The 56,219-nt window shown below is 67.1% G+C and carries 55 protein-coding genes (2 of these 55 only partly in view); 20 read left to right on the forward strand and 35 right to left on the reverse strand.

Going from position 1 to position 56,219, the window contains the following annotated elements; all coding sequences use genetic code 11:
* Positions 1-1,363: the 5' portion of a sigma-54 interaction domain-containing protein gene (locus CFB40_RS09695; RefSeq protein WP_089431131.1), read on the reverse strand. Its footprint begins 29 nt before the window's first position; only the first 1,363 of its 1,392 coding nucleotides appear in the window; it begins with the start codon at positions 1,361-1,363; the stop codon falls past the left edge of the window.
* A 248-nt stretch (positions 1,364-1,611) separates the two neighbouring features.
* Here CFB40_RS09695 and CFB40_RS09700 point away from each other — a divergent pair, with 248 nt between their 5' ends.
* The 3 genes from CFB40_RS09700 to CFB40_RS09710 are packed head-to-tail and all read left to right on the forward strand — an operon-like array spanning position 1,612 to position 5,020.
* Positions 1,612-2,496 (forward strand): MBL fold metallo-hydrolase, encoded by an 885-nt coding sequence (locus tag CFB40_RS09700; RefSeq protein ID WP_089431132.1) that lies wholly within the window; start codon positions 1,612-1,614, stop codon positions 2,494-2,496.
* A gap of 31 nt (positions 2,497-2,527) precedes the next feature.
* Entirely contained in the window at positions 2,528-4,195 is a 1,668-nt protein-coding gene (locus tag CFB40_RS09705; RefSeq protein ID WP_089431133.1) for a bifunctional protein tyrosine phosphatase family protein/NAD(P)/FAD-dependent oxidoreductase, read from the forward strand.
* An 18-nt stretch (positions 4,196-4,213) separates the two neighbouring features.
* The gene (locus tag CFB40_RS09710) at positions 4,214-5,020 is read left to right on the forward strand and encodes a sulfite exporter TauE/SafE family protein (RefSeq protein ID WP_089431134.1); all 807 of its coding nucleotides are present in this window, start codon (positions 4,214-4,216) and stop codon (positions 5,018-5,020) included.
* Positions 5,021-5,188: 168 nt separating this feature from the next.
* Here the strand turns inward: CFB40_RS09710 and CFB40_RS09715 are convergent, their stop codons facing one another.
* The 4 genes from CFB40_RS09715 to CFB40_RS09730 all read right to left on the reverse strand — a co-directional run bounded on the left by CFB40_RS09715 (position 5,189) and on the right by CFB40_RS09730 (position 9,270).
* Positions 5,189-6,010: an ABC transporter permease subunit gene (locus CFB40_RS09715; RefSeq protein ID WP_089431135.1), complete on the reverse strand. Its 822-nt coding sequence runs from the start codon at positions 6,008-6,010 to the stop codon at positions 5,189-5,191.
* Complete coding sequence (locus CFB40_RS09720; protein WP_089425520.1) at positions 6,007-6,933, reverse strand: ABC transporter permease subunit; 927 nt, start codon at positions 6,931-6,933, stop codon at positions 6,007-6,009. Before CFB40_RS09720 ends, CFB40_RS09715 begins: the two co-directional genes overlap by 4 nt.
* Positions 6,930-8,090 carry an ABC transporter ATP-binding protein gene (locus CFB40_RS09725; RefSeq protein ID WP_089425521.1) on the reverse strand — a complete coding sequence of 387 codons (1,161 nt, stop codon included), beginning with the start codon at positions 8,088-8,090 and terminating at the stop codon, positions 6,930-6,932. The genes CFB40_RS09720 and CFB40_RS09725 overlap by 4 nt, the downstream gene beginning before the upstream one ends.
* A gap of 85 nt (positions 8,091-8,175) precedes the next feature.
* Positions 8,176-9,270 (reverse strand): polyamine ABC transporter substrate-binding protein, encoded by a 1,095-nt coding sequence (locus CFB40_RS09730; RefSeq protein WP_089431136.1) that lies wholly within the window; start codon positions 9,268-9,270, stop codon positions 8,176-8,178.
* 420 nt (positions 9,271-9,690) lie between these two features.
* Here CFB40_RS09730 and CFB40_RS09735 point away from each other — a divergent pair, with 420 nt between their 5' ends.
* The gene (locus CFB40_RS09735; RefSeq protein ID WP_010095552.1) at positions 9,691-9,894 is read left to right on the forward strand and encodes a DUF1289 domain-containing protein; all 204 of its coding nucleotides are present in this window, start codon (positions 9,691-9,693) and stop codon (positions 9,892-9,894) included.
* A gap of 81 nt (positions 9,895-9,975) precedes the next feature.
* On the opposite strand, the gene CFB40_RS09740 is transcribed toward CFB40_RS09735, so the two are convergent.
* The 3 genes from CFB40_RS09740 to CFB40_RS09750 all read right to left on the reverse strand — a co-directional run bounded on the left by CFB40_RS09740 (position 9,976) and on the right by CFB40_RS09750 (position 13,432).
* A complete protein-coding gene (locus CFB40_RS09740; RefSeq protein ID WP_089431137.1) occupies positions 9,976-10,617 on the reverse strand; it encodes an OmpW/AlkL family protein in 642 nt (213 codons plus the stop codon).
* A 65-nt stretch (positions 10,618-10,682) separates the two neighbouring features.
* Entirely contained in the window at positions 10,683-11,873 is a 1,191-nt protein-coding gene (locus CFB40_RS09745) for an NAD(P)H-dependent flavin oxidoreductase (protein ID WP_089425523.1), read from the reverse strand.
* Between the two features lie 122 nt (positions 11,874-11,995).
* Positions 11,996-13,432, reverse strand: coding sequence for an aldehyde dehydrogenase family protein (locus CFB40_RS09750; protein WP_089425524.1), 1,437 nt, complete (start codon positions 13,430-13,432; stop codon positions 11,996-11,998).
* A gap of 134 nt (positions 13,433-13,566) precedes the next feature.
* Between CFB40_RS09750 and CFB40_RS09755 the strand changes: the two genes are divergently transcribed.
* Both CFB40_RS09755 and CFB40_RS09760 read left to right on the forward strand, forming a co-directional pair.
* Complete coding sequence (locus tag CFB40_RS09755) at positions 13,567-14,328, forward strand: hypothetical protein (protein WP_089425525.1); 762 nt, start codon at positions 13,567-13,569, stop codon at positions 14,326-14,328.
* Between the two features lie 314 nt (positions 14,329-14,642).
* The gene (locus CFB40_RS09760; RefSeq protein WP_089425526.1) at positions 14,643-15,008 is read left to right on the forward strand and encodes a hypothetical protein; all 366 of its coding nucleotides are present in this window, start codon (positions 14,643-14,645) and stop codon (positions 15,006-15,008) included.
* 131 nt (positions 15,009-15,139) lie between these two features.
* Here CFB40_RS09760 and CFB40_RS09765 read toward each other — a convergent pair whose 3' ends face one another.
* Complete coding sequence (locus CFB40_RS09765; RefSeq protein ID WP_089425527.1) at positions 15,140-15,619, reverse strand: DUF2501 domain-containing protein; 480 nt, start codon at positions 15,617-15,619, stop codon at positions 15,140-15,142.
* Between the two features lie 285 nt (positions 15,620-15,904).
* On the opposite strand from CFB40_RS09765, the gene CFB40_RS09770 reads away from it, so the two are divergent.
* A complete protein-coding gene (locus tag CFB40_RS09770) occupies positions 15,905-16,453 on the forward strand; it encodes a hypothetical protein (RefSeq protein ID WP_089425528.1) in 549 nt (182 codons plus the stop codon).
* A gap of 85 nt (positions 16,454-16,538) precedes the next feature.
* A complete protein-coding gene (locus tag CFB40_RS09775) occupies positions 16,539-17,114 on the forward strand; it encodes a polysaccharide deacetylase family protein (RefSeq protein ID WP_089431138.1) in 576 nt (191 codons plus the stop codon).
* Positions 17,115-17,126: 12 nt separating this feature from the next.
* On the opposite strand, the gene CFB40_RS09780 is transcribed toward CFB40_RS09775, so the two are convergent.
* A complete protein-coding gene (locus CFB40_RS09780) occupies positions 17,127-18,092 on the reverse strand; it encodes a phosphotransferase (protein WP_089431139.1) in 966 nt (321 codons plus the stop codon).
* 25 nt (positions 18,093-18,117) lie between these two features.
* Between CFB40_RS09780 and CFB40_RS09785 the strand changes: the two genes are divergently transcribed.
* A complete protein-coding gene (locus CFB40_RS09785) occupies positions 18,118-18,807 on the forward strand; it encodes a cephalosporin hydroxylase family protein (RefSeq protein WP_089425531.1) in 690 nt (229 codons plus the stop codon).
* On the opposite strand, the gene CFB40_RS09790 is transcribed toward CFB40_RS09785, so the two are convergent.
* The 6 genes from CFB40_RS09790 to CFB40_RS09815 form a co-directional block, all read right to left on the reverse strand.
* A complete protein-coding gene (locus CFB40_RS09790) occupies positions 18,764-19,972 on the reverse strand; it encodes a glycosyltransferase (RefSeq protein ID WP_089431431.1) in 1,209 nt (402 codons plus the stop codon). The two genes, CFB40_RS09785 and CFB40_RS09790, sit on opposite strands and share 44 nt — an antisense overlap.
* A gap of 7 nt (positions 19,973-19,979) precedes the next feature.
* Positions 19,980-21,041, reverse strand: a complete 1,062-nt coding sequence (locus tag CFB40_RS09795) for an asparagine synthase-related protein (protein WP_089431140.1) — start codon at positions 21,039-21,041, stop codon at positions 19,980-19,982.
* Positions 21,038-21,895, reverse strand: coding sequence for a 4Fe-4S cluster-binding domain-containing protein (locus CFB40_RS09800; RefSeq protein ID WP_089425930.1), 858 nt, complete (start codon positions 21,893-21,895; stop codon positions 21,038-21,040). Before CFB40_RS09800 ends, CFB40_RS09795 begins: the two co-directional genes overlap by 4 nt.
* 22 nt (positions 21,896-21,917) lie before the next feature.
* Entirely contained in the window at positions 21,918-22,910 is a 993-nt protein-coding gene (locus CFB40_RS09805) for a phosphotransferase enzyme family protein (protein ID WP_089431141.1), read from the reverse strand.
* Positions 22,911-23,660 (reverse strand): FkbM family methyltransferase, encoded by a 750-nt coding sequence (locus CFB40_RS09810; protein WP_089431142.1) that lies wholly within the window; start codon positions 23,658-23,660, stop codon positions 22,911-22,913.
* Positions 23,661-23,904: 244 nt separating this feature from the next.
* Positions 23,905-25,497, reverse strand: coding sequence for an ABC-F family ATPase (locus CFB40_RS09815; protein ID WP_069248073.1), 1,593 nt, complete (start codon positions 25,495-25,497; stop codon positions 23,905-23,907).
* A 171-nt stretch (positions 25,498-25,668) separates the two neighbouring features.
* Here CFB40_RS09815 and CFB40_RS09820 point away from each other — a divergent pair, with 171 nt between their 5' ends.
* Entirely contained in the window at positions 25,669-26,121 is a 453-nt protein-coding gene (locus tag CFB40_RS09820; protein ID WP_089431143.1) for a lipocalin-like domain-containing protein, read from the forward strand.
* Between the two features lie 6 nt (positions 26,122-26,127).
* Here the strand turns inward: CFB40_RS09820 and CFB40_RS09825 are convergent, their stop codons facing one another.
* A complete protein-coding gene (locus CFB40_RS09825) occupies positions 26,128-28,416 on the reverse strand; it encodes an AsmA family protein (RefSeq protein WP_089431144.1) in 2,289 nt (762 codons plus the stop codon).
* 152 nt (positions 28,417-28,568) lie between these two features.
* Between CFB40_RS09825 and CFB40_RS09830 the strand changes: the two genes are divergently transcribed.
* Both CFB40_RS09830 and CFB40_RS09835 read left to right on the forward strand, forming a co-directional pair.
* The gene (locus CFB40_RS09830; RefSeq protein ID WP_089425537.1) at positions 28,569-29,270 is read left to right on the forward strand and encodes an ABC transporter ATP-binding protein; all 702 of its coding nucleotides are present in this window, start codon (positions 28,569-28,571) and stop codon (positions 29,268-29,270) included.
* On the forward strand, positions 29,267-30,070 hold the full coding sequence (locus CFB40_RS09835; RefSeq protein WP_039357836.1) for an ABC transporter permease: 804 nt from the start codon (positions 29,267-29,269) through the stop codon (positions 30,068-30,070). The genes CFB40_RS09830 and CFB40_RS09835 overlap by 4 nt, the downstream gene beginning before the upstream one ends.
* A 41-nt stretch (positions 30,071-30,111) precedes the next feature.
* Here CFB40_RS09835 and CFB40_RS09840 read toward each other — a convergent pair whose 3' ends face one another.
* The 3 genes from CFB40_RS09840 to CFB40_RS09850 form a co-directional block, all read right to left on the reverse strand.
* On the reverse strand, positions 30,112-30,585 hold the full coding sequence (locus tag CFB40_RS09840) for a PliI family lysozyme inhibitor of I-type lysozyme (protein WP_089431145.1): 474 nt from the start codon (positions 30,583-30,585) through the stop codon (positions 30,112-30,114).
* A 243-nt stretch (positions 30,586-30,828) separates the two neighbouring features.
* Positions 30,829-31,380 carry a DUF6013 family protein gene (locus CFB40_RS09845; protein WP_089425931.1) on the reverse strand — a complete coding sequence of 184 codons (552 nt, stop codon included), beginning with the start codon at positions 31,378-31,380 and terminating at the stop codon, positions 30,829-30,831.
* 159 nt (positions 31,381-31,539) lie between these two features.
* Positions 31,540-32,556, reverse strand: a complete 1,017-nt coding sequence (locus tag CFB40_RS09850; RefSeq protein WP_089431146.1) for a zinc-binding alcohol dehydrogenase family protein — start codon at positions 32,554-32,556, stop codon at positions 31,540-31,542.
* A gap of 122 nt (positions 32,557-32,678) precedes the next feature.
* Between CFB40_RS09850 and CFB40_RS09855 the strand changes: the two genes are divergently transcribed.
* Both CFB40_RS09855 and serB read left to right on the forward strand, forming a co-directional pair.
* On the forward strand, positions 32,679-33,620 hold the full coding sequence (locus CFB40_RS09855; RefSeq protein ID WP_089431147.1) for a LysR family transcriptional regulator: 942 nt from the start codon (positions 32,679-32,681) through the stop codon (positions 33,618-33,620).
* 166 nt (positions 33,621-33,786) lie between these two features.
* Positions 33,787-34,632, forward strand: a complete 846-nt coding sequence (serB, locus tag CFB40_RS09860; protein WP_089431148.1) for a phosphoserine phosphatase SerB — start codon at positions 33,787-33,789, stop codon at positions 34,630-34,632.
* An 87-nt stretch (positions 34,633-34,719) separates the two neighbouring features.
* Here serB and CFB40_RS09865 read toward each other — a convergent pair whose 3' ends face one another.
* The 4 genes from CFB40_RS09865 to rimO all read right to left on the reverse strand — a co-directional run bounded on the left by CFB40_RS09865 (position 34,720) and on the right by rimO (position 38,947).
* Entirely contained in the window at positions 34,720-35,901 is a 1,182-nt protein-coding gene (locus CFB40_RS09865; protein ID WP_069248082.1) for a cystathionine beta-lyase, read from the reverse strand.
* A 113-nt stretch (positions 35,902-36,014) separates the two neighbouring features.
* Complete coding sequence (locus tag CFB40_RS09870) at positions 36,015-36,557, reverse strand: hypothetical protein (RefSeq protein WP_089425543.1); 543 nt, start codon at positions 36,555-36,557, stop codon at positions 36,015-36,017.
* Positions 36,558-36,655: 98 nt separating this feature from the next.
* Positions 36,656-37,582, reverse strand: coding sequence for a sugar kinase (locus tag CFB40_RS09875; protein ID WP_089431149.1), 927 nt, complete (start codon positions 37,580-37,582; stop codon positions 36,656-36,658).
* A gap of 3 nt (positions 37,583-37,585) precedes the next feature.
* On the reverse strand, positions 37,586-38,947 hold the full coding sequence (gene rimO / locus CFB40_RS09880; RefSeq protein WP_027787268.1) for a 30S ribosomal protein S12 methylthiotransferase RimO: 1,362 nt from the start codon (positions 38,945-38,947) through the stop codon (positions 37,586-37,588).
* Positions 38,948-39,150: 203 nt separating this feature from the next.
* Between rimO and CFB40_RS37875 the strand changes: the two genes are divergently transcribed.
* From CFB40_RS37875 to CFB40_RS09895, 5 genes are all read left to right on the forward strand, one after another.
* Positions 39,151-39,345: a hypothetical protein gene (locus tag CFB40_RS37875; protein ID WP_143329834.1), complete on the forward strand. Its 195-nt coding sequence runs from the start codon at positions 39,151-39,153 to the stop codon at positions 39,343-39,345.
* A gap of 44 nt (positions 39,346-39,389) precedes the next feature.
* Complete coding sequence (locus tag CFB40_RS09885) at positions 39,390-40,688, forward strand: M16 family metallopeptidase (RefSeq protein ID WP_256976620.1); 1,299 nt, start codon at positions 39,390-39,392, stop codon at positions 40,686-40,688.
* Positions 40,688-42,034, forward strand: a complete 1,347-nt coding sequence (locus CFB40_RS09890) for a M16 family metallopeptidase (protein ID WP_089431150.1) — start codon at positions 40,688-40,690, stop codon at positions 42,032-42,034. Before CFB40_RS09885 ends, CFB40_RS09890 begins: the two co-directional genes overlap by 1 nt.
* 287 nt (positions 42,035-42,321) lie before the next feature.
* A complete protein-coding gene (locus tag CFB40_RS39040) occupies positions 42,322-42,447 on the forward strand; it encodes a hypothetical protein (RefSeq protein ID WP_256976657.1) in 126 nt (41 codons plus the stop codon).
* A gap of 116 nt (positions 42,448-42,563) precedes the next feature.
* Positions 42,564-42,818: a hypothetical protein gene (locus CFB40_RS09895; RefSeq protein WP_069248086.1), complete on the forward strand. Its 255-nt coding sequence runs from the start codon at positions 42,564-42,566 to the stop codon at positions 42,816-42,818.
* A gap of 23 nt (positions 42,819-42,841) precedes the next feature.
* Here the strand turns inward: CFB40_RS09895 and CFB40_RS09900 are convergent, their stop codons facing one another.
* From CFB40_RS09900 to CFB40_RS09935, 8 genes are all read right to left on the reverse strand, one after another.
* Entirely contained in the window at positions 42,842-43,882 is a 1,041-nt protein-coding gene (locus CFB40_RS09900) for an NAD(P)/FAD-dependent oxidoreductase (RefSeq protein WP_179255057.1), read from the reverse strand.
* Between the two features lie 187 nt (positions 43,883-44,069).
* A complete protein-coding gene (locus tag CFB40_RS09905) occupies positions 44,070-44,864 on the reverse strand; it encodes a lysozyme inhibitor LprI family protein (protein ID WP_256976621.1) in 795 nt (264 codons plus the stop codon).
* A 460-nt stretch (positions 44,865-45,324) separates the two neighbouring features.
* Positions 45,325-45,891, reverse strand: a complete 567-nt coding sequence (gene phaR, locus CFB40_RS09910) for a polyhydroxyalkanoate synthesis repressor PhaR (RefSeq protein ID WP_006485265.1) — start codon at positions 45,889-45,891, stop codon at positions 45,325-45,327.
* A gap of 119 nt (positions 45,892-46,010) precedes the next feature.
* Complete coding sequence (locus CFB40_RS09915; protein ID WP_027784565.1) at positions 46,011-46,751, reverse strand: 3-ketoacyl-ACP reductase; 741 nt, start codon at positions 46,749-46,751, stop codon at positions 46,011-46,013.
* A gap of 149 nt (positions 46,752-46,900) precedes the next feature.
* Positions 46,901-48,082, reverse strand: a complete 1,182-nt coding sequence (locus tag CFB40_RS09920; protein WP_089425549.1) for an acetyl-CoA C-acetyltransferase — start codon at positions 48,080-48,082, stop codon at positions 46,901-46,903.
* A 99-nt stretch (positions 48,083-48,181) separates the two neighbouring features.
* A complete protein-coding gene (locus tag CFB40_RS09925; protein WP_089431152.1) occupies positions 48,182-50,047 on the reverse strand; it encodes a PHA/PHB synthase family protein in 1,866 nt (621 codons plus the stop codon).
* Between the two features lie 360 nt (positions 50,048-50,407).
* Positions 50,408-51,247, reverse strand: coding sequence for a peptidoglycan editing factor PgeF (gene pgeF / locus CFB40_RS09930; RefSeq protein WP_089425932.1), 840 nt, complete (start codon positions 51,245-51,247; stop codon positions 50,408-50,410).
* 6 nt (positions 51,248-51,253) lie between these two features.
* Complete coding sequence (locus tag CFB40_RS09935) at positions 51,254-52,462, reverse strand: RluA family pseudouridine synthase (protein WP_089431153.1); 1,209 nt, start codon at positions 52,460-52,462, stop codon at positions 51,254-51,256.
* Between the two features lie 41 nt (positions 52,463-52,503).
* Here CFB40_RS09935 and CFB40_RS09940 point away from each other — a divergent pair, with 41 nt between their 5' ends.
* A complete protein-coding gene (locus CFB40_RS09940) occupies positions 52,504-53,328 on the forward strand; it encodes an outer membrane protein assembly factor BamD (RefSeq protein ID WP_089431154.1) in 825 nt (274 codons plus the stop codon).
* A 120-nt stretch (positions 53,329-53,448) separates the two neighbouring features.
* On the opposite strand, the gene CFB40_RS09945 is transcribed toward CFB40_RS09940, so the two are convergent.
* From CFB40_RS09945 to CFB40_RS09955, 3 genes are all read right to left on the reverse strand, one after another.
* Positions 53,449-55,698 (reverse strand): ATP-dependent DNA helicase, encoded by a 2,250-nt coding sequence (locus tag CFB40_RS09945; RefSeq protein ID WP_089431155.1) that lies wholly within the window; start codon positions 55,696-55,698, stop codon positions 53,449-53,451.
* A 55-nt stretch (positions 55,699-55,753) separates the two neighbouring features.
* Positions 55,754-55,969 carry a YdcH family protein gene (locus CFB40_RS09950; RefSeq protein ID WP_006478692.1) on the reverse strand — a complete coding sequence of 72 codons (216 nt, stop codon included), beginning with the start codon at positions 55,967-55,969 and terminating at the stop codon, positions 55,754-55,756.
* 76 nt (positions 55,970-56,045) lie between these two features.
* On the reverse strand, positions 56,046-56,219 hold the 3' portion of the coding sequence (locus tag CFB40_RS09955) for a hypothetical protein (RefSeq protein WP_089425553.1). 579 nt of this gene lie beyond the right edge of the window; 174 of the gene's 753 nt are visible here — the last part of the coding sequence; its start codon lies beyond the right edge, outside the window; its stop codon occupies positions 56,046-56,048.

The following is a 56,219-nucleotide window of genomic DNA, read 5'->3' on the forward strand; positions in this document are numbered from 1 at the left end:
CCTTCAGGCGGCGGTACAGCGTCCGCTCGCTCATTCCCGTCCGTTCGGCCAGTGCCTTGCGCGTGCCGGCGAACCCGCTCGCGATCCGCACGAGTTCGGCATCCGTCAGCACACCAGCCGCCCCCTCCTGCGGCACCGCCGATGCGACAACCAGCTCGGCCGGCAGATGCTCGATGCGGATCGTCCCGTCGTCCGCGAACAGGCACGCGCGTTCGAGCACGTTGCGCAGCTCGCGGATGTTGCCCGGCCACGCATACGCATCGAGACACGCACGCGCGCGCTCGGTCAGCACGAACGGCCGGGCCGCGAACGGCCGCGCGCCCGCGTCGCCCGCGCCGGCACGCGCGTTCGCGATCCGCCGCAGGATCGACTCGGCCAGCAGCGCGACGTCCCCGCGCCGGTCGCGCAGTGCCGGCAACGGAATCGGAAACGCGTTGATCCGGTAGTAGAGATCCTGCCGGAACCGGCCGTCGTCGATCATCTCGCGCAGCGGCTTGTGCGTCGCCGCGACCAGCCGGAAATCCGCGCGCAGCGCCTCGACGCCGCCGACGCGGCGGAACGTGCCCGACTCGATCAGCCGCAGCAGCTTCACCTGCATCGGCAGCGGCACGTCGCCGATCTCGTCGAGAAACAGCGTGCCGCCCTGCGCGGTCTCCACGAGGCCCGGCTTGCGCTGGTTCGCGCCGGTGAACGCGCCCTTCTCGTAACCGAACAGTTCGCTCTCGAACAGCGTCTCGGCGATCCCCGAACAATCGACGACGACGAACGGCCCCATCGCGCGGTCGCTCGCCTCGTGCAGCGCGCGGGCGAACAGCTCCTTGCCGGTGCCCGATTCGCCGAGCAGCAGCACCGGCAGCATCGAGGGCGCGACGCGCTGCAATGCGCCGAGCGCCGCATTGAACGCGTCGGCGCCGCCGACGAGCCCTTCCGCGCTCGGCTGCGCGGATGCGCTGCGCACCGTCGTCAGCCGCTCGACGTACGCGATCACGTTGCCGTCGGCATCGAAGATCGGCCGCAATTCGACGTCGACATGCTCGGGGCCGCGCGGCGTGTGGTGGATGTGCAGCACGCGGTTCAGCCCGCGCGATTCGAGCGCCTGCTTCATCGGGCAATGCTCGCCGGCCTGATCGCACGGCACGTCGTAGTGATGCGAGACCTGGAAACAGTGCCGGCCCACGTGCTCGACGCCCGCGACCCCGAACTGGCGCCGGTACGCATCGTTCGCCGCGAGGATGCGGTAGTCGGGATCGACGACGATCATCGGTTGCGGGTCCTGCTCGAGATACGCGACGAGCGCGCGCACGTCGGGCATGGCGTCGCGGCGCGGCGCGGGGACGATCGGGATGGTGTCGTGCGGATTCATGCGGACGCTCGGTGAAAGGCAGCCTGACGAACTGCCAGGCAGACTGCCAATTCTGCCACGACACTGCCAAACATGGCAGTCAGAAGCCGCAGCCGGGTGCCGCCAACACCCGCGCATCGCTGCAACCGCCCCGAAAACCCGAGCCGAATCAAATCCCGGGCGGATCGGCCGGTGCGTCGGCGCACGCTGGCACGCTTCTTGAGTGACCCATCCCGATTGCAGATGCAGAACCCGATCGAGGACACCCCGTGAGCCATGCCACCACGCTGTCGGTCGAAGGCTTTTTCGACCCGGCGACCCACACCGTCAGCTATCTGCTGCTCGATACCGCGAGCCGCGCGTGCGCGCTGATCGACAGCGTGCTCGACTACGACCCGAAGTCCGGCCGCACGCACACCGCGAGCGCCGACCGGCTGATCGCCCGCGTCGCCGAACTTGGCGCGGACGTGCACTGGCTGCTGGAAACCCATGTGCACGCCGACCACCTGTCGGCCGCGCCGTACCTGAAGGAACACGTCGGCGGCCGGATCGCGATCGGTTCGCACGTGCGCCGCGTGCAGCACGTGTTCGGCACGCTGTTCAACGCGGGGCCCGGCTTCGCGCAGGACGGCCGCCAGTTCGACCGGCTGCTCGACGACGGCGACACGCTCGCGCTCGGCGCGCTGACGATCCGCGCGCTGCATACGCCGGGCCACACGCCCGCGTGCATGACCTACTGCGTCGACGACGCGACGCAGCGCGCGGCCTTCGTCGGCGACACGCTGTTCATGCCCGACTACGGCACGGCGCGCTGCGACTTCCCGGGCGGCGACGCACGCACGCTGTACCGCTCGATCGCGCGCGTGCTCCGCCTGCCGCCCGACACGCGCCTGTACCTGTGCCACGACTACCAGCCGGGCGGCCGCGACGTGCAGTTCGTGACGACCGTGGCCGAGCAGCGCCACGCGAACGTGCACGTGAAGGACGGCGTGACCGAGGACGATTTCGTCGCGATGCGCACCGCGCGCGACGCCACGCTCGCGATGCCGGTGCTGATGCTGCCGTCCGTGCAGGTCAACATGCGCGCCGGCCACCTGCCCGAGCCCGAAAACAACGGCGTGCGCTACCTGAAGATCCCGCTCGACGCGATCTGAGCGACACGCCCCCCATCCGGAGACCCCCGACATGACCATCCGCAAGCTGACCGACGCGCTGTCGGTCTCGCCGCAGATCGCGGCGGCCGACCTGCCCGCGCTTCACGCGGCCGGCATCCGCGCGATCATCTGCAACCGCCCCGACGGCGAAGGCCCCGACCAGCCGACCGTCACCGAGATCCGCACGGCCGCCGCGCCGCTCGGCATCGACGTGCATTACCTGCCGGTCGATACGGGCAAGGTGACCGACGACCAGGCCGCACAATTCGGCGCGCTCGTCGCGTCGCTTGAAGGCCCGGTGCTCGCGTACTGCCGCAGCGGCACGCGTTCGGCCACGCTGTGGGCGCTGTCGCAAGCCGGCCTGCGCCCGCTGAACGACATCGTCGCGACGGCCGCTGCGGCCGGCTACGACCTGCGCGCGCTCGCGTCGCGGGTCGTGCAAGGCGGCAAGCAGGCGGCACCGGCCGTCGACGCGCGGCACGACATCGTGATCGTCGGCGCGGGCGCGGCCGGCATCGCGGTTGCATCGAGCCTGCTCGCGCGCGATGCGTCGCTCGATATCGCGGTGATCGACCCGGCCGACGTCCACTACTACCAGCCGGGCTGGACGATGGTCGGTGCGGGCGTGTTCCGGCCCGAGACCACCGCGCGCCGGATGACCGACGTGCTGCCGCGCGGCGTGCACCGGATCCAGGCCGCCGTCGCCGGCTTCGAGCCCGACGCGCAGACGGTCGTGCTCGACGGTTGCCGCCGCATCGGGTATCGCAAGCTCGTCGTGTGCCCGGGGCTCAAGCTCGACTGGCACGCGATCGACGGCCTCGCCGACACGCTCGGCCGCAACGGCGTCACGTCCAACTACCGCTACGATCTCGCGCCGTACACGTGGGAGCTGGTGCGCGCGTTCCGCGGCGGCAACGCCCTCTTCACGCAGCCGCCGATGCCGATCAAGTGCGCGGGCGCGCCGCAGAAGGCGATGTACCTGTCGTGCGACCACTGGCGGCGTTCCGGCCGCCTGGAAGCCGCGAACGTCGAGTTCCTGAATGCGGGCGGCGCACTGTTCGGCGTCCCCGACTACGTGCCCGCGCTGATGGAGTACGTGAAAAGCTACGACATCGCGCTGTCGTTCGGCCACAACCTCGTGTCGATCGACGGGCCCGCACGCCGTGCGACGTTCGCGCGCGCGCTGCCGGACGGCGGCAAGGAAACCGTCGTGCGTTCGTTCGACATGATCCATGTCGTGCCGCCGCAGAAGGCGCCCGACTTCGTGCGTTCGAGCCCGCTCGCCGACGCGGCCGGCTGGATCGACGTCGATCCGGCGACGCTGCGGCACCGGCAGTTCCCGGACATCTACGCGCTCGGCGACGCGACCAACACGACCAATGCGAAAACGGCCGCGGCCGCCCGCAAGCAGGCGCCCGTCGTCGCGCACAACCTGCTCGCGTCGCTCGGCCGCGCGCAGGGCGACGCCGCTTACGACGGCTACGGCTCGTGCCCGCTCACCGTCGAGCGCGGCAAGATCGTGCTCGCCGAATTCCTGTACGGCGGCAAGGTCGCGCCGACCTTCCCCGCGTGGCTGATCGACGGCAAGCGCCCGTCGCGGCTCGCGTGGCTGCTCAAGGAGCGCGTGCTGCCGCCGCTCTACTGGAAGGCGATGCTCAAGGGCCGCGAATGGCTCGCGAAGCCCGCGATCGCACGTTGACCGGAGTGCGCTGACGCCATGCTGATTTCCCTCGTCCTGGGCGGTTTCGTCGGTGCCGTGCTCGGCCTGACCGGCGCCGGCGGCGGCATCCTCGCGGTGCCGGCGCTCGTCGTCGGCATGAGCTGGCCGATGCAGCAGGCCACGCCCGTCGCGCTCGTCGCGGTGGCGGGTAGCGCCGCGCTCGGCGCGCTCGAAGGGTTCCGCCGCGGGCTCGTGCGCTATCGCGCGGCGCTGCTGATGGCCGCGGCCGGCGTGCCGCTGACCACGCTCGGCGTACGGCTCGCGCACGTGCTGCCGCAACGCCTGCTGCTCGCGCTGTTCGCACTGACGATGCTGGTCGTCGCCGGCCGCCTGTTGCGGCAGGCGCTGCGGCACGCGCCGGCCGACGCCGACGCGTCGCCGCTGTGCGTCGGCCGCGTGAATCCCGATACGGGCCGGCTCGTGTGGTCCTGGCCGGTCGGCGTCGCGCTGGCGTCGACCGGCGCGATGACGGGCCTGATGACGGGGCTGCTCGGTGTCGGCGGCGGCTTCGTGATCGTGCCGATGCTGCGCAAGTTCACGAACGTGTCGATGCACGGGGTCGTCGCGACGTCGCTGATGGTGATCGCGCTCGTCGGCACCGGCGGCGTGTTCGCCACGCTCGTGTCGGGCACGCGCGCACCGCTCGACGTGACGCTGTGGTTCACCGTCGCGACCGCGCTCGGCATGGCCGCCGGTCGTGGCGCGTCGCGCCACCTCGCCGCGCGGCACGTGCAGGCCGGGTTCGCGGCCGTGCTCGTATGCGTCGCGCTCGGGCTGCTGGCGAAGGCGGCGTTCGGCGTGTAAGCCGGCGCGCGACCGGGCGCGGGAATCGAACCCGCGTCCCGTCTACGATGCCGTTCATCTCGTACTGACCGGCACCGATCCATACGCAGCGCCACCCAAACAAAACGCCCGGCCCGACTCGTCGTCGGCACCGGGCGTTTTTTTACAGCAGCGATCGCAACCCGAACGTCAGGCCGCGAACCCCGCCATCCGCTTGCGTTCCTGGCGCAGCATCACGAAGTTCGCGATCACGACGCCGGCCGTCACCGCGACGATGAACAGCGTCGCGAGCGCGTTCATCTCCGGGTTCAGGCCCAGCCGCACACGCGAGAACACCACGAGCGGCAGCGTCGTCGAGCCGGGGCCCGACAGGAACGCCGACAGCACGAGGTCGTCGATCGACAGCGTGAACGACAGCAGCCAGCCCGCGATCAGCGCCTGCGAAATCAGCGGCAGCGTGATCGTGAAGAACACCTTCAGCGGCGTCGCACCGAGATCGAGCGCGGCTTCTTCCAGCGACGGGTTCAGCTCGCGCACGCGCGACTGCACGATGATCGCGACGTACGAGATGCACAGCATCACGTGGCCGAGCCAGATCGTGAACACGCCGCGCTCGGCCGGCCAGCCGATCCACTTCGCCAGCTCGATGAACAGCAGCAGCAGCGAGATCCCCTGGATCACCTCGGGAATCACGAGCGGCGCGTTGATCATCCCGCTGAACAGCGCGAAACCGCGAAAGCGCCCCATCCGCGCGAGCACGAAGCCGGCCCACGTGCCGATGAACACCGACGCGAACGCGGTCAGCACGCCGATCTTCAGCGACAGCCACGCGGCCGTCAGCAACTCGTCGTCCTCGACGAGCGCCGCGTACCAGCGGAACGAGAAGCCCGACCACACGGTGACGAGCTTCGACTCGTTGAACGAATAGACGATCAGGCTGATGATCGGGATGTACAGGAACGCGAAGCCGGCAAACAGCGCCGCGAACTGCAGGTAACGATTCGGCTTCATCGGCGGCCTCCCTGCTCCTTCGCCTGGAAGTGCTGGAACATCGCCATCGGCACGAGCAGCAGCAGCACCATCGCGCAGGTCACCGCCGACGCCATCGGCCAGTCTGCGTTGTTGAAGAACTCATTCCACATCACGCGGCCGATCATCAGCGTGTTCGCGCCGCCGAGCAGTTCGGGAATCACGTACTCGCCGACCGCCGGGATGAACACGAGCAGGCAGCCCGCGATGATCCCGTTCTTCGACAGCGGCAGCGTGATCTGCACGAATGCCTTCCACGGCTTGGCGCCGAGGTCGTACGCGGCTTCGAGCAGGCGCAGGTCCATCTTCACGAGGTGGGCGTAGAGCGGCATCACGAGGAACGGCAGGTACGAATAGACCATCCCGATGTACACCGCGTAGTTGGTGCGATACAGCTCGATCGGCGTATGCGTGAGCCCGATCCACATCAGGAAGTTGTTCAGCAGCCCGTTGTTCTTCAGGATGCCGATCCACGCATACACGCGGATCAGGAACGACGTCCAGAACGGCAGCATCACGCCCATCATCAGCAGGTTGCGGGTCGCCGGGTTCGAGCGCGCGATGTAGTACGCCATCGGATAGCCGATCAGCAGACACAGCAGCGTCGTGATCGCGGCCACCCACACCGAGTTCACGTAGGTCGCGAAATACAGGCTGTCCGTGAACAGGAACGCGTAGTGCGACAGGTTCAGCGCGACGTGCACGACGCCGTCCGCGTACGACGCGAGCTCCGTGTACGGCGGGATGCCGAGCTGCAGCTCCGCGAAACTGATCTTGACGACCAGCACGAACGGCACGAGGAAGAACAGCACGAGCCACGTGAACGGGCCCGCCACGACCGCCGTGGCGCCCGTCAGGTTGAAGCGCCGCACCGGCCACTCGAGCAGGGACTTGAACGCGGTCATGACGTCAGCACCACGCCGGCCGTCGCGCTCCAGCGCACGTAGATCTCGTCGCCGAGTGCCGGCGTCTCGAGCTCCGAAATCGCGAGGCTCGACACGTTCGCGATCACCGTCTTGCCGCCGTCGAGCTTCACGTGATACAGCGAGTAGCCGCCCATGTAGGCGACGTTGCTGATCCGGCCGCGCGCCCAGTTGAACGCGCCTTCGGGCGGCTTGCGCGTGAGCGCGATCCGTTCGGGGCGCACCGACACGGTGACCGGCATCCCGAGCGGGCCCGAGATCCCGTGGCTCACGTACAGCCGGCTCGGCAGCTCCGGCGATTCGATATACACGTGGTCGGGTTCGTCCTCGACGGTCACGCCGTCGAACAGGTTCGTCGAGCCGATGAATTCGGCCGAGAAGCGGCTGTTCGGATATTCGTACACCTCGTTCGGCGAGCCGATCTGCACGATCTGCCCTTCGCTCATCACCGCGAGGCGATTGGCCATCGTCATCGCCTCTTCCTGGTCGTGCGTGACCATGATGCAGGTGACGCCGACCTTGTTCAGGATGTTGACGAGCTCGATCTGCGTGCGCTGGCGGATCTGCTTGTCGAGCGCGGACATCGGCTCGTCGAGCAGCAGCAGCTTCGGCCGCTTGACCAGCGAGCGCGCGAGCGCGACGCGCTGCTGCTGGCCGCCGGACAGCTGATGCGGCTTGCGCTTCGCGTACTTGCTCATCTGCACGAGTTCGAGCGCCGAGGCGACGCGCTCCTTCAGCTCGGCCTTCGGCGTGCCTTCCTGCTTGAGACCGAACGCGACGTTCGACTCGACCGACATGTGCGGGAACAGCGCATACGACTGGAACATCATGTTCACGGGCCGCTTGTACGGCGGCATCTGCGCGAGGTCCTCGCCGTCGATCAGGATCTTGCCCGACGTGACCGTCTCGAGGCCCGCGAGCATCCGCAGCAACGTCGACTTGCCGCAGCCCGAGCTGCCGAGCAGCGCGAACAGCTCGCCCTGGCGCACGGTCAGGTTGACGCTGCGCACGGCTTCGGTGTCGCCGAATTTCTTGACGACGTCGACGATCTGGACAAAGGTCTCGGCGCGCGCATCGGCGCCGGAGGAGGAAACGGAGGACGGCGCGCCCGCGACCGGCGCACCCGACTGGCTATTCATGATGTGCTGCTTCTCTCCTGCGTTGAACGAACAAAGCCCCCGGGGGTACCAGGGGCTTCATGACTGCCGGGAACATCGGCGCGTGTCAGCGGCCCGACTTCAGCTCGGTCCACAGACGCGTCTGCAGACGCTGGATTTCAGGCGGCAGCGGCTTGAGCAGGAACAGCGTCTTCACGACGTCGGCCGGCGGATAGACGGCCGGGTCGTTCGCGACGTCGGGCCGCACGTACTTGCGGGCCTCTGCGTTGGCGCTCGGGTAGTACACCGCGTTCGTGATCGCCGCGTGCACCTTCGGATCCTCGATGTAGTTGATCCACTGCAGCGCGGCATCCTTGTTCTTCGCATCCTTCGGGATCGCCATCACGTCGAACCACACCGGCGCGCCGCCCTTCGGAATGTAGTACTCGACCTTGTACGGCTTCTTCGCCTCGATCGCGCGATGCTTCGCGATCACGACGTCACCCGACCAGCCGAACGCGAAGCAGATGTCGCCGCCGACCAGGTCGTTGATGTAGCCCGACGAGTTGAATTGCGTGATGTACGGGCGGATCTTCTTCAGCACTTCCATCGCGGCCTTGTAGTCGGCCGGGTTCGTGCTCATCGGATCCTTGCCGATGTAGTGCAGCGTCGCCGCGAACATCTGGTCGGGCGCGTCGAGCACCGACACGCCGCAGGTCTTCAGCTTCGAGATGTTTTCCGGCTTGAACAGGATGTCCCAGTTGTCGAGCGGCACCTTGCCGAGCGCCTGCTGCGCCTTCGTCAGGTTGTACGCGAGACCGGTCGTGCCGTACGCCCAGGGCACCGAGTACTTGTTGCCCGGGTCCGCGCCGGCGACGAGCGCCATCAGTTGCGGATCGAGGTACTTGAGGTTCGGCAGCTTCGACTTGTCGAGCGGCGCGAAGATGCCGGCGGCGATCTGCTTGCCCGCGTAGTTGCTGGTCGGCACGACGATGTCGTAGCCCGAGCTGCCCGTCAGCAGCTTCGCCTGCAGCGTGTCGTCGCTGTCGTAGTTGTCGTAGCGGACCTTGACGCCCGTCTGCTTCTCGAAGTTCGGGATCGTGTCCTTCGCAATGTAGTCCGACCAGTTATAGACATTGAGCTGCGTATCCTTCGCCGCTGCCGCCGATGCACCCACGCACAGCGCGAGCGCTGCGAACCGGCCCACTACCTTTGCTTTCATCCCGTTCTCCCTACGGCCGGACCGTGTGTCCGGCTGCCGTCTGCCTCGTCATGACGGCGCATTCTGGCGCGCCGCCCCTCGAAAACCCCGAAAACTACCATCATTCGCGCCCCGTCACAAAAAAATCATGCCGGTGTCGCGCAAACGGAACAGATTACCGCCGCCGGCCAGGCTGGCCGCCCGTGCGGCGGGGCGTTCCCGGGGAATTCTATCGGGTAATCGGCGGCTGTCCACCTGGAAAAACGGGCGGCGGCGCACCCGCGTCCGCCGGCCGGACGCGAACCGCCTGGCGCGCTGTGCCCGAACCCGCCGCACTGTCACGCCGCTGCACCGGTACGGCATGCCGGCCGCCCCCGCCCGACCGTCCGGCCGCGATGCATTAAAATGGCGGCTGACGATTCAACTGCGTGAACCCTTCCGATGGCCTCCAATCTCCACGACCTGCCCGACAGCCCCTGCATCGGCGTGTGCTCGACCCTCTTCGACGAAGTCTGCAAGGGCTGCGGCCGCACGGCTGCCGAAGTGTCGAACTGGGTGTTCCTGAGCGACGACGAAAAGCGCGCGGTGTGGGAGCGCATCTCGCGCGAAGGCACCGCGATGCGCTTCCAGTACGACAAGCTGTAAATCCACCGCCGCCGCGCATAAAAAAAGCGGCATGCCGACCGACATGCCGCCAACCCCAACTCTGTTCTTTTCCCTTCGCGTCTAGAACTTCATCCCGACGCCCACGCCGACGATCAGCGGATCGATGTGCAGCGTGCCGATGCCCTTGTCGCCCAGCGTCGCATCGGTGCTCATCCAGATCTTCTTCACGTCGACGTTCATGAAAATCTTCTTCGTCACCTGCACGTCCACGCCGAACTGCAGCGCGGGGCCGAAGCTGCTCTTGTTGATCGACACGCCCTGCCCGCCGACGTTGAGCCCGTTGTTGTAGAAGTACGTGTAGTTCACGCCCGCGCCGACGTACGGACGCACCTTGCCGGCATGATTGAAGTGGTACTGCAGCAGCAGCGTCGGCGGCAGCACGCCCACGCCGCCGAGATTGCCGACGCTCGACGTCAGCTGGTGCCGCGACGTGCCCAGGATCAGCTCGACGCCGAGGTAGTCGCGGATCATGTACGTGAAGTCGAGCTCGGGCACGATCGCGTTGTTCACCCCGACGTTGAGCGCACCCAGCGTGTCGCTCGCGCGTTCGTTCGGCTGGATGCTGATCGCGCGCAGCCGGACCAGGACGTCGCCCTGGTTGATGCCGTCGCCCGGCGAGGCTGCGTGCGACAGCGAAGGCATCGCGGCGAAAGCGGCAGCAACGGCCGCAGCGGTGACACAAGTTCGAATCGTTTTATGCATGGTACGGACCCCCAAAGAATGGTTTCCATTCTCCCTGTAGGGTCTTTTCTTTATCTTGATATTCGTCAAGCCAGCGTAAACGTGGGGCGGTTTGCCGCAGGCTCCGTCGCACAGCCCGTCAGCAGCAGGTCGAGCAAATCGCGCACGCTGCGGATCGCACGGCCGAACGGCAACGCTTCGCGGCCGCGGAAGAACAGCCCGTTCGCCACGTCGCCGCGCAGCGCGGCCGCGAGCCGCGTATCGATGCAGAAATGGCCGAACTTCTCGATGCCGTCGCGCAAGCCGCATACGCTCAGGCATTCGAGCGCGGTCGGGCAACGCTGTTTCAGCGCACCGAGCTTGGTGCGGATGCGCGTCTCGTTGCGCAGGTAACGATCGAGCCACGGCGTCTTCACCGCGCGCGCGGGCAACCCGGTCACGCTGACGAAGTCGACGATGTCCTCGGGCGTCGCGTCGGCCAGCACGCGCTTGAAGTGCGGATGCGCGTCGCCCTCTTCCGTCACCGCGAACGGCGTCCCCACCTGCACGCCGTTCGCGCCGGCGTCGAACGCCGCGCGCACCGTGTCGTGGCTGTTGATCCCGCCCGCAACGATCAGCGGGATCGTTTCGCGCGCGAGGCCGAGCGACGCCATCACCTGGGCGGTCTCGTCGAGCACGCGCGCGAAATCGAAGCGAGGGTCGTGCATGTCGTCGATCTGCGTGACGCCGAGATGGCCGCCCGCATGCGCCGGATGCTCGATCACGATCGCGTCGGGCAGGCGCCCCTTCTTCATCCATTTCTTCAGCACGAGCGCGATCCCGCGGCTATCCGACAGGATCGGAATCAGCGCGATGTCGTGCCCTTGCGTGAGATCGGGCAGATCGAGTGGCAGGCCCGCGCCCATCACGATCGCGTCCGCCCCCTCGTCGCACGCGACCCGCACGTAGTCGGCATGCGCGCTCACGGCCTTCATCACGTTGACCGCGATCATCCCGCGCCCTTCGCTGTAGGTCTTCGCGAGGCGGATCTCGCGTGCGAGCGCCTCGAGGTTCGCGGCCTCGAGCGTCGCGCGATCGGGTTGCGCGCGACAACGCGCGAGCAGGTCCGCATGATGGTGGCGCAGGTCGATGCTCGCGATCGTGCCGACCGCGCCTTCTCGCGCGACGCTGCCCGCCAGCCGGTGCGCGGAGATGCCGACGCCCATGCCGCCCTGCACGACGGGCAACAAGGTGCGGCCGCGAATCGTCAGCGGCGGAAAGGAAGTGCGTACGGTCATCTGAAACCTCGTCGGAACATCGGAACCGCGATGATCGACGATCCACCGACGCGCACCTTGACGACCGTCAATAAAAAACGGCACGCGAGCGTGCCGTTTTCATGTCATGTCGTGAGAAACGCTCAGGCCGGCTTCGCGGGCTTCAACTGCATCGACTTGTACTCGAGATATTCTTCGAGCCCGTACACGCCGTTCTCGCGGCCGTGTCCCGACTGCTTGTAGCCGCCGAACGGCGCGGCCATGTTCCATGCGCCGCCGTTGATGTCGACCTGCCCGGTGCGGATGCGGCGCGCGATGCCCATCGCGCGTTCATCGCTGCCGGCCCATACCGCGCCGCCGAGCCCGTACGGCGAATCGTTCGCGATGCGCACGGCCTCGTCTTCATCGCGATACGTGATGATCGACAGCACCGGCCCGAAGATTTCTTCCTGCGCGATCGTCGATTTCGGATCGACGCGGCCGAACACGGTCGGCTTCACGAAGAAGCCTTTATCCAGCCCTTCCGGCAGGCCCGTGCCTCCCGTCACGAGTTCGGCGCCTTCGTCGATCCCGCGCTGGATGTAGTCCTGCACGCGCTGCTGCTGCACGGCCGATGCCAGCGCGCCGAGGCGCGTCGCATCCTGCCGCGGATCGCCGGCGACGTAGGTTTCGGCCGCCGCCTTCGCGATCTCACGCGCTTCGTCGTAGCGCGCTTCCGGCACCAGCATGCGCGTGTGCGCCGAGCAGGTCTGCCCCGCGTTCAGGTAGCACGCGTTGACCGTGCCCTTCACCGCCGTCGCGAAATCGGCATCGTCGAGGATCACCGACGCCGACTTGCCGCCCAGCTCGAGCGCGACGCGCTTGACGCCCGCGGCCGCCAGCTCGGCCACGCGCTTGCCGGCGCGCGTCGAGCCCGTGAACGACACCATGTCGACGTCCGGATCGGTGGCCAGCACTTCACCGACGACCGGGCCATAGCCGCACACGAGGTTGAACACGCCGGCCGGCAGCCCGGCTGCGTGAATCGCTTCGGCGAGCATGAACGCATTGAGCGGCGCGACTTCGGACGGCTTCAGGACGACCGTGCAGCCGGCCGCGAGCGCCGGCGCAACTTTCAGCGTGATCTGGTTGAGCGGATAGTTCCACGGCGTGATCGCCGCGACGACGCCGACCGGCTCGCGCACGACGAGCGAGTTGCCGACCTGTGCCTCGAATTCGAACGACTCGGCGAGCTTCGCATACGCCTTCCAGTTGTAGATCGGGCCGCCGACCTGGATCGCGCGCGACAGCTTGATCGGCATCCCGACTTCGCCGGTGATCGACTGCGCGAGTTCCTCGCTGCGCGCCTGCAGATGCTCGACGATCTTGCGCAGGTAGCCCGCGCGCGTCGCGGGCGGCGTGGCCGCCCACGCGTCGAAGGCTGCGCGCGCCGCGCGGATCGCGTCCTGCGCGTCGGACGCGACACCTTCCGGAATCCGGCCGATCACGGCCTCGGTGCCCGAGTCGATCACGTCGATCGTGCCGGTGCCGGCCGGTTTGCGCCACGCGCCGTCGATATAGAACTGGTCGTAGATTTTCATCGCTTTCCGCCTCCAGGAAAGCCGCCATTCTAGCGAGCGTTTCGGTCCGCCGGTGTGACCCGCCATGACGATTGACAGCCATTCGAAAGGTCTTTAGCCTCGGCGCCTCATTCATCATAAGAAAGGAGAATGCCTTGAGCATCCTGACCAAAATCGAGGGCGGCTATCTTCAGGTATTGCGCGTGATCGTGCTGTTGTTCGCGACCGCAGTCCTGATCGGCGGGGTCATATTCGGCGCGGTCGCACTCGATGCGCGCCTGTCGAAACCGCCGAAGGTCGATTCGGCCATCCAGGTCGATCCCGCATCGTTCGCGTGGGAGAACGATGCGCCCGTCAAGGCCACGCCGGCCGCCGGCGGCGCCGCAGCCAAGGACGACGATGCGTCGCCCGCGCTGCGCCTGTCGACGCAACTGTCGGGCATCGTGCAGAAGCACGGCCGCGCGGCCCTGTCGCCGGACTACGCGGTCGATCGCGACGCATACGAGCCGTCGTTCCAGCGCGTGCTCGGCGACGACGACCATCCGGACGTCGCGTACTACGAGCAGCAGATCGCGTATCTCGACAAGGTGCTGTCGCGCCCGGACGTCGCGGCCAGCGTCAAGAAGAAGGTCACCGGTCACGGCGACGAATATGCGCGCGAGCAGGCGTACACCGACGTCGTGTCGACGGTCATGCGCGACTTCTCCGAGCGCTACGACGCACGCCGCACCGCGATCGACGACGAAAAGAAGGCCGCGGAAGAAACCGCTGCCGAGAACGGCCAGACCGCGCGCTACGCGGGCGTCGCCGCGCTCGTCGCGCTGTATTCGTTCGTGTCGCTCGCGGTGCTGATCATCCTGATCCGCGTCGAGCGCAGCATCCGCTCGATCGCGCGCGCCACGCACACGACGACCTGAGTTCACTCACCGGCAGCCGGGCTCGCGGGCCGGGCTGCGGCGGGCCCGGCAACGGGCCCGCTTCACGGTGCCGACGGCCGTTCCCCGGCCGCCTCATCCCGCGCCGCGCCTCACGCGCTTGCGCACTTTCCGTTCCCGCTGCCCCCTCACTTCGCCGTCGGCGATCCTCGCCGGCGCGGCGTCCGTTTCACCACCGCCATGTCAGCATCCGCCCGGGTGCGCGGTCGGGCCCGCATCGTGCTATGTTTTTATTATCGGCACCGGCCCAATGCAACCGGCGCCGCCCGGAATCGACGTATTTCGTGAGCGCTGCCATGTCCGACGCACCCCATATCCTCGGCTCGCAAGACCGCCTGGAACTGCTTTGCTGGCTCACCTGCGGCAATCTCGGCGCGTTTTACCTCAACGAATCGTGGCCGGACGCCACGTTCCAGGTCCAGGCCGCGCATCGCTGGCTCGACCGCCATCGTCGTCAGGCCGACTGGCTGGCCGTTGCCAAGCTCGCGGCGCTCGCGCAGGACATCGCAAAGCGGCATGCCGGGTTCGTCGATGCGTCATGGGCGCGCGACGCGGTCGAGGAAATCGTCGATACCGACGATCTCGACTATCGGGCGAAACTCGTGCAATGGGTCTACGAAGACTGCTGCAAGGCGCTCGCCGACAAGCGGCTGGCCGATTGAGTCCATGCGTGCGGGCCGCGACAGCGCGCGGCCGCCCGTCTTCTCATCGATGATGTGCGCGGGGCGGCCGGAATGGCCTGCGGAAGCGGTACGCATCGCACCGCCCCCTGCGCCGCCAAGCACCGCGACACTTACAGCAGCGACTTCGCCTGCGTCAGCACCTTGTCGCAGATCTGCTTGGTCACCTGCTGCTTCAGGCCGCCGCCGCTCAGGTCGAGCTTGCTGCCGTTGCCGGCATCGAGGACCCCGCTCGCGCCGCTGGTATAGCCGCTGTCGGACGATGCGTTGCCGCCGAGCTTGCCCATCAGCGCGTCCTTCACCGACGATGCACCGCCGGACGCCCCGCCGAGATAGTTGTTCTGGATGCAGAACTGCAGCAGGCCGGCGACGTTCCCGGTGCTGCCCGGCATCAGCGACGCACCGCCCCCGCCCGTCAATGCACCGCCGAGGCCGCCGAGATTGCCGAGCGCACCGCCCGCGCTGCCGCCTGCATCGCCACCGCCGCCGACCTGCTTCAGGACATCGCCCAACTGCGCATGCGCCACCGAAAACGGCGCGAGCAATCCGATCAGCGCGCCGGCAACGGTCGCGCGGTATAGACGTGCATTCATATGAAGCCTCCCGGTTGTGATGACATGAGTACCGCGAATCGAATCCAAGGATACGCAATCGACCCGTGCCTGACAGCCTTCGAAGGCGGCCTGAAACGTCAGGCATCGTGATATCGCCGCGATTTGACAAAGCTTGACGGCGTGCCGTGTGCGGAACGTCGGTTTGGCGCAGGCTCGCGATCACGGCGCCAGGTCGCCGGCGCGCGTGAAGCGTCATAGAATCGTCGTCGCCGGCCGTTCGGACCCTCCGGCCCGATCCCCATCCCGAACCTGAAGGATGCTCGCGTGATGCTTGCCCATCGACTGCTGCTGATCGCCGGCGCATCGGCCGCGCTGCTTTGGGGTTCCGGCACCGCCCGCGCGGCGACGGCGACGGCCGCCGCCGCATGCCCGTCGCCTTCGTTCGACCGCTATCCGGCACTCGCTGCGAGCGCGCCGCGCAAGCCGGCCGCGGCACCCCGCCTGACCACCAGGGAAACCCGCCGCTACCGCACCGTCATTCGCGACGAATTCACGCAACCGGCCAATTTTGCCGGCCACTACCGGGTCGCGGTCTGGGGTTGCGGAACGGATTGCCGGAATTTCGCGATCGTCGACAAGTACACGGGCGCGACGTACACGATGCCCGGCGTGCAGGCCATCGCAGGCGTGATGGGCAACGACGAGGAGCGCGTCGATTTCCGTCCCGGCAGCAGGCTGCTGATCGTCGCGGGCTGCTTCAACGACGAATGCGACGACAACAGCGCGAAGGCCGCCCGGTTCTTCTACGCGTGGACCGGCACGCAGTTGCGTCGGATCGGCACCTGTCCGCTGGCGATCGAGCCGCTTCAGTAGCCGACCGATGGATGCGCATGCCGCCGCTCGCCGCGACTTGCGCTATCGTTGCTCCGGTACACCTTGAACGGCGCACCCATCCGCGATGTCCATTCGCCTCAGTTTCGACGACGGGCCCGGCCCCTCGACACCCTTCTTGCTCGATGTTCTGCACGCCGCGTCCTGCCACGCGACCTTCTTCCTGCTCGGCCGGAATCTCGCAGGCGCACTCGACGTCGCGGCAAGAATGGCGAGCGAAGGCCACCTGCTCGGCAATCACACGCATTCGCACGCGAGGCCGGGCGCGCTGGCGAACGATGCACTGATCGACGAGATCGAGACGACCGACGCGCTGATTCGCGAAGCCTATCGTCGAGCCGGCGTTCCGGTTCCGGACACGATTCCATTGCGCCTGCCTTACGGCCTGATGCCGGAGGACAGCCGCGCCGGCGTGCTGGCGCGGCTGCAGCGCGAACACACGGGCTGGACCGCGATACTGGACGACTGGCACCGGCCGGCGCCGTCGCCGCAGGCGCTGTTCGACGCGATGTGCGCGCACGTCGACGCCACCGCGGCACGGCAACATGACGTGCTGTTCTGCATGCACGACGGATCGCGGCATGGCGAGGCGCGGCCCCATACGGTCGAAGCGGTACGCCTGTTCCTGAATCGGCCGCGCTGATAAAGCAGCCGGTTAGCGTACCGGCGCCGCACCACCGAGCAACTGCCTCCAGCCGCCGAGAAAGCCGATGCCCGGCCCCAGTGTCCACAGGCCGCGTTGTGCGGCTTCGAGATGGATCAGCGTCTGGTCCGCGCAGAACAGGGCCATCAGCGCATCGCGTCGATCATGCATCCAGTCCGGCACGTCATCGGGCCGCGTCGCGGCATAGGCTTGCAGGCCAGCATCCCAGCGCTGCGCATCGAATACGAAGCGGTCGTCCCTGCCTGCATCGCGCGACAGCGCGAACAACGCAAAAGCCGCTTCGAGCCACTGCGCGCCCTGCCCGACATCGTCGAAATCGAGCACGCCGTTCACCGCGTGCCCCACATACAGCAGGTTGCCCGCGTGATAGTCGCCGTGCAGCCAGTGCACCGCCCCCGTCAGCCAGCGGGCAGCAGCATCGAGATGTGCGCCGATCCAGTGAATCATCGTCTCGTAGTGGCCGCTCAAGTCACCCGGCAACGACGGCGCAGCGCGCGCCGCGACACGTGCGTGGCGCGCAGACAGCCAGGCGAGCGGCGCCGATTCGGTCACGGGTATCGCCGCCATCGCCGCATGCAGATGCGCAAGCGCACGCATCGCATCGATCGCGCCCGCCTCCGCATCGCTCGGCAGGCCGGGGCGGCCGTCGATATGCTCGAACAGATGCAGCCAGCTTCCGTCGGGCAGTTGCACGCCGGACTGTGCTTCAACGGTCGGCCGCAGCTTCGGCAATGCAGGCAGCATCTCGGCCGCACGCGAGCGGCCGAGATGGCCGAGCATCGCCGCCTCGCGATGCACCTGCTCGACCGCCTTGCCGGACCACGACGCGCGCAGCACCGCGCGCCCCGCATCGCACTCGACGAGATACGTTTTGTTAGTATGGCCCGACGCCAGCGCCTGCAGGTGCGCCGGCCCGATGTTCCAGTACCGGTGAAGCCACGGTTCCAGCGTTTTCACGTCACTCCTACTCGTTGCATTGACCATGTCAGAGCGTCCCTCGGCCCGCATGCGGGACATCAATATCGAATGGCTGACGCGCGCTGCCGAATTCGACCATCTGTTCCAGACGCGCTGGCTCGGCGAGCGCTTCTTCCACCTGCCCGGCGACATGCTCGCGCTCCAGGAGCTGATCTGGCGCGAGCGTCCCGACTGCATCGTGCAGACCGGGATCGCGGCGGGCGGCGGCGTCGTATTCTCCGCGTCGATGCTGGAACTCGCCGGCGACAGCGGCCGCGTCGTCGCGATCGAGCCGCGCCTGCGCGACGAGGTCAGGCAGCGCCTGCAATCGCACCGGCTCGCCCACCGGATGACGCTGATCGAAGGCGAATCATGCGCGGCCGACACGCTCGCCTCGGTGCGTGCGCAGATCGATGACGGCGCACGCGTGATGGCGATCCTCGATCTCACGCACACCCACGCGCACGTGCTGCGCGAACTCGAATGCTATGCGCCGCTCGTGACGCCCGGCAGTTACGCGATCGTGATGGACACCATCATGGAGTACCTGCCCGCGTCAATGTTCGACGGCAAGCCGTACGGCAAAGGCAACAACCCGGCCACCGCCGCGCATGAATTCCTCGCTCGCGACAAGCGCTTCGAGGTCGACTACGACATCGAGGACCGCGTCCTCATGACGCTGTCGCCCGGCGGCTTCCTGAAGCGAGTGCGCTGATCAGGCGCGCCGCCTCGGCAGAACCGTCGCGCGACGTGTAGCTCGCGCGGATTCGCGCCGCCTGCTCGCGCAGCGTCCCGGGCCGCAACAAGCGATCGAGCGCAGCAGCGATGTCCGCCACGCCGGCCTGCTGCAGATCCAGCACGCACCCCGCGCGGGCCCGCTCGACGAAGTGCGCCGAATGGAACTGGTCATTGCAGAACGGCGACAGCAGCATCGGCACGCCGCTCGCAAGCGACTCCATCACCGAATTCGCGCCGCCGTGACTGACGAACGCGTGCGTGCGCTGCAGCAGTGCCAGTTGCGGCACGTAACGCACGGCGACCACGCGCTCGTCGTCGGCCGGCAACAGATCCGAATCGACCAGCTCGCCCACCGACAGCACCAGTTGCGCCGACGTCGCGCGCGTCGCCTCGATGACCTTCGCAAACACGTCGGGATGGTAGTAAAGCTGGCTGCCGAGCGACATGTAGACCAATGGACGATCCGCATCGAGGCGTTCCCACGGGAACGGCGTCTCGTCGCCGCGCGGGCCGGACGGCATTGCCGGGCCGACCAGCTCGACACCCGGCGGCGGCGCACCGACCAGCGCGTCGGTCGTGAACGCGAGCGTCAGGTGCGGAGAGAGGATGTCGCATCCGCGAAAACGCGCGTCGAGCCCGTAGCGCGCGAACAGCCGCGTGCGTTCCGGCGTGAGCCATCGCACCGTGCGCAGCAGTTCCGAATCGAGATCGTCCGGCAGCACCGGATTCAGCGAATTCGACATCGAGACCCACGGCAGCCCTTCCAGTTCGGCGGCAATTGCCGCCGCATAGAGCAGCGGATCGATCACGACCACGTCGGGCCGCCAGTCACGCAGCACCGCGCGAATGCCGTCCACCTGCGCGGGCGCGAGATCGATCAGCAGCGTGCGGATCCAGTGCCGCAGCCAGGCCGCGTCGCGAATGTTCGCGGCGAAGCTCGCGCCGCGTGACAGGTCATGGCGCTCGGGCGTCTCGCGCGGCCCGACGAATTCGAAGCCGCCGGCGCCGTCGAGCTGCGCACTGATGTCGGCCGGCGCATAGAACGCGACGTCGCACCCGGCGGTGCGCAGATGCTGGGCCGGGCCGATACACGGATTGACGTGCCCCTTTTCGGGCACCACGCAGAACAGGATGCGTTTCATGAACGATTCAGGTTGGGCGATGCGCGGCATCGAGGTGGTCGAAATGATCGAGGATCAGCGACAGCGTCGTCCACAGCACGCGTTCGGTATCCGCCTGCAGCGTGGGCGCGGCCAGGCCGAGCGTGTCGGCCAGCGCGTGCGTGCGGTCGCGATCGAGCAGCGCCGCGAGATCCATTGCCGGGGCGAGCCGCCCGCGCTTCGGGCCGTGCACGAGACGGTCCGGCAGGTTCAGGCGCGCACCGAGATCGCGCAGGCACTGCTTGTCCGGGTCGGGCGCGATGCTCGTCAGATGCGCGACGACGGCAGCGTCGACGAACGGCGGATGCAGATCGACCGACGCCGCATCGAACAATGCATGGCACAGCGGCAGATAGTTGGCCGACTGATCGCGTCGCAGCACCTGATCCGCGCCGTCGCCGGTGATGGCCACCTCGACGCCGTCCGCGGCCATCGCCTCGGCGAGCAGCAGCTTCGCGACCGGATGCAGGTTGAACATCGGCTCCTCGACCGCATGCGTCGTTCTCGGCAGCGCCGCGACGAAATCGGCCTCGTTCGCGCGCACGATCTTCACGTTCGCCTGCATCTGCGCGGCCAGTTCGAGTGCGGCATCGCGCTCGCAATAGTCCGGCATGTCGGTCACGAGGACATAGGACGTCACGTGCCGCTGCGCGCCGAGTTCGCGCAGCAACGCAAGCAGCAACGCCGAATCGAGCCCGCCGCTCAGCGCCAGCGCGACGCGCTTGCCGCTGTCGAGCGCGCGCTGCAGCGACGCGCGCAGCACGGTTTCCAGATCGGCGTGCTGCGGCTGCCCGGGTGCCGGCTGCACGGTCAGCCCTTGCGGCGAACGGATCAGCGCATGGCCGGGCGGCACCGCGCGCACGTCGCGCAACACGGTGCGGCCGACCAGCCGCTCGCCGCTCAGGTAACCGGCGATGGCCGCCGCGTCCGGCTCGCCTGCCGCTTGCCCCGACGCGTGCAGGACGGCCCGGATGCCGGACGCCGCCGCACCGCTGCGCGGATGGTAGTGAAGCCGGTCGAAGCCGAACAGGTCGCGCGTGCCGACGATCATGGATAACGCGCCTTCAAGGCGTCCACTTCAATGCGTTTGAGGATGCGATGCGGCGCCACCGGCGCGCTGCCGCCCTGGCAATGCAGGCACGCTTCGAGCGGCGCCTCGCGTTGCAGATAGGCAAGCATCGCGTCGAGCATGCCAGCGTCGTCGCACAGCGGCAGGCCGTCGGACTGAAAATCCTTCTCACCCTGGTAGAGCGTATGGAAATGCGCCGGACGCGTGCAGGTGTAGAACATGCCGTCGCGAATCATATGGCAGCGCTCGCGGATCCAGCAATCGTGATAAAGGCGCTGCGCTGCGTCACGATCGGTGCCGGGCTGCGCACGGTTCATCGTCGTGAACACGTCCTGCACTTTCCAGTTCAGGCGCACGTCGAAGCGCGCGGCCTGGCGCTCGATGTGCGCGACCAGGTCGGGCGACAGCGACGGCTTCGGATAGCGCGAGATCGTCAGCGCATCCACCGCCTGCCAGAACGCATCGGTCATCTCGCCGAGCTTCAGGCCGTTCGTCGTGACGGAGACCACGGGCGCGATGCCCGTGGCGCGCACGCGCTGGACGAGTTCGACGAGCGCCGGATGCAGCAGCGGCTCGCCGCCGACCAGCTTGAACATGCGCGGGCGCAGCACCTTCGCGGCGCGGCGCAGATCGGCTTCGATCGACGCGGGGCTTGCATACCACTCGGGCAGCAACGGCGACAGCGAGCAGCATTCCGCGCAGGTCAGGTTGCAGTGATCGACGATGTGCGCTTCGAGCGAGCGCGTCAGCACGCGCCCGTCTTCGACGCGGTAATCGCGATCGAGCGGCGGCGGAAACACATGCTGCCGCTCGGTGGGCGGCGTCGGCTTCGACATCCGGTTCAGATTGGCATTCACTTCAGCGTCCTGCTTCCACACAACGGGAAAAGAAATCGACCAGACGGTCGCGCGCATCCACCATCGCGGCGGCCATCGTCACCGCGCCGTTCAGATGCGATGCAAAGCGCGACGGATCGTCGAGCCAGCCTTGCACGATCCAGAGCTTGAGCGCGTGCTGCAGACACGCGGCATCGACCGCCCAGGCAATGCGCGCGGGATCGACCGGCCGGGTCCGCCGATAGGCCAGCACGAACGCTTCCGCCAGATGCGGCGCCTCCAGCGGCAGATGGTTCAGGCAACGCACCAGTTCGTATTCACGCGGTGCGCCGATCGACGCTTCCCAGTCGAGAATGAGCGGCGGCAGCGTGCCCGTGAACAGATAGTTGAACTGGTTGTAGTCGTTGTGGATCGGGTGCTGCGGATCGTCGGCGGGAAACGCGTCGATGCTGCCCGGATAGTAGCGGTCGAGCAGGCGCAGCGCGAGATCGACGTAGCGGCGCAGGTTGTCGGCGGCGTGGTTCGCGCGTGCGCGATCGAGTGCATCATGCAGGCTGCGGCGCACTGCGTCCGCGTCGATCGCGGTCAGGCGTGCGCGGATCGTGTCGAGCTGCGGCAAGTGAAGCTGCTCGAGACTCAGATGCAACGCGGCCAGGCTCGCGCCGAGCGCATCCCATTCGGCCGGCGAAAACGTGTCGTAGGTTCTGAACTGCCCGGCTTCCCAGCGCGTCAGCATCGCGTGCGAGCCTTGTCCCGTCCACAGCGGCTCGCCGGACGTCGTGCGTTTCAGCATCTGCGCATGGAATCGGGGATCGCGATGCGTTTCCAGGTGAGCGAGCACGGCGGCCTCCTTGGCCGCACGCGCATGATGTTCGGACGCGTAGAGCTTGACCGCTACGCCGCCGTCATCGGTCGGCAGGTGCCACACGCGTTCGCCGACCTGGCGCGGCGGCCCGCTGCGGCCCAGCGCATAGGCATCGCGGATCTCGTCGAAGGTCGCGGCGAGCGAGTCCATTCAGATGTGCTCGGCCGGCCCGTATCGATACGGATGGCCGCTCAGGAACGTGTTGTGCCCGACGTAGCGCACCTTGTACATCGCCGGGCGGAACAGCACCGAAGGCGCGTTGTTCGCGATGCCGAGCAGCGGGTACAGGTCCTGCCGCACGAAGAACGCGTTGTTGCCCATGTCGTCGCAGCAGACGAGCTCATAGCCCTTCTGCCTGCCGAGATGGACGAGCGATTCGAGGCTCGCACCGTAATACGTCGAGCCGTCCCATTCGTGATCCGGGTTGAAGCACATGACCCAGCGCTCGGGCGGCGTGTAGTACGGGTTGTATTCGATGACGACGATACGCGGCTGGAATGCTTGCAAGCCGCGCCAGACCCAGTAGTCGTTGCCGTCGATGTCGATCGACAGCAGGTCGAAGTCGGTTGGCGTGTTGGCATCGGCGAGCAACGTGTCGATCGTGTCGGGCTGGATGCGATCGTGGTGCAAGCGAACGCGGTCCACAACCGCGTAGTGGGCGGCCAGCTTGCCGAAGCGGTACGCACTCCCTTCCACCAGCACGCCGGACCAATCCCGTTCGCGCAGCAGCCGCGCGGTGTTGCTGTTGCGCAGGCCGTCGCTTGCGCCGATATCGACGCAGAAGCGGTTGGTCGGCGCGATTCGCTCCATCAGGCGCGACAGGATGCCTTCCTCGGTGCCCTGTGCATAGAGGCTTGGCGCAAGGCCGGATAAATCGAGCGGGAGAGGATGGTCCTGCATCGAGGGGGCGGCTCCTGGTCGGAATTGAGGGTGGTATCCGGAGCGTAATTTACCCGAAGTCGATTGAGGGGAGGAAACGGGAATGTGCGACACCCCCGCGCTTCACCCGCACGGACATGAAAAAGCCCGCATCGACAATACTGTCGATGCGGGCCCGATGCGCTTCTCGCGGCTTCGCGTTGCTATGCGCTCCAGCTTCGTACCACGGCCGGACCGCAACACATGAACGGAAGCGTCAGGACACTTACTCCTGCCCCTGACTCGTCAGGAACTCCTCGTAATTGCCGCCGAAGTCGAACAGCGTGCCATCCGTACGCACTTCGATGATCCGGTTCGCCAGCCCGCTCACGAACTCGCGGTCGTGCGACACGAAGATCAGCGTGCCTTCGAACTGCTCGAGCGCGATCTGCAGCGACTCGATCGACTCCATGTCCATGTGGTTGGTCGGCTCGTCCATCAGCAGCACGTTGTGGCGGCCGAGCATCAGCTTGCCCCAGATCATGCGGCCCTTCTCGCCGCCCGACAGCACCTTCACCGACTTCTTGATGTCGTCCGACGTGAACAGCAGGCGGCCCAGCGTGCCGCGCACCATCGTTTCGTCGTCGCCGTCCTTGCGGTACTGGTCGATCCAGTCCATCAGCGTGATGTCGTTCGGGAACTCCTCGTACGTGTCCTGCGGCATGTAGCCGACGTTCGCGTTCTCGGACCACTTCACCGTGCCGTGCTCGAGCTCGAGCGCGCCGAGCAGCGAACGCAGCAGCGTCGTCTTGCCCGCGCCGTTCTCGCCGATGATCGCGATCCGCTCGCCCGGCTGAACCGACAGGTTGAAGTTCTGGAAGATCGTGCGCTCGTACTTCTTCGTGATCTCTTCAGCGACCACCGCGACGTTGTGCAGCTTCTTCTCGAACTCGAAACGGATGAACGGGTTCTGGCGCGACGACGGCTTGAATTCCTCGATCTTGATCTTGTCGATCTGCTTCGCGCGGCTGGTCGCCTGACGGGCCTTCGACTTGTTCGCCGAGAAGCGGCGCACGAAGTCCTGCAGTTCCGCGACACGCTCCTTCGCACGCGTGTTCGCCGCGGCCTGGCGCTCGCGCGCCTGTGCCGACGCGAGCATGTAGTCGTCGTAGTTGCCCGGCCAGACCTTCAGCGTGCCGAAGTCCATGTCGGCCATGTGCGTGCACACCGAGTTCAGGAAGTGACGATCGTGCGAGATGATGATCATCGTCGAGTTGTACTCGTTGAGCGTTTGCTCGAGCCAACGAATCGAGTTGATGTCGAGGTTGTTGGTCGGTTCGTCGAGCAGCAGCACGTCCGGCTTCGAGAACAGCGCCTGCGCGAGCAGCACGCGCAGCTTCCAGCCCGGCGCGACGTCGCTCATCGTGCCGTTGTGGAATTTCTCCTCGATGCCGATGCCGAGCAGCAGCGCACCCGCGCGCGCCTCGGCGTCGTAGCCGCCGTATTCGGCGAACTTGCCTTCGAGCTCGGCGGCGTGCATGTAGTCGTCGTCGGTGGCTTCCGGGTTCGCGTAGATCGCGTCACGCTCGGTCATGGCGGCCCACATTTCGGTGTGGCCCATCATCACGACGTCGAGCACGCGCACGTCTTCGTACGCGAACTGGTCCTGGCGCAGCTTGCCGAGACGCACGTTCGGCTCCAGCGCGACGTTGCCGGCGCTCGGCTCGAGGTCGCCGCCGAGGATCTTCATGAACGTCGACTTGCCACAGCCGTTCGCGCCGATCAGACCATAGCGGTTGCCCTCGCCGAATTTGACCGAGATATTCTCGAACAAGGGCTTCGGCCCGAATTGCATCGTGATGTTGGCAGTAGAAAGCACGGCAGGTCCCGTTAAAGGATAAATCGACGGAAAACCGTGTATTTTAGCAGGTGTCGGAGAAACTGCCGACCACGCCGTTCCGGCAGCGCATTTCCGGCCCCCTCGGCCTGCCGCCCGGCGGCCCGCCAACACGACGGCACGCGCCCCACCGCCGCCTTACCGGAAGCCCGCATGCTTGCCAGCCAGCTTCGCGAACAACTCGTCGGCGCGTGGCGCCTCGTGTCCTACGAAATCCGCCCGCGCGACGGCAGCGCGGTCACCTATCCGCTCGGCCGCGACGCGCGCGGCTGGATCCTGTACACGCCGGACGGCTACATGTCCGCCCAGCTGATGGCCGCCGGCCGGCCGCCCTACGCGGACGGCGACCTGCAGGGCGGCACCGCCGACGAGCGCGCGGCGGCCGCCGGCGGCTACATTGCGTATTCCGGCCCCTTTCAAGTCGCCGACGACGGCACGCTGACCCACGAAATGGACGTCAGCCTGTTCCCGAACTGGATCGGCAACGTCCAGCAGCGCGCCGTCAGGCTCGACGGCGATCGCCTGCAGCTCGGCACGGCCGCCCCGGTACGGATCGACGGCCGGGAAGTCGATGCCGTGCTGCTCTGGGTGCGCGCGGGCCGCTGATGCCCGTCACTTGCCGGCCTTCGCCGCCGCGCGCTGGGCCGCCTTCGCATTCATCTGGCCGAACAGCTCCGAGCACGGCACGTCGCGGTTGTTGCTCGGCGCGATCAGCGGAATCAGGGCCGCGAACGGGTTGATCAGCCCGAGGCCGACCATCGCGCCGGCACGCAGCGCGAGCGCGCCCGCGTCGACGCCGACGTTCGGGTTCTTGAACGTGCCCTTCGCATACAGCGGCGAGCGCAGCGAGAAGATCCGGAAACCCTTCGTGTGCGGATGGATCTTCAGGTTCAGCGTTTCGTCGCGCAGGCTGATCGGGCCGTCGACATTGATCAGCGCGTCGTCCGTATCGAGCGCGAACACCTTCGGGTCGAGAATGCCGTTGGTCGCAACGAAGTCGATCGCCGCGCAGTTGATCTTCACGTCGTTGTTGCCGAACAGCTTCTCGTAGACGACGTTCGCGACGTTCAGCCCCGCCGCTTCCATCAGCAGGCGGCTGATGCGGCCGTCCGTCACGAGCGCCTTCACCTCGCCGGTCGACGTCGCGGCCAGCGCGGCCGGCGAGTTGCCGGTCGCCGACAGCGACGCATCGCCGTTGATCTCGCCGAGCGCCGACTGCATGACCTTCTGCGCCGGGAACAACTGCTTGAGCTTCAGGTGCCGCGCCGCCACGGTGAAGCGGCCCTTCAGCGGCGCACCGCTGCCGTCGAGATGCGCGGTCGTCGCGAGCGTGCCGCCCGCGACGCCGAACTGCAGCGGCTCGAGCGACAGCACGCCGTCCGTCATCACGATGTGCGTGTACAGGTTGGTGATCGGCAGGTCCGAACTCTTGACCAGCTTGCGGCCGGTGAACTTGACGTCCGCGTCGAGCGCACGCCAGCGGTCCGTGCGGAACGTCTCGACCGGCAGCACGCGGCCCGACGGCTGTTTCGTCGTGTCGCCGCGCTTGGCCTTGCTCGCGGCCGTATCCGCGCCGATCACCGGCGCGAGGTCGGAGAACTGCAGCAGGTTCGACACGAGTTCGCCCGACAGCTTCGGCCGCGGCTCGCGCTGCTCGTAGACGAGCGTGCCGCCGAGATCGCTGCCGCCGACGCGACCGTTGAAGTTCTCGTAACGGAAGGTGCTGGCCTTGCGCTTGAAGTTGCCGATCAGTCGCCCTTCCGTCGCGTAAGGCGGCGTATCGGGCAGCGTGATGCCGGTCAGCTGGTAAAGGTGCGACATCGACGTGCCCTGCAGCCACAGTCGCAGATCGATGGCCGCGAGATGCATCGGGTCGGTCAGCGTGCCGACGATCGCGAGCCGCGTGTCGCCGGCCTTCACGTCAGCCTGCAACGGGAACGGCCGCGATGCGTCCTGGATCGCGAGCACGCCGCCCAGCTTGCCAGTGCCGCTGATCGGCACGTTCTTGTAGCGGCCGTCGACCTTCAGCCCGAACGCATAGGTCGGGCCGGACGGCTTCGCGGGCGCTGAGACGCTGCCTGCACCCGATGCGGCAGCGGCAGCCGATGCCGAAGAGGTAGCTGAGGAAGACGACGCCGGCACCACGGCAGACACGGCCGCAGCACCCGTTGCCGACGCCGAACTCACAGCCTGCGCAGCGGACGCACTCGACGCGGCCTCCGCGTTGGCCTTCGCGCTCAATTGCGCGGCGCCATGCTTGCCGACCCGCTGCGCCGATGCCGCGCGCGACGTCTGCTCCTGCTCCTTCAGCACGTCGCCGAGCGGAATCGGCTGCCCGAGCGTATCGATCGCGACGGTCAGGTCGGCCTTCGTGATCGCGTCGCGGTACGTGACGGTGCCCTTCGCGAAGCCGAAGCTGTCGAGCCGCACCTTCCACGGCGACGGCTGCGACGATTGCTTGAACTGGAAGGTCCACGTGTTGCGGCCGTCGGCGAGCCGCTCGAGGTCGACGGCCGGATTCACGACGTCGATCGACGGGATCACGATTTCATGCGCGAGCAGCGGCAGGATCGCGAGATCGAAGTGCGCGGCATCGAGCGTGACGAACTTGGGCATCTTCGCCCAGTCGGGGTTGCCGATCTCGAGCTGGGTGGCCGTGAAGCTCGGCCAGGGCACCCAGGCGCGCCAGCCGGTTTCGCCGTCGGGGCGGCGCCAGCCGACCTTCAGGTCGCCGTTGATCGCGAACGGGCGGCCGAGTGCGGCCGTGACCTGCTCGTTGACCCACGGCTTCGCGCGGTTCCAGTCGAAGATAAAGAGAAAGACGCCGGCCGCCGCGATGAGCACCGCGACGATACCGACGATCCATGCAGCCGATTTGCCGATGGCTCGGGCTAGCGTCATGGCGGTTCCGTTGTTGTTCTGAAATGTTGCCGCACCATGCCGGGCCGCTTGCGTGGACGAACGGCGCACGACACCCGCGGCTTTTCAATCGGTATTATGACGCACGCCATGGTGACGTTTCGGCGCCATTAACGCTTTTTTTCATTTGTGACATGACAGCCCCCACCGGCCTCATCGATGCAGCGCGCATCACGCGGCGCGATGCCAGCAGCGGCAAGACCCTGCTCGCCCCGACCGATTTCAGCCTCGCGGCGGGATCGCGAATTGCTATCACCGGGCCGTCCGGGTCGGGTAAAAGCGTGCTGCTGCGCGCGCTCGCGCTGCTCGACCCGCTCGACGGCGGCCACATCCTGTGGCGCGGCAAACGGATCCGGCGCAATGCGATCCCGCGTTACCGGCGCAGCGTCGCCTATGTGCGTCAGCGCCCCGCGCAGATGGACGGCACCGTCGAATCGCAGCTGCGCTATCCGTATTCGCTCGCGATCTATCGCGACGTTGCGTTCGATCGCGCGCGCGCCGAAGCGCTCGCCGCGCAGGCCGGCCGGGGTCCCGACTTTCTCGACAAGCGCGCGAGCGACCTGTCCGGCGGCGAAGCGCAGATCACCGCGCTGCTGCGCGTGCTGCAGCTCGATCCCGACGTGCTGCTGCTCGACGAGCCGACGTCCGCGCTCGACCCCGAATCGGCGCGCGCGATCGAAGCGCTCGTCGGCGCATGGTTCGACGCGGCGCCCGACGCCCGCGCGTACTTGTGGATCTCGCACGATCCGGCCCAGGCCGCGCGGATCGGCACGATGCGGCTCGTGATGCAGGCCGGCGTGATGCACGTGGCCAACCCGACGGAGGCAGCGCAATGAGCCCCGCCCTGCAGGACCTGAGCCTCGTCGACGTCGGCATCGCCGCCGCGCTCGTCGCGGTCAACGGCGCGATCTCGATGGCCCTGTCGCTCGGCCTCGGCCGCAAGCTCGCGCTCGCGGCCGTGCGCACCGTCGTGCAGTTGCTCGCGATCGGCTACGTGCTCGGCTGGGTGTTCGGTCATCCGCACTGGTACATCGTGCTGCCGCTCACCGCGCTGATGACGCTGATCGCCGGGTTCGCCGGCGCGGGGCGCGGCAAGCGCACGTATCGCGGCCAGCGCATCGACAGCATCGCGTCGATCTGGTTCAGCAGCTGGTTCGTCGCGGCGGTCGGCCTGTTCGTCGTGATCCGCATCCATCCGTGGTACGCGCCGCAATACGCGATTCCGATCCTCGGGATGATTCTCGGCAATACGCTCACGGGCGTGTCGCTCGGTGTCGAGCGGATGATGGAAGAACTCACGGCGCGCCGCGACCGCGTCGAAACCGCGCTGGCGCTCGGCGCGACACGCTGGGAAGCCGCGCAGGACGCCGCGCGCCAGGCCGTGCGCGCCGGCATGCTGCCGACGCTGAACCAGATGGCCGTCGTCGGCGTCGTGAGCCTGCCGGGGATGATGACGGGCCAGGTGCTGGCCGGCCAGTCGCCGCTGCAGGCCGTGCGCTACCAGATCGTGATCATGTTCCTGATCGCCGCGGCCTCCGCGCTCGGCACGGTCGGCGCGGTGCTGATGACCTATCGCCGGCTGTTCTCGGCGGATCACCGCTTTCTCGCCGCGCGGCTCGAAGAACGCGCGCACTGACACGCGGCGCCATCGCGCGATGCGTTCGCGCGGTTCGCCAGTCAGCGCGCGCTGCGGCGCTTGCCGAGCGCCTGCCGCAACGCGGCCGCGATGTCCGTGTCCGGCGCGAGCCCGTCGACCGACGCGACGAGCCTTACCGCACGCGGTGTCGTCACATAGGCGTGCGCGCCGACATAGCCGCCGCTGCCGGCCGAGCGCGTCGTCACGACGAGCGCCTGCGGCGCACGTGCGCCGAGGTCGGCCACGAATGCATCGGTGACCGTACCATCACGCACGTGCAGCGCGCCCGTCACGTAATCGTCGGTATCGAAGCCGGGGGCGGCATGCGCGGTCGAATACACGCGCACCGCGTAGCTGCCGGTCGAGCACGGTTCGAGCGCGCCGCTCGACACGACCGCCACCTGCTGCCGCGACGGCAGCTCGACTTTCTTCACGAAACCGCAATCGTCGGCCGCGTGCGCGTGTGCGGCGACGAACGCAATGACGTACAGCAACGCGCGCATTCGGTATTTCATCGGGATGTCATGACAGGAAGGTGATGATGTGGGCGAGCATGGCGTGACATGCTCATGACGTCATGCGGGTCGCTATGCGACGCTGTCGCACGGCGAACGACGAACGGCTGCCATGCCGTTGAAGCAGGTCGCGAGAAAGCACGGTGACGGCGACACGAAACGGTCACATGTCGCCGCGTGGTATTGCAGCAAGTCGAATCCGTTGCGCGCGCACCCGCTCCGACGCCGGCCCGCGTGCACCGTTCAGCGCTTGATCGACACCGTCACCTTCGAGCCATCGCTCATCGTGACGGACTTCGACCCGCCGTTGGTCGGGATCGACACCCACTTCACCTGGCTCACCGACACGACGTCCGGACACTGCAGCGACTTGCCGCCGGCCGTCACGTTGCGCGTGCCTTTCGGCGCGGCCGCCTGGAAGCTCAGCTGCACGTTGGCGACCCCCTTCGCGTCGATCGACGGCGCGAGCCGTACCTGGGTCTGGCGCACCATCGCGCCGTTCTCGTCGCGCGGCAGGTTGTCGGCGTTCGGGCAACCGTCCGGCATCGCGACCGCCCCGCTCGGCGGCACCGACTTCCAGTTGAAGTCGTCCGTCTCGCCCGAGCGGATCTTGCGGGTCTCCTGCGTATTGCCGAAGCTCTTCGAGTCGACCTTGACGGTGTATTCGAGCTGCCCGGTACCGCCGCCCTTCAGGCTGCCCTTGACCGGCGGCGCCGCGAATACGCTCGCGCTGATGCACGCCGCCGCGAACACGACCGACCACGTTGCGGCGACTGACAAGCTGCGTTGGCTCATGCTGACCTCCTTGGTATGCGGCGGCACGCGCGTGCCGCGCGGTTTTCGATGCATGATGCGCTGCCAGTCTACCGCCAAGCGGCATGCAATGCGCCGCAAACGCATCGGGTGTTACCCCGCTTGCGTTCGCGGCGCCGCAACCTTAAACGCGAGGCCGGCTCAGAAGCCGCTCAGCACGAGCTTGCCGATCGAGCGTCCGGCCTCGAGCAGCTGGTGCGCGCGCCGCACGTTCGCCGCGTTGATCGTGCCGAGCTGTTCGCCGACCGTGGTGCGCAGCGTGCCGCCGTCGACGAGCCGGGCGACTTCGCCGAGGATCCGGTGCTGCTCGATCATGTCCGGCGTCTCGAACATGGCGCGCGTGAACATGAATTCCCAATGAAACGCCGCGCTCTTCGCCTTCAGCAGCTCGACCGGCACCGGCTTGTCGTTCTCGACGATCGTGCAAATGCCGCCCTGCGGCCGGATGACCTCCGCAGCGGCCGGAAAGTGACGATCCGTGTCGTTGAAAATCAGCACGTAGTCGACGTTCGGATACCCGGCCTCGCGCAGCTGCGCAGGCAGGTCGCCGAAATGGTCGACCACCGCGTCCGCGCCCAGCGAGCGCACCCACTCGGTCGACGCCGGCCGAGATGCAGTTGCGATCACGTGCAGCTTGCCGAGCGCCTTCGCGAGCTGGATCGCGATCGAACCCACGCCCCCCGCGCCGCCGATGATCAGCACCGACTTGCCGGCGTCCGCGCCCTGCGGCGACACGCGAAGCCGGTCGAACAGCGCTTCCCACGCGGTCAGCGCGGTGAGCGGCAGCGCCGCGGATGCGGCGAAATCGAGCGTGCGCGGCTTCAGCGCGGCGATCCGCTCGTCGACCGTATGGAATTCGCTGTTCGCGCCCGGCCGCGTGATGCTGCCCGCGTAGAACACTTCGTCGCCGGGCCGGAACAGCGTGACGTCGGCGCCGACCGCGACCACCGTGCCGGCCGCATCCCAGCCGAGTACGCGCGGCGTGTCCTCGACCTGCGGCTTCGGCGCGCGCACCTTGAAGTCCACCGGGTTCACGGAAATCGCCTCGACCTTCACGAGCAGGTCGCGCGAGCCCGGCACGGGCTGCGGCAGCTCCACGTCGAGCAGCGCTTGCGGGTCGTCGATCGGCAGATAACGGGTCAGTCCAACGGCTTTCATCACGACACTCCTTCAAGGAAACCTGTGGGCCGCGGCGCAGCCCCATGAACGTCATCGTAGGCAACCCGATCATTCGAGAAAAGCGCTATATTTCCTGAAACATTTTCAGGAATTTCAGAATAATGGCCTCCGATCCGATTCCGGCCCCCGACAAGCCGCTCGACCTGCTCGACGTCGCGCTGTTCGTGCGCGCGGCGCTGCTCGCGAACGTCACCGCGGCCGGCCGTGAATTCGGCGTGTCGGCCGCGGTCGCGAGCGCGCGCATCGCGCAACTCGAACGCCAGCTCGGCGCACGGCTGCTGCATCGCACCACGCGCCGCATCAGCCTCACGCAGGACGGTGAAGTCTTCATGGCGCACGCCGACACGCTGCTGTCGGCCGCCGATGCCGCGCGCGCATCGGTCGGCCACGGCCGCTCCGAGCCGTACGGGCGGCTGAAGGTGTCGATGTCGTCGTCGTTCGGTCGCCAGCATGTCGCGCCGGTGATTCCCGCGTTCCTGCGCCGCTATCCGTCCGTGTCGCTCGACCTGCGGCTGTCGGACGAGATCGTCGACCTCGTCGACGACGGCTACGACGTCGCGATCCGCCTCGGCGCGCTGAAGGATTCGACGCTCGTCGCGCGCAAGCTCGCGACGAACCGCCGCGTGCTGTGCTGCTCGCCCGCGTATCTCGCCGCACACGGCACGCCGCGCCATCCGGCCGACCTCGCTCAGCATGAGTGCGTGATCCTCGGCGACCAGCGCGACTGGTCGTTCGCCACGCCGCAAGGCCCGCTCACCGTGCGGGTGGGCGGCCGGCTCGTCGCGAGCAACGGCGAGGCGATCCGCGAAGCGCTCGTCGACGGCTTCGGGATCGCGATCAAGTCGACCTGGGACGTCGGCCCGCTGCTCACGAGCGGCGCGCTCGTCACGGTGCTCGACGACTATCCGTTCGCGGAAGACATCGCGATCTGGGCCGTCTACCCGAGCCGCGCGCACGTTCCGCTGAAGACGCTCGCCTTCATCACGTTCCTGGCCGAGCATTTCGGCGACCCGCCGTACTGGGATCGCGCGGACGGGTCATGACCGCCCCGCCGCGCACGGTTTCGATCCTCACCCGACCGCCGCGTGCGGCCAACCGGCTACAATGGCGCGTTCGCCACGCACGGGCCCGCCGCCGGACAGGGCCCGCACCGGCAGGCGGCCGCCGTTGGCCGCAGACGCATTTCATTCGCTTCCCAACCATCCCGTCATGACCCACAACCTCGTCATCCAGAGTCTTGCGCCGCTGTCGGACACCCATCACAAACCGCTGCTCGCGCTGTCGCGCGGCACCCGCATCGTGCAGACCGACGATCATGCGCTGCGGATCGACAACGCGAACCCGGCGCAGCGCCTCGACATCGATGCCTACTGCGGCACGCACGCGCTCGACTTCGCGTTCGTCGAGGCCGGCGTCTCGCTCGGCGATTTCGGGCTCGCCGTGATGGACATGGATTCGACGCTGATCACGATCGAGTGCATCGACGAGATCGCCGATTTCTGCGGGCTGAAAACGCAGGTCGCCGAGATCACCGAAGCGTCGATGCGCGGCGAGATCCGCGACTTCAACGAAAGCCTCACGCGCCGCGTCGCGCTGCTGGCCGGGCTCGACGCGCACGCGCTCGAACGCGTGTACGAGGAACGGCTGCAACTGTCGCCGGGCGCCGAGAAGTTGCTCGCCGGCGTGAAGGCCGCCGGCATGAAGACGCTGCTCGTGTCGGGCGGCTTCACGTTCTTCACCGAACGGCTGAAGGCGCGCCTCGGCCTCGACTACGCGCATGCGAACACGCTCGAGATCGTCGACGGCAAGCTGACCGGCAAGGTGCTCGGCGAGATCGTCAACGCCGACGTGAAGGCGCGCCTGCTGCGCGAGACGTGCGCGTCGCTCGGCCTCGAGCCGCGCCGCGCGATCGCGATGGGCGACGGGTCGAACGACCTGAAGATGATGGCCGAAGCCGGGCTGTCGGTCGCGTACCACGCGAAGCCCGTCGTGCGCGATGCGGCGACGGTCGCGTTCGATCACGTCGGCCTCGACGGGCTGCTGCGGCTGTTCTGATCCCGCGGAATCCGAAATGAAAAACGCCGGCGCGATGCAACATCGCGCCGGCGTCTTGTTTTTCTGCCGAACGTTGTCGGCGGGCGATCAGCCCAGCGCAGCCTGCATCGCGCGCTCGATGTCCGCACGCAGGTCGCCCTCGTCTTCCAGGCCGACATAGAAACGCACCAGCGTGCCGCGATGCGCCCAGTCCGGACGCATCGACGCGACGTCGTAAGGCATCGCGAGGCTGCACGCGCCGCCCCAGCTCCAGCCGATCGCGAACAGCTCGAGCGACTCGACGAAGCGGTCGACCTGCTCCGCACTGTAGCGTTCGTCGAACACCACCGAGAACAACCCGCCCGCGCCGGTGAAATCGCGCATGAACGACGCGTGCCCCGGGCAATCGGCGATCTGCGGGTGCAATACCGCCGCGATCTCCGGCCGCGCCTTCAGCCATTGCGCGAGCGCAAGCGCGCTCTTGCTGTGCGCGTCGAAACGCACCTGCATGCTCGGCAGGCTGCGCAGCACGAGCGAGCAATCGTCGACCGACACGCCGACACCGCAGCGCATCCGCGCGAGCTTCAGCTGTGCATGCAGCGCCGCGTTCGCGGTGATCGTCGCCCCCATCAGCACGTCGCTGCCGCCCGACTGGTACTTGGTCAGCGCCTGCACCGAGATGTCGACGCCGTGTTCGAACGGCTTGAATGCGAGCCCGGCCGAAAAGGTGTTGTCGATCGCGGTGACGATGCCGCGCGCCTTCGCGGCCGCCGTGATCGCCTGCACGTCCGGCACTTCCATCGTCACCGAGCCCGGCGCCTCGATCCAGATCAGCCGCGTGTTCGGCTGGATCAGGTCGGCAATGCCGGCGCCGATCAGCGGATCGTAGAAGCGCGCGGTGATGCCGAAATCCTTCGCGAGCCAGTTGCCGAAATCGGCGTTCGGCCCGTACACGTTGTGCGGAATCAGCACGTCGTCGCCGGCTTTCACGATCCCGAAGTAGACGTTCATGATCGCCGCGAGGCCCGACGGCTGCAGCAGCGCATGCGTGCCGCCCTCGATCTCGGCAAGCCGCTGCGCGAGCGCGAGCGACGTCGGCGTCGCATGCAGGCCGTAGCGCCACTGGTTGTCGTTGTGCCAGACGAGCGCACGCATCGTCGCGAGATCGGGAAACACGACCGTCGACGCGCGCGCGACCGGCGGCACGAACGAACGGAAGCCTTCCGGGATCACGTCGTCGGGTTGAACGATGCGGGTTTGCAGTGCGCGCTTGGGAGTGGATGCAGTCATGACGGGAAGCCGGGCACGAGGCCGTTCGGTTGCGGAATATGCAGCTAGATTAGCCAAAATCGGCGCAATTGGCCCGGTACAATGCGCGCCGCACGCACCGAGCCAGCGCGGGTTCAGTCGTCGGTGCGCAGGTTGACGACGCCGCCCACCGTCTCGATTTCCTGCACGCGGCCGTCGCGCACCTGCAGCGCCGCACGCTTGCCCGGCGCGAGACGCAGCACGACGGGCTGCGGATCCGACTCGTCAGAATTCATCCGGTCGGCCTTCAGGGCACCCGTCGCGTCGAAGCGGCCGATCCACACGCCCGTGATGTTCGTGCCGTCGTTCGATTCCTCGATTTCGAGCGTGTCGCCGTCGCGATCGCCCGCGAGCAGCACGACCTCGCCCGTATCGGCGAACTGGTATTCGCCGTGCACGCCTTCCTCGTCCGTCTTCGGGCCGAGATGCACGACGATCGGCCGGTCACCGAGCGTGCCTTCGTAGCGCGGCAGGCGGGCGAACTCGGGATTCGGCTTCAGCGGCCGCGCCATTGCCGGTTCATCCTGCTGCGCGCCCGGCGCGACGGCCTGCGCCGCGACGACGCCCGGCATCACCATGCCCGCCGCCAGCGCGCCCGCGACGACGAGCGCCCGTTGCCATTGCGAATATCGACCCACCGTGTGTTGCTCCTTGCTTCAGATTCGCTCGAAAATCGCGGCGATGCCCATGCACATCGTCACGAGCGCCTTGCCGTGGCCGGCGTGCGCATGCCGCGTCAGCCCTGCATCAGGCGCTCCACCGCATCGCGGTGCGGAATCGGCGCAACCGCGCCGTAGCCCGTCGTCGACAGCGCCGCCGCGGCGTTCGCATAACGCGCCGCCGCGAACGGATCGTCGCCCGCGACGATCCGCGCGACGAACGCACCGCCGAAGCAATCGCCCGCGCCCGTCGCGTCGACGGCTTCGACCGCGAAGCCCGGCACGACGCGCCGCTCGTTCGGCGTCGCCACGTACGCGCCTTCCTTGCCGAGCTTCAACGCGACGACCTGCGGCCCGTGTTCGAGCATCGCATCGACGATCGCATCGCGATCGTTCGCGCCCGTGAGTGCCGTCACGTCGTCCCAGCTGGGCAGGCAGATGTCCGTCTGGCGCAGCGCCTCGCGCATCACCGCGCGAGCCCGCGGCAACGGCCACAGCTTCAGCCGCAGGTTCGTGTCGAAGCTGACCTTCGCGCCGTTGCGGCGAGCGTGGTCAGTCGCCGCGAATGCGGCATCGCACGCGGCCGTGCTGATCGCGAGGCTGATGCCCGACAGGTGCACGGCTTTCGCGGCGGCCAGTGCATCGAGCGGCAGATCCCCCGTTGCGTAACGGCTCGCCGCCGAGCCCGCACGCAGGTAGTCGAACTGGTGACCGTCGGCGCCGTGCGTGACGAAGTACACGCCGGTCGGCGCCGCGCGGTCGATCCGCACGTACGTCGTGTCGACGCGTTCCGCGCGCCACATGTCGGCCAGCAGGCGACCGAACGGATCGTCGCCGATCGCCGACACGAAGCCCGTCGACGCGCCCTGACGCGCGGCGGCGATGCAGAAGTTCGACGTGTCGCCGCCGAAGCCCTGCAGGAATTCAGGCCGGCCCGGCTGCGACTGGTTGAATTCGATCATCGCCTCGCCGAGCGCGAGGATCTCCGGGAATGCGGCGGCCATCGCTTACACCTCGCCCCACAGATCGTGGCCGTCGGCGCCCGTGATCTTCACGGACACGAAATCGCCGACCTTGTAGCGCTTCGATGCCTTCGCCGCCGGCTCGACATAAACGACGCCGTCGATCTCCGGCGCATCCGCCGCCGTACGGCCGATCCCGCCTTCCTCGCTGACTTCGTCGATCAGCACCTTGAGCGTCTTGCCGACCTTGCGCTGGATGCGGTTCGCCGACACTTCCTCGGCAACTTCCATGAAGCGCGCGCGGCGTTCCTCGCGGACTTCATCCGGCAGCGCGCCGTCGAGTTCGTTCGCCGTCGCGCCTTCGACCGGCGAATACGCGAAGCAGCCGACGCGATCGAGTTCCGCTTCGCGGATGAAGTCGAGCAGCGTTTCGAACTGCTCTTCCGTCTCGCCGGGGAAGCCCGCGATGAACGTGCTGCGAATCGTCAGGTCCGGGCAGATCTCGCGCCACTTCTGCACACGCTCGAGCACCTTCTCGGCGTTCGCCGGACGCTTCATGCGCTTCAGCACTTCCGGGTGCGCGTGCTGGAACGGCACGTCGAGATACGGCAGCACGTGACCCTTGAACGGGCCTTCGGCCATCAGCGGAATCACTTCGTCGACGCTCGGATACGGATACACGTAGTGCAGGCGCACCCATGCGCCGTACTGCGCGGCGAGTTCGCCGAGCGCGGCGACCAGGTCGGTCATGCGCGTCTTGATCGGCTTGCCGTTCCAGAAACCCGTGCGGTACTTCACGTCGACGCCGTACGCGCTCGTGTCCTGCGAGATCACGAGCAGTTCCTTCACGCCCGACTTGAACAGGTTCTCGGCTTCCAGCATCACTTCCGCGACCGGGCGCGACACGAGGTCGCCGCGCATCGACGGGATGATGCAGAACGTGCAGCGGTGGTTGCAGCCTTCGGAGATCTTCAGGTACGCGTAGTGGCGCGGCGTGAGCTTGATGCCGGCCGCGGGCACGAGATCGGTGAACGGGTCATGCGGCTTCGGCAGGTGCGAATGCACGGCCTGCATCACTTCGCCCACCGCGTGCGGGCCGGTGACGGCGAGCACCTTCGGGTGGACTTCCTCGATCAGGTTCGAGCCGCTGGCGCTCGACTTGGCGCCGAGACAGCCGGTGACGATCACCTTGCCGTTCTCGGTCAGCGCTTCACCGATCGCGTCGAGGCTTTCCTGCACGGCTTCGTCGATGAAGCCGCAGGTGTTCACGACGACGAGGTCGGCACCGTCGTAGGTGCCGGAGATTTCATAACCTTCGGCGCGCAGTTGCGTGATGATCTGTTCGGAGTCGACGAGCGCCTTCGGGCACCCGAGGGATACGAACCCTACTTTGGGGGATTGGGACATCTGGAATGTGGGGGCGTGGCAGCAAAAGCGTGAGTTTACAGCCATTTAGGGGTGGCGAGGCAAAACAGGCGATCGGCGGCGGCATCGACCGTCGAATCGGATGCGCGACGCGCCGGCGGGCCGTCATGCGACGGCTGCCCGATGCGTCCCTTTCAATTTGAAATCGCGCTGTCTGTCGCTACGCGTCGACGGCCAAGCCACGCATGGCCGTCGACGAGCGCATCACGGCAGCAATATCCCCGCAACGCGCCATCGGTCAACACGCATCGAAAAGTATGAAAAACTTCACGCTCGCCGCGCTCGACGCATCGCAGTCAACTGACCGCCGGGCCGGCACCCGATCTTCCGCGTTCATCCTGCCTATACAAAAGGACGCTACATGTCAGTACGACGTTTGATATGCACGTGGCTCTCGCTGTGCCCGTTGATTGCAGGCACGGCGATGGCCCAACCCGTCGAGGTACCGGGCTTTACCCACGTGCGCTCCGTGGGCGGCATCGACGAATACCGTCTGGATGCCAACGGCCTTACCGTGCTTGCCGCGCCCGATTCCGCCGCGACGGTGGTCAGTTTCCAGGTGTTGTACCAGGTGGGTTCACGCAACGAAGCCGCGGGCACGACCGGTGACACTCACCTGCTCGAGCACCTGATGTTCAAGGGCAGCCGGCACTACAACAAGGCGCTCGGCAATTCACTGAACAGCTACATGGAGCGCGTGGGCGCGACCTTCAACGCCACCACGTCGATGGACCGCACCAACTACTTCGGCACGCTCGGGCGCGATGCGCTGGAAGGCTACATCGCGATCGAGGCCGACCGCATGCGCAACCTCCTGCTGCGCCCGGAAGACCTGGCCAGCGAGATGACGGTCGTACGCAACGAGTACGAGCGAGGCGAGAACAGTCCTTTCACCGCCTTGTTCCAGCAGGTCATGGCCACGGCTTACCAGGCGCATCCCTACCACCATCCCACCATCGGCTGGCGTAGCGACATCGAGCATGCGAGCGTGGACAAGCTGCGCCGTTTCTACGACACCTTCTACTGGCCGGACAACGCCACCGTCATCCTGGTCGGCGATTTCCGGCCGGACCAGGCGTTGGGGTGGGTCAGGCAGTATTACGGCGGCATCCCGCGCGCGCCCAAGGCCATTCCCGCTGTCACGACCGAAGAGCCGCCGCAGCAAGGGCCGCGAAGGCTGGTGCTCAAACGCGCGGGCGCAACGGGCAGTCTGATCATCGCCTTCAAGGGGCCGCGCGCGCTCGACCCCGATGCGGCTGCGTTGACCGTACTGGGCCTGGTATTGAGCCAGGGCAAGAGCAGCCGGCTGTATCGCGCACTGGTCGACACCACGGTTGCCACGCAAGCCGGCGCCGGCTTCCATGCGCTGCGCGATCCCGGTCCGTTCGTCGTGACGGTCAGCCTGCCGCCCGACGCGAAACACGAGCAGGCCGAGAAAATCGCCTGGACCGAACTGGAGCGGATCAAGACCGAGGGCGTCACTCGCGAGGATATCCAGCGGGTGCTGGGCCCTTACCGGGCCGATCAGGTCTACCAGCGTGACGGCGTCCGCGCGACGTCCGCCCGATTGGGCCACGCGGTCTCGCTGGGCGACTGGACACGGTTCGTCACCGAGCTTGAAGAACTGGAAAAGGTGACGCCCGCCGATGTGCAGCGCGTCGCCCGCAAGTACCTCGTTGAAAACCAGAGCACCACCGGCTGGTTCGTCCCGGAGAAATCGTAATGAAGCAGGTTCGTTTCAACCCTCTGCGGACGTGGCTCGTGTGGTTCGCCGTGCTATGGCTGCCTGTCGCGGCTCAGGCAGGCATCGCCGAGCGCGTCGTGCGCGCCCAGGCCGGCAGCATCACGCTATTGACCTATTCGATGTCGCCGCAGGAAATGGTCTCCCTGACCGGGGTGATGCCCCTGGGCGATGCCGACACCGCCAGCAAGGCGGCCAATCCCGCCGTGCCGTTGCTGACGGGCATGTTGCTGCAGGAGGGCAGCACCCGTCGCGACAAGGTGGCGATCTCCGCGCTGCTGGAAAGCCTGGGTGCTCAGTTGTCGTTCCAGACCGACGGCGGCTATGTCGGCATACACGGCCAAAGCCTGACCAAGGATTTGCCGACGCTGATCGACCTGATGGCCGAGCAGTTGCGCCTGCCGGCCTTCAAGCCGGAGGAGCTGGCCAAGGCCAAGAGCCGGCTGGAGGCCGCGATCCGTAACGCCGCAGAAAACCCGTCGGCTCGGGCCACCGAGGCGCTGAATCGGTCCATTTACCCCGCTGCCCACCTCAACGCACCGGTGCCGCGCGAACGGATGCTCGACGCGATCGCCGCTGCCACGCTGGACGACATCAAGGCCTTTCATCAAGCCTATTACGGGCCCGCCCACATGACACTGGTCGTGGTCGGCGGCGCGGACCCTCGCCGCCTGCAGTCCATGGTGACCGAAGCCTTCGCGGGCTGGAGCGGGGGCCGGGCACTCGTGCGACAGGGCCCGCCACGCAAAGCAAGCCGGCCCGACACGCAGCGCATCGCCATGGGGGACAAGGAATCCGTCAGCGTGATGCTGGGTCAGGCCATCGACCTGCGCGCCAACGATGCCGACTATCTGCCCCTCAGCGCGGGTATCAACATCCTGGGCAACGGCTTCACCGGCCGCCTGATGGCAGGGGTCCGCGACAAGGAGGGCCTGACCTATGGCATCCGCGCCGGCCTGTCCGGGCTCTCCCTGATGGACGGCGGATTCGTCATCACCAGCAGCTTCGCCCCGCCCCTGCTGAACAAGGGCGTCGCCAGCACGCGGCGGATTCTGGATGCCTGGTGGAAACAGGGCGTGACCCAAGCGGAACTGGATGCACGCAAGGACGGCATGATCGGCCGCCATCAAGTTGCGATGGAAACCACCGGGCAGATGGCCGCCATGATCGCGCAGACGGTGCTCCAGGACCGCCCGCTGAGTGACCTGGACACTTATCCCGAGCGCGTCCGCGCGTTGACCGTCGAGCAGGTCAACACCGCCATCCGCACGTACCTGGACCCCGACAAGATGACGTTGGTGGAAGCAGGCACGTTTGCGGAGAAATAACCGCAGCCTCGCTTCGTTCCGTGCCCCGCCCGGCTTCGGCCGGGCCGCTGCCATCGCACGATCGTGCGTGCGCCTGCGCTGCGCAGAACGCCACGGGATGCGGCTTCCCGCCGACGGTCGCATTCCGACCGGTTTTGATAATCCGCGCCGTTGCCCAGTCCTCGCTCCGGCTGCAGATCCGTGCACGATGCTGCACATGGACCGCGCCGAAACACGCAGAGGAAACGTGCGCGCCGACCGCGTCGGTTTGATGCGGGATGAGGGGCTATCGGCTTACCGTCAACGCCATGTGCGACAAGACGCGTGGCAACTTCCCGAGCGACGAGGCGGCGATCAAGCTGCTCTGGCTGGCGCTGCGCAACGTGCTGGCCAAAACCGTGCGGCCCACCTTCGACCGGAAATCGGCGAAGTGACGGGGATCCACCCGCACGCGTCGCTTCCCGACAATTCCGCCGGAACCGCCCCGTCGCTATGCGAAAATCGCAGCGTCCACGCTCTTCCCTCTCTTCCATTACCCAACGGGGCTCGCATGACCACCCACATCACGATCGAATTCACCGAACACGCAGCCGAAGCTATTGGCGAGCAAACCAGCACCAGCTTCTCCTACGATCAGGGCGCGCACGTACCGCAACCGGGCGACTTCGTCGAGCTCGAGAACTCGCGCCAGACATTTCTCGTGATCGGCCGCGTGTTTTCGCTCAAGGCCAACTACAGCGCCGTCAAACTCGTGCTCGACCTTCCTCCGTCGGACGGCGAGCAGGATTTCGATCAGACGCACTGACGGACGACGAGACGCGTGCCCCGTCACGCGTCCATGATCGCGTTCGCCGCCAATCGCCCAAGCTGGGGCGCCAGGATCACGCCGGGATGCACGACAACGGCATAAACGCCTGCAACACCGGGCAAAAATCCGTTGATCGGCACCCCGTCGCTCGTCATCGGCCGCAACGCCAATTTCGCGGAGAGCGGCGTGAGGGTCGGCGGCTCGGCAAACAGCGCCGAAATGTCCGAGGCCGTACGCACAGCAAGCGCTGCAAGCCCACTGTCCCCCTCTTCCGGAGGATCCGCGGCTGACAGCAGGCTCCCCGACGGGCCGACCCGCACTTCAAGATCCTGTCCATAGAGCAAGTGGCTGATGAGACCGGGCTTGGCAGCAAAACGCATCAACACGGCCGGCTCCTCGCGAACCGGCAACGACACACCGAGGCCTGCGGCAATGGCAACCGCGGAAGCCGCATTCGCCAGAACGACGACATCCGCAGGCACATGCCCGTGCACGGTATGCACACCGACAGCGTGCCCATTGCGCGTGTCGACCGCTTCGACTGCACAACCGCACCGGATCTCCGCGCCGGCCGCTTGTGCACCCGCCAGCAACTGATGCGTGAGGTTGATCGGCTCGACCACGAAATCATCCGGTGCCCATGCGATCAACTCTGGAAGCCGTGCAAGACGCGGCTCCATCCGCGCCACCTCCCGACGCCCCAACGCTTCCATGTGCACGCCCGCCGCGCGCTGCTCGTCGATCAGGGCAGCGGTCCGCGCATCCGAGTCCAGCCAGACAAGTGCCCCGCGCGTCGTCACCGGCAACGAACCCAGCTCACGCTCGAGCCTCGCGAACTCCGGGAGCGCTCCGAGCGTGCGCGAGAATCCGGGCGGGTTTTCAGAAGGAAGCGCGCTGCCGGTACCCACCCAGCCGAACGACCAGTGAGTCACGCCGCCCGCGGGCACCGTCTGCTGTTCCAGCAGCGTGACCTGTGCGCCCGATCGCGCAAGATGCCATGCGGTGGATGCACCGACGATGCCACCACCGATCACGACGACGCGCAGCAGGTTGTGTCCCATGAGTGACATTCGAACGTTACGGGGTTCCGACTATACCGTCCGCCCCGCTTCACCGCTGTGCGGTTGCCTGCCGCCCTTTCGCACCCGGCATCGAAGCGCCGCCTGATCGACATCCGCTGCGCACGACGCTCGGGCTCAAAAAACAAAAAGGCCCGCCATGGCGGGCCGTGCTCGTGCGAGGAATGCGTCACCGCGTGTCCGGAAACACCGACGCCTTCAGGCATCGATCGAACCACAATGCATCGTCTCCATCGCCGATCGGCCACATTTCCGCATCGAGTTGGGGCAGCCCGGCTACCGGCGCTGACGCGCGGTTATCGCCTCCGGACGCCCCCGCACGCATCCACGCCGAGTGCGCGCCACCGGTGTCGCACGCACTCCCATGGGCCTGCGCTTCGCAGTACGCAACGGGTCGCACCTTCCCGCCATCGGCCGTGCTCACCGACCGGTACTGATAGACCGCCCCGGTCGCCCAGTCCTCGCTCTGGCTGCAGACCCGCGCACGATGCTGCACATGGACCGCGCCGAAACATGCGTAGGAAACGTGCGCGCCAGTCGCATCGTCGGGAATGAAGTCGCAGTTTGCATCGAAACCGGTAAGCGGGCCGCCCGTGTATTTCGCGAGCCACTGGCGCTCGGCCTGCGCGCGCGCGATCAACCCTTTGTTCGATTGATCGGCCAGTACGGCGGTGCGCCGATCGATTGCCTTGCGCACTTCGTCGACGGCGAGCGGACGACCTTCGTAATCGGCGTCGAGACGGTTGTTGCGCGCGCTGATCCAGCGGCGCTGGCTGCGCACCAGCATGTCGCGGATCGCCGTGTCCGGTGCGGCCTTCAGCGCACCCGCGTACGCCGAATTCATCCGCGAGTCGGCTGCGCGCAGGATGGAGTTCGCGCAGATGCGCTTCTCGATCGACTGCACGGCTTTCGCGCAATCCATCGCAAAGGCAGGCACCGCCACGCCAACGCCTAGCATGAACATCGAAGCCAAGCCAGCCAGCCGGCGGGCTGGTGCCACTCGAATCCCACGCATGCTTTCTCTCAGTCGGTTTTTCTTGGTCGCGTTGCCTCGATGCGGCATCGCGCATCATGGCCTGTCGTGCCCGGGCGGCGTCATTGCATTTCGCCGAACGCAGCTTCCACGCCACACCGCGCAGCGCCGCTCATGGTACGCGCGCCTGCACGAACGCGCACCACCAGGCACGACACGTCCCGGTGTTCCTTCGCAAGTGACGGGATCTCGATCGACTGGACAACGGCCACGCACGCCCGAACCCGGCATGCGCATTCGGTGCCGACGGTCATGAACGACCGTCGGCGAGAGGATCCGGCAGGCGGCGGCCGCACATCGTCGCGCCGAATGCACGATCGGCCGACCCGCGCCGCTTCACGGCGCCGACGCCCGACGGGTTGGCCGCCGCGGTCGGTCCGCCGCGAAACCGTTACTTCTTTTCCGGCTCCGACGCGCCCGGCTGCTTGAACGGGAACGTGCTGAACATCGACTTTGCCTGGTTCTGCATCTGCTCCTGCATCTGCACGAACATGTTCTTCGACTGCTCGATGTAGCTGGTCATCATCCCTTGCATCATCGGCGCCTGCATGTTCATGAACTGCGACCAGACTTCCGGATTCATCGCATTGCCTTCGTACAGGTTCTTCGACTGATCCGCGAGCTTGTTCTGGATGTCGATGAACGCCTGGATGTTCTTTTCCAGGTACGTGCCCATCATGCCCTGCATCGCATGCCCGTAGAAACGGATGATCTGCGACAGCATCGACGACGAGAACATCGGCACGCCGCCGCTTTCCTCTTCGAGGATGATCTGCAGGAGGATGCTGCGCGTGAGGTCTTCGTTGGATTTCGCATCGACGACCTTGAAGTCCTCCTGCTCCAGCACGAGTTGCTTCACGTCGGTCAGCGTAATGTACGTGCTTGTCTCGGTATCGTAGAGCCGACGGTTCGGGTACTTCTTGATGAGCCGTTCGGCCGTCTTCTTTGTAGTAGTCATGTAACGCCTTTGAGTGCAGCGTAGCGGAAGTGACGAATCCCCGCCGCCCGAATCCGGGAGGCGGGGGCCTTCGGAAAACGCCCGGCTGCGCGGCCACCCGGCCCGCGCAGCGCGGACGCTCAGCCCATGTGCAGGCCGCCGTTCAGCGAGAAGTCTGCGCCCGTCGCGAAGCCGGAATCGTTCGACGCGAGCCACGCGACGATCGAACCGATTTCCTCCGGCCCGCCGAGACGCCGCACCGGAATCGTCGCGACGATCTTCTCGAGCACGTCCGGGCGGATCGCCTTCACCATGTCGGTGCCGATGTAGCCCGGCGACACGGTGTTGACCGTCACGCCCTTCGTCGCGACTTCCTGTGCGAGCGACATCGTGAAGCCGTGGATGCCGGCCTTCGCGGTCGAGTAGTTGGTCTGGCCGAACTGCCCCTTCTGGCCGTTCACCGACGAAATGTTGATGATCCGGCCCCAGCCGCGTTCGACCATCCCGTCGATCACCTGCTTCGTCACGTTGAACAGGCTCGTCAGGTTGGTGTCGATCACGGCGGTCCAGTCTTCGTGCGTCATCTTGCGGAACACGACGTCGCGCGTGATGCCCGCGTTGTTGACCAGCACGTCGATCTCGCCGACTTCGGCCTTGACCTTGTCGAACGCTTCCTTGGTCGAGTCCCAGTCTCCGACGTTGCCTTCCGACGCGATGAAATCGTACCCGAGCGCCTTCTGCTCCTCGAGCCATTTCACCCGGCGCGGCGAGTTCGGGCCGCAACCTGCGACCACCTTGAAGCCGTCTTTCGACAGGCGCTGGCAGATGCTGGTGCCGATGCCGCCCATCCCGCCCGTTACGTACGCAATTCGCTGAGACATAAATCTCACTCCATTTTTTGGTTTCGAGAGCTGCCGGAGGCCCCCTCTGACTTCACGTGACGCCGGCCGAAGCCGCAATCGGCCGGCACACGAATTCGGTTCGCTCGTGGCGAACGACCGCTGACGGACTGCCGGTTACGGAGGACCGCTTACGGACGCTCGACCGCGAGCGCGACACCCATCCCGCCGCCGATGCACAGCGACGCCAGCCCGCGCTTCGCATCGCGCTTGGCCATCTCGTGCAGCAGCGTCACCAGGATCCGGCAGCCCGACGCGCCGATCGGGTGGCCGATCGCGATCGCTCCGCCGTTCACGTTCACCTTCGACGTGTCCCAGCCCATCTGCTTGTGCACCGCCAGCGCCTGCGCCGCGAATGCCTCGTTGATCTCCATCAGGTCCAGGTCGCCCGGCGTCCAGCCCGCGCGCTCCAGGCACCGGCGCGATGCCGGCACCGGGCCCATCCCCATCACGCTCGGATCCACGCCCGCGTTCGCATACGCCTTGATCCGCGCCAGCGGCGTCAGGCCGAGTGCCGCCGCCTTCTGCGCCGACATCACCAGCACCGCCGCCGCGCCGTCGTTCAGCCCCGACGCGTTCGCCGCCGTTACCGAGCCGTCCTTCGAGAACGCCGGCTTCAGCCCGGCCAGCGATTCCGCCGTCACGCCGTGACGCACGAATTCATCGGTGGCGAACTGCAGCGGCTCGCCTTTGCGTTGCGGAATCGCCACCGGCACGATTTCATCGTCGAAGCGGCCGGCCTTCTGCGCGGCTTCCGCCTTGTTCTGCGACAGCGCCGCGAACGCGTCCTGCTCTTCGCGCGTGATCCCGTATTCCTTCGCGACGTTCTCCGCCGTGATGCCCATGTGGTACTGGTTGTACACGTCCCACAGGCCGTCGACGATCATCGTGTCGACCAGCTTCGCGTCCCCCATCCGGAAGCCGTCGCGCGAGCCCGGCAGCACGTGCGGCGACGCGCTCATGTTCTCCTGGCCGCCCGCGATCACGATCTCCGCATCGCCCGCGACGATCGCGTTCGCCGCCAGCATCACGGCCTTCAGGCCCGAGCCGCACACCTTGTTGATCGTCATCCCCGGCACTGCCGTCGGCAGCCCGGCCTTGATCAGCGACTGCCGCGCCGGGTTCTGCCCGGAACCGGCCGTCAGCACCTGGCCCATGATCACTTCGCTGACCTGCTCGGGCTTCACGCCCGCACGCTCCAGCACCGCGCGGATCACCGTCGCGCCCAGCTCGGGCGCCGCAATCTTCGCAAGCGAGCCGCCGAATTTGCCGACCGCGGTCCGCGCGGCCGATACGATCACTACGTCCGTCATTTCCCTTTCCTCCAGGCCCGCACGACACGGCGCATCGCTACCGGCCCTGTTAAAAAAACTGCGGTGCACCGGACAGCCTGCGCCGCTGTCCGGTTTTCGTCAATCGCGCTGCAATACGTAGCGGCCCGGCGCCGGCTCGATCACCGGGAACTGCGCGGTACCGGGCTGGGCGGGCGGCTCCACCTTGCGGCCGCCGTACTGGTCGAGCCATTCGACCCAGGTCGTCCACCAGCTTCCCGGGTGCTCGGTTGCACCGGCGAACCAGTCGTCCGCCGATTCGGGCAGGTCGCTGTCGTTGACCCAGTAGCTGCGCTTCTTCTTCGCCGGCGGATTGATCACGCCCGCGATGTGCCCCGACGCGCCGAGCACGAACTTCAGCGGGCCCGACAGGATCGACGTCGACGCATAGGCCGTCTGCCACGGCACGATGTGATCCTCGCGCGAACCGTAGATGAAGGTCGGCACGTCGATCAGCGTCAGGTCCACCGACTCGCCGCACACGGTCAGCGCGCCCGGTTCGCGCAGCTTGTTCTCGAGATAGGTATTGCGCAGGTACCACGCGTACATCGGCCCCGGCAGGCTCGTCGAATCGCTGTTCCAGTACAGCAGGTCGAATGGCGCCGGCGTGCGGCCCTTCAGGTAGTTGTCGACGACGTAGTTCCACACGAGGTCGTTCGGCCGCAGGAACGAGAACGTGTTCGCGAATTCGACGCCGCGCATCAGCCCCGGCTGCGTACCGTTCTTGCCGCCGATGGTCTGCTCGCGCATCTGCACGTGCGCCTCGTCGACGAACACGTCGAGAATGCCGGTGTCGGTGAAGTCGAGCATCGCGGTGAGCAGCGTCATCGACGCGGCCGGATGTTCGCCGCGCGCGGCAAGCACGGCGAGCGCGGTCGCGAGCATCGTGCCGCCGACGCAGAAGCCGAGCGTGTTGATCTGCTCGCGGCCGCTGACCTGCTGCACGGCGTCGATCGCCGCGAGCAGCCCCTCGTTCATGTAGTCGTCCCACGTCTTGTGCGCGACCGATGCGTCCGCGTTGCGCCACGACACGAGGAACACCTGATGGCCACTCGACAGCGCATGCGCGACGAGCGAATTCTCGGGCTGCAGGTCGAGGATGTAGAACTTGTTGATGCAAGGCGGCACGATCAGCAGCGGCCGCTCGAACACCTTGTCCGTCTTCGGCGTGTACTGGATCAGCTGGATCAGGTCGTTCTCGTAGACGACCGCGCCTTCGGTACACCCGAGGTTCTTGCCGACCACGAACTGCGATTCGTCGGTCTGCGAAATCTTGCCGCGCTGCATGTCGCCGAGCAGGTTCATCATCCCTTGCCGCAGGCTTTCGCCCTGCGTTTCGAGGATCGATTTCTGTGCGTCGGGATTGAGTGCGAGGAAGTTGCTCGGCGCGGCCGCGGCCGTCCATTGCTGGACCGTGAAACGAATGCGCTCGCGCGTCTTCGGATCGGTCTGCAGCGCGTCGGCCAGCTCCTGCAGATAGCGCGCGTTGAGCAGATACCAGGCCGCCGCGAACGCATGCGCCGGCGACGCCTTCCACGCATCGCCGCTGAAACGGCGGTCCTTCAGCTCGGGCGACTCGAGCTTCGCCGCGGCGGCCTGCTGCATCAGCGCCATGCAATCGCGCGCGTAGTCGGCCTGCAACGCCTGCAGCCGCTCGGGCGGAATCGCGGCGGCCGGCAGCTTCAACCCGGCGAACGGCGACGCCATCGCGCCGAAATCGGGCATCGACGGCATCTGGAACGGGAACGATGTCGGAAACTGGAATGTCGCGAACGGATTCACGGTGGCCGACGCAGTCGCGGCGCGTGCCGGATCTGCAAAACCGCGCCACGCGTTCAACCACGACTCGAACATCTGCTGCATCGGCTGGGCGGCCGGATCGAAACCAATGCTGCCCGGGGAAGTGCCCGCCTGAGCGGACGTCGACGATTTTTTCGATGCTGTCATTACCTGCCTTACCGGTGATTCGTGAGCGTCTATCGTGAAATCCTGCTCGCGCGCGGCGTGCCGGCTGCGAGCCGGGCCGTCATGCTCTGGAGAGGCGTCTCCAGATTCTGCCGCAGTGCGGTATTTTTATCATTATCGTTTTCCCCATGTGAAGCGCCATGTCAAACCGCTGAACATTTCCGTACGGAGATAATCCTCGCACAACAGACGGGACAAGGGTTCCGGCGAAACATAAAACATTTTGGTTGACTTGACTTCGGGATTTTTCATTCACTCGCGCATCCAGTGCGGCATAGCGGCCGAAATATCGAGATAACCCGATTTTGCGGCGCACCAAAATCCACGCGCATGCGCATTCCGTCAATCGGCCAGCCAGATCGCTGCTGCCATGCGGCCCGTCACGCGATCGCGCCGGTACGAATAGAAGCGCGCCTGCTCGGTGACCGTGCAGGCCGTCCCACCGCTCACGTGCGCAACGCCCGCACGCGCGAGACGCAGGCGCGCGAGCGCATAGAGATCGGCGAGAAACTTGCCGGGCGCGCCATCGATCGCGACGAACGCAAGCCGGGTTTCATCATGCTCCGACTGCGGGGCCGTGTCGAGAAACGCGTCACGCACGTCGGCGCCGACCTCGAACGCCCGCGGGCCGATCGCCGGCCCGAGGTATGCATGCAGCGCGTCCGTCGCACCGCCCGCGAGTGCCGCGACACGCGTCGCGGTCTGCTCGACGATGCCGGCCGCCAGCCCGCGCCAGCCCGCATGGGCTGCGCCGACGGCACGGCCCTGCGTGTCGCACAGCAGCACGGGCAGGCAATCCGCGACCATCACGACGCAGACGGCACCCGCCCGGTCGGTGACGCTCGCGTCGGCCTGCACCGGCGCCGTCGCCATCGGCGCCGCCGCGATCACCTCGTCCGCACGCACGATCTGCGCGCCGTGAACCTGCTCGAGCCACGCAGCGCTCGACTGGCCTGCCAGCGCCAGCAAGCGTGCGCGATTCCCTGCCACATGGGCCGGGTCGTCACCGGTATGCAGGCCGAGATTCATCCCGCCCGGCAGCGCGTCGCCGCGCTGCCAGCGCCCGTACGGGCCTTCGCTCACGCCGCCGTCACGCGTCGTTATCAGCGCGCGCACGCGCGGCGACACCTGCCAGTCGGGCTGCACGCAGTCCTGCCACGTCAACGGCGCCAGGTTCGTCATCGGCACTCACTCCTCCTCATCGTCCAGGTCCGGCTCGTCATCGTGATACTCGCCGCCGAAATCGTCATCGTCGTAGACACCGTCATCGTCGTCGAATTCCTCGTCGCCCTGCCCGAAGCCGAGCGCCGCGACGAGTGTGTTCATGTCGTCCGGCAGCGGGCAGCGCCATTGCATCGCCTTGCCCGTGACCGGATGCACGAGGCCGAGCCGCCACGCATGCAGCGCCTGTCGCGCGAAGCCGTCCGGCAGCGGCGTGACCGAGCGCTTGCCGCGCGCACGGCCGTACACGGGATCGCCGAGCAGCGGATGCCCGGCGTGCGCGCAGTGCACGCGGATCTGGTGCGTGCGACCGGTCTCGAGATCGCACTGGATCGCCGAAACCGGCTGACGTTGCCACAGGCATGTGTCAACCGTGCGGAAATGCGTGCGCGCGGGCTTGCCCGATGCCCCCGTGACGACGGCCATGCGCGTGCGTTCGCGCGGATCGCGGCCGATCGGCGCGTCGATCGTGCCTTCCTCGGGCATCGTGCCCCACACGAGCGCGAAATAGCGGCGCTTCACCGTGCGCGCCTGCAGCTGGCGCACGAGATCCGTCTGCGCGGCCAGCGTGCGCGCCACCACCATCAGGCCCGACGTTTCCTTGTCGAGCCGGTGGACGATCCCTGCGCGCGGCAGGCCGGCCGCCGCGTCGCCGTAGCGATGCAGCAGCCCGTTGAGGATCGTGCCGCTCCAGTTGCCGGCGGCCGGATGCACGACGAGGCCGGCCGGCTTGTTGATGACGACGAGCGCGTCGTCCTCGTAGATCACGTCGAGCGGCACCGGCTCCGGCGTAAAGGCAAGCTGCTCGGGGAGCAGGTCGGGCACGAGTTCGATCTTCGCGCCGAGCGGCACCGGCTGGCGGATCTTTGCCGGCGCGCCGTCGACGAGCACGCGCTGCGCCTCGATCCAGCTCTGCAGGCGGCTGCGCGAGAATTCGGGGAACAGTTGGGCGAGCGCCTTGTCGAGGCGTTCGCCCGCGAGCGACATCGGCACTTCGACGACGCGCGGCGCTTCATCGACCGCCGCGGACGGCACGACGGGCGGCTGCATTGCGTCGCCGATCAGATCGTCATCGAGGGAATCCCCCGAGGCGGCGTCGGCGGGCCGATCGCTTGGGCTATAATCTTCGCGATTTGGTGTGCCCGGCTGGGCATTCTGCGAACTTGAACGGGTCATTTAGACTGGGTCACCGAGACTTGAAGCTAGGACATGCGAGCATGATGAATTCGACCAAACGCACGGCCAGAACCGTCGCCGCCCGGGCTGCGGCGGTAGCGGCCGCGGCCCTCATCGCCGGCTGCCACGGCTTGCCGCAGAAGCAGGACGAGACGGCTACCTGGTCGAACAACAAATTATACTCAGAGGCCCAGGACGCACTGTCCGGCGGCGACTGGGGCAAGTGCGCGAAATATTTCGAATCGCTGCAAGGTCGCGATCCGTTCGGCCATTTTGCGCAGCAAGCACAGATCAACGTTGCATACTGCAACTGGAAGGATAACGAAGCGGCCTCCGCCGACCAGGCCGTCGATCGCTTCATCCAGCTCCACCCCGATCATCCGGATATCCCGTACGCGTACTACCTGAAGGGGATGATCCACTTCAACGACGATCTCGGCCTGTTCGGCCGCTTCTCCGGCCAGGACATGAGCGAGCGCGATCCGCAGGCCCTGCGCGAATCGTACGATGCGTTCAAGGTCGTCGTCGACCGCTTCCCGAAGAGCAAGTACGCGCCCGACGCCGCCGCGCGGATGCGCTACATCGTCAACGCGCTCGCGTCGCACGAAGTGCACGCGGCCGACTACTACTACCGGCGCGGCGCCTACGTCGCGGCCATCAACCGTGCGCAGCTCGCGATCAAGGACTACAAGGGCGCCCCGGCGATCGAGGACGCACTGCACATCATGATCCTGTCGTACGGCAAGCTGAACCAGCCGGAACTCGCCGAGGACACGAAGCGCGTGCTCGCCGGCACGTTCCCCGACAGCCCGTACGTCACGGGCCACTCGCGCCCCGGCACGAAGAAGTCGTGGTGGCAGTTCTGACGCAAGCAGCGTGCAGCACGCGCTGCACGAACAAAAAACCCGGCCATCGAGCCGGGTTTTTTATTGGCGCCGCATTCGGGCGGCGCCGGTGCAATCGCGCGACGATCGCCGCACGCAACGTCACGTGCGCTTTGCCGAACGGTGCTCGTCGAAGAAGTCCTGGACGACCGCGATCTCGCGGGTCCGCTTGAACGGCGGCAGGCTCTGCCAGATCCGGCGCCCGTAGGGCTTGTCGACGAGCCGCGTGTCGCAGATCATCAGCACGCCGCGATCCGTCTCCGCGCGAATCAGCCGGCCCGCGCCCTGCTTCAGCGTGATCACGGCCTGCGGCAACTGGTGCACGGCGAACGGGCTCAGCCCCTTCTTCGTCAGCGCGTCGAGCCGCGCGGCCAGCACCGGATCGTCCGGCGGCGCGAACGGCAGCTTGTCGATCACGACGAGCGACAGCGCGTCACCGCGCACGTCGACGCCTTCCCAGAAACTCTGGCTGCCGACCAGGATCGCGTTGCCATACGCACGGAAACGGTCGAGCAGTTCGGTGCGGCTTGCATCGCCCTGCACGAGCAGCGGCATGTTCCAGCCGCGCGATTCGATCACGTCGCGCAGCTTCGACGCGATCCGGTCGACCGCGCGCAGCGTCGTGCACAGCATGAACACGCCGCCACCGGACGCCTCGATCGCCGGCAGCGCGGCGTCGAAGACGGCATCGGTAAACGCCGGCGAAGACGGTTGCGGCAGGTTGCGCGGCACGTACAGCAACCCTTGCGACTGGTAGTCGAACGGGCTCGCGAGCGTCATCGAGCGACGCGAGCTGAGGCCCATTTGTGCCGCATAGTGCGTGAAGTCACCGCGCACCGACAGCGTGGCCGACGTGAACACCCAGGCACGCGGCACGCCCGCGCGCTGCTTGGCAAAGATCGGCGCGACCGACAGCGGCGTTTCGTGCAGCTGGACCGTATGCGCGAACACTTCGACCCAGCGCACCTTCTCGTTCGGATCGCCGTCGGATGCCGCCTTGTCGCCGGCCGCGGTTGCGTCGGCCTTCGCCGCCGCTTCCGTCGCGCCGGGTGCGACCCAGCCGGCCAGCAGGTCCTGCAGCTCGCGTGCGCGCCGCAGGCACGCGCCGAGCGATTCCGCCCGTTCGGCCTGGCTGGCAAGCGCCGACGCCAGCGCGTCGAGCGCAGCCTCGAGCGCGTCGAGCGCACCGAACATCGGGTGATCGTCGCCGAGCTGGGCGAGCGACATGCGGACGATCTGGTCGTTCGCGAACGCCAGGCGCAAGTCGCGCGCCGCGCGCTCGAGATCGCCGCCGAGCTTCACCCACTCGACCGCGTCGCGTGCATGGCTCAGGCCTTCCGCCACCGTGTCGCGGGCGAGCTCGAGGATCTGCGTCGTCGACAGCGTTTCGCCGAAGAACAGCGTCGCCGTTTCCGGCAACTGGTGCGCTTCGTCGAAGATGACCGTGTTCGCGTTCGGCAGCAGCTCGGCCATCCCCGTATCGCGCAGCATGATGTCCGCGAAGAACAGGTGGTGGTTGACGACGACGACGTCGGCCTGCTGCGCCTCGCGCCGCGCCTGCATCACGAAGCAATCCTTGTAATGCGGGCATTCCTGGCCGAGGCAGTTGTCGCGCGTCGACGTGACCATCGACCACACGGGCGCCGTTTCCGGCACGCTCGCGAGCTCGGCCTTGTCGCCGCTCTTCGTGATCTTCGCGAAGCGGACGATTTCCTGCAGATACGCCGTATCCTGCCGCGACGGCAACCGGCCGTTGTCGGCCGTGCGTTGCAGGTAGTAGTGGCACAGGTAGTTGGCCCGGCCCTTCAGCATCGCGACCGACACCGGCACCGCCAGCGCGTTGCGCACGGTCGGGATGTCGCGCGCGAACAATTGGTCCTGCAGGTGTTTCGTGCCGGTCGACACGATCACCTTGCCGCCCCACAGCATCGCAGGCACGAGGTACGCGTAGGTCTTGCCGGTACCCGTGCCGGCCTCGACGATCAGCGTGTTGTCGCCGGCATCGCCGTCGACTTCGGCTGCCGCGGCGGCGTCCGCGCCCGTTTCGGCCGCCTTGTCGCCGTCGCCGAGGCGACGTGCCGGCCGCTTGCGGGTTTCGAAGATCTCGGGTTCGGGCATCCGGCGCGCGGACGCTTCCATCGCGGACGCGACGGCGCGCGCCATCTCGATCTGCGACTGTCGCGGCCGGTAGCCGTCGAGCGCACGCGCCAGCAATCCGCCTTCGCCGAAGATCGTGTCGAGTTCGTCGACGCGCTTGCGGCTCAGCTCAAAGGTGCCTTCGGGCGCACGAGCGCGCCCGGCGGGCGACACGTCGCGCCGGGCATCGGGGGTGGCTTCAAGCGGTGAATTCAAGGCAAGCGTTCCTGTGTCCAGCGCCCGGGCGGCGCCGGCGCTTGCCAGGCCGCGCTCAGGCGCGCTTATCCGGTTCCAGCTGCGATTGCAGCAAAATGATTTTGTCCTTGGCCGCCAGCTTTTCCTTCTTCAGCCGGTGCAGCGTGATGTCGTCGATGTCGGAGTGCCCTTCCTTCAGCTCGATCTCCCGAGCGAGCTGCTGGTGCTGCTCCTGCAATGCAGCCAAACGGTTGTGCAATTCCTGCTGCTGTTCCGTGTGACGGTTTTGCATACTTGCCTCCTCATCGAAGCAGCGCGCCGACTGGCGTGCCGGCGCGCCCGAGACTGATCTCGATCAATCCAACACGTTACTGCCCCTGCTGTTGCTTCTGCTGCGCCTTCTCGGCCGCTTCCTTCTGACGCTGCTCGACATCGGCCTTGTGCTGCACGGCTTCCTTCTGCTTCTGCTCGTAGCGCGCGGCGTTGTCCGCCCGCTCCTGCGCCTTCTGCGCGGCCTGCTGGTGCGCCTGGTCGAGCTTGCG

The organism is Burkholderia sp. AU31652 (genome assembly GCF_002223155.1).
Taxonomy (GTDB): Bacteria; Pseudomonadota; Gammaproteobacteria; order Burkholderiales; family Burkholderiaceae; genus Burkholderia.

Coding starts and splice junctions, on each gene's coding strand:
- CFB40_RS09925 (WP_089431152.1), bottom strand. CDS start 50,047: ATGACAGCATCGAAAAAATCGTCGACGTCCGCTCAGGCGGGCACTTCC.
- CFB40_RS09895 (WP_069248086.1), top strand. CDS start 42,564: ATGACCACCCACATCACGATCGAATTCACCGAACACGCAGCCGAAGCT.
- CFB40_RS09730 (WP_089431136.1), bottom strand. CDS start 9,270: ATGAAAGCAAAGGTAGTGGGCCGGTTCGCAGCGCTCGCGCTGTGCGTG.
- CFB40_RS09725 (WP_089425521.1), bottom strand. CDS start 8,090: ATGAATAGCCAGTCGGGTGCGCCGGTCGCGGGCGCGCCGTCCTCCGTT.
- CFB40_RS09810 (WP_089431142.1), bottom strand. CDS start 23,660: ATGCAGGACCATCCTCTCCCGCTCGATTTATCCGGCCTTGCGCCAAGC.
- CFB40_RS09920 (WP_089425549.1), bottom strand. CDS start 48,082: ATGACGGACGTAGTGATCGTATCGGCCGCGCGGACCGCGGTCGGCAAA.
- CFB40_RS09710 (WP_089431134.1), top strand. CDS start 4,214: ATGCTGATTTCCCTCGTCCTGGGCGGTTTCGTCGGTGCCGTGCTCGGC.
- CFB40_RS09790 (WP_089431431.1), bottom strand. CDS start 19,972: ATGAAACGCATCCTGTTCTGCGTGGTGCCCGAAAAGGGGCACGTCAAT.
- CFB40_RS09865 (WP_069248082.1), bottom strand. CDS start 35,901: ATGACTGCATCCACTCCCAAGCGCGCACTGCAAACCCGCATCGTTCAA.
- CFB40_RS09745 (WP_089425523.1), bottom strand. CDS start 11,873: ATGACCGTACGCACTTCCTTTCCGCCGCTGACGATTCGCGGCCGCACC.
- phaR (WP_006485265.1), bottom strand. CDS start 45,891: ATGACTACTACAAAGAAGACGGCCGAACGGCTCATCAAGAAGTACCCG.
- CFB40_RS39040 (WP_256976657.1), top strand. CDS start 42,322: ATGTGCGACAAGACGCGTGGCAACTTCCCGAGCGACGAGGCGGCGATC.
- CFB40_RS09820 (WP_089431143.1), top strand. CDS start 25,669: ATGCTTGCCAGCCAGCTTCGCGAACAACTCGTCGGCGCGTGGCGCCTC.
- CFB40_RS09835 (WP_039357836.1), top strand. CDS start 29,267: ATGAGCCCCGCCCTGCAGGACCTGAGCCTCGTCGACGTCGGCATCGCC.
- CFB40_RS09800 (WP_089425930.1), bottom strand. CDS start 21,895: ATGTCGAAGCCGACGCCGCCCACCGAGCGGCAGCATGTGTTTCCGCCG.
- CFB40_RS09740 (WP_089431137.1), bottom strand. CDS start 10,617: ATGCATAAAACGATTCGAACTTGTGTCACCGCTGCGGCCGTTGCTGCC.
- CFB40_RS09805 (WP_089431141.1), bottom strand. CDS start 22,910: ATGGACTCGCTCGCCGCGACCTTCGACGAGATCCGCGATGCCTATGCG.
- CFB40_RS09855 (WP_089431147.1), top strand. CDS start 32,679: ATGGCCTCCGATCCGATTCCGGCCCCCGACAAGCCGCTCGACCTGCTC.
- CFB40_RS09825 (WP_089431144.1), bottom strand. CDS start 28,416: ATGACGCTAGCCCGAGCCATCGGCAAATCGGCTGCATGGATCGTCGGT.
- CFB40_RS09890 (WP_089431150.1), top strand. CDS start 40,688: ATGAAGCAGGTTCGTTTCAACCCTCTGCGGACGTGGCTCGTGTGGTTC.
- CFB40_RS09900 (WP_179255057.1), bottom strand. CDS start 43,882: ATGGGACACAACCTGCTGCGCGTCGTCGTGATCGGTGGTGGCATCGTC.
- CFB40_RS09840 (WP_089431145.1), bottom strand. CDS start 30,585: ATGAAATACCGAATGCGCGCGTTGCTGTACGTCATTGCGTTCGTCGCC.
- CFB40_RS09905 (WP_256976621.1), bottom strand. CDS start 44,864: ATGTTCATGCTAGGCGTTGGCGTGGCGGTGCCTGCCTTTGCGATGGAT.
- CFB40_RS37875 (WP_143329834.1), top strand. CDS start 39,151: ATGGCCGTCGACGAGCGCATCACGGCAGCAATATCCCCGCAACGCGCC.
- pgeF (WP_089425932.1), bottom strand. CDS start 51,247: ATGACGAACCTGGCGCCGTTGACGTGGCAGGACTGCGTGCAGCCCGAC.
- CFB40_RS09885 (WP_256976620.1), top strand. CDS start 39,390: ATGGCCCAACCCGTCGAGGTACCGGGCTTTACCCACGTGCGCTCCGTG.
- CFB40_RS09765 (WP_089425527.1), bottom strand. CDS start 15,619: ATGAATGCACGTCTATACCGCGCGACCGTTGCCGGCGCGCTGATCGGA.
- CFB40_RS09750 (WP_089425524.1), bottom strand. CDS start 13,432: ATGAAAATCTACGACCAGTTCTATATCGACGGCGCGTGGCGCAAACCG.
- CFB40_RS09775 (WP_089431138.1), top strand. CDS start 16,539: ATGTCCATTCGCCTCAGTTTCGACGACGGGCCCGGCCCCTCGACACCC.
- CFB40_RS09720 (WP_089425520.1), bottom strand. CDS start 6,933: ATGACCGCGTTCAAGTCCCTGCTCGAGTGGCCGGTGCGGCGCTTCAAC.
- CFB40_RS09735 (WP_010095552.1), top strand. CDS start 9,691: ATGGCCTCCAATCTCCACGACCTGCCCGACAGCCCCTGCATCGGCGTG.
- CFB40_RS09715 (WP_089431135.1), bottom strand. CDS start 6,010: ATGAAGCCGAATCGTTACCTGCAGTTCGCGGCGCTGTTTGCCGGCTTC.
- CFB40_RS09795 (WP_089431140.1), bottom strand. CDS start 21,041: ATGATCGTCGGCACGCGCGACCTGTTCGGCTTCGACCGGCTTCACTAC.
- CFB40_RS09760 (WP_089425526.1), top strand. CDS start 14,643: ATGTCCGACGCACCCCATATCCTCGGCTCGCAAGACCGCCTGGAACTG.
- CFB40_RS09875 (WP_089431149.1), bottom strand. CDS start 37,582: ATGGCCGCCGCATTCCCGGAGATCCTCGCGCTCGGCGAGGCGATGATC.
- CFB40_RS09850 (WP_089431146.1), bottom strand. CDS start 32,556: ATGAAAGCCGTTGGACTGACCCGTTATCTGCCGATCGACGACCCGCAA.
- CFB40_RS09785 (WP_089425531.1), top strand. CDS start 18,118: ATGTCAGAGCGTCCCTCGGCCCGCATGCGGGACATCAATATCGAATGG.
- CFB40_RS09845 (WP_089425931.1), bottom strand. CDS start 31,380: ATGAGCCAACGCAGCTTGTCAGTCGCCGCAACGTGGTCGGTCGTGTTC.
- CFB40_RS09940 (WP_089431154.1), top strand. CDS start 52,504: ATGATGAATTCGACCAAACGCACGGCCAGAACCGTCGCCGCCCGGGCT.
- CFB40_RS09830 (WP_089425537.1), top strand. CDS start 28,569: ATGACAGCCCCCACCGGCCTCATCGATGCAGCGCGCATCACGCGGCGC.
- CFB40_RS09950 (WP_006478692.1), bottom strand. CDS start 55,969: ATGCAAAACCGTCACACGGAACAGCAGCAGGAATTGCACAACCGTTTG.
- rimO (WP_027787268.1), bottom strand. CDS start 38,947: ATGTCCCAATCCCCCAAAGTAGGGTTCGTATCCCTCGGGTGCCCGAAG.
- CFB40_RS09915 (WP_027784565.1), bottom strand. CDS start 46,751: ATGTCTCAGCGAATTGCGTACGTAACGGGCGGGATGGGCGGCATCGGC.
- CFB40_RS09935 (WP_089431153.1), bottom strand. CDS start 52,462: ATGACCCGTTCAAGTTCGCAGAATGCCCAGCCGGGCACACCAAATCGC.
- serB (WP_089431148.1), top strand. CDS start 33,787: ATGACCCACAACCTCGTCATCCAGAGTCTTGCGCCGCTGTCGGACACC.
- CFB40_RS09705 (WP_089431133.1), top strand. CDS start 2,528: ATGACCATCCGCAAGCTGACCGACGCGCTGTCGGTCTCGCCGCAGATC.